Annotated in this window: 46 protein-coding genes and 9 pseudogenes (2 of these 55 running past the window's edge); 19 read left to right on the top strand and 36 right to left on the bottom strand. The window is 52.0% G+C overall.

The features are described 5' to 3' along the window. From AAGR22_RS02520 to AAGR22_RS02500, 5 genes are all read right to left on the bottom strand, one after another. Nucleotides 1–452, bottom strand: the beginning of a protein-coding gene (locus AAGR22_RS02520; protein WP_345830085.1) for a site-specific integrase. It extends 580 nt beyond the left edge of the window; 452 of the gene's 1,032 nt are visible here — the first part of the coding sequence; it begins with the start codon at nucleotides 450–452; its stop codon lies beyond the left edge, outside the window. A gap of 60 nt (nucleotides 453–512) precedes the next feature. Beyond that, nucleotides 513–2,018: a TraI domain-containing protein gene (locus AAGR22_RS02515; RefSeq protein ID WP_345830083.1), complete on the bottom strand. Its 1,506-nt coding sequence runs from the start codon at nucleotides 2,016–2,018 to the stop codon at nucleotides 513–515. Nucleotides 2,019–2,198: 180 nt separating this feature from the next. After that, entirely contained in the window at nucleotides 2,199–3,707 is a 1,509-nt protein-coding gene (locus AAGR22_RS02510; RefSeq protein ID WP_345830081.1) for a UvrD-helicase domain-containing protein, read from the bottom strand. Between the two features lie 452 nt (nucleotides 3,708–4,159). Next, a complete protein-coding gene (locus tag AAGR22_RS02505) occupies nucleotides 4,160–4,675 on the bottom strand; it encodes an NIPSNAP family protein (RefSeq protein WP_345830079.1) in 516 nt (171 codons plus the stop codon). Nucleotides 4,676–4,769: 94 nt separating this feature from the next. Further along, nucleotides 4,770–5,099 (bottom strand): YciI family protein, encoded by a 330-nt coding sequence (locus AAGR22_RS02500; RefSeq protein WP_345830077.1) that lies wholly within the window; start codon nucleotides 5,097–5,099, stop codon nucleotides 4,770–4,772. A 102-nt stretch (nucleotides 5,100–5,201) separates the two neighbouring features. On the opposite strand from AAGR22_RS02500, the gene AAGR22_RS02495 reads away from it, so the two are divergent. From AAGR22_RS02495 to AAGR22_RS02485, 3 genes are all read left to right on the top strand, one after another. Then, the gene (locus tag AAGR22_RS02495) at nucleotides 5,202–6,095 is read left to right on the top strand and encodes a LysR substrate-binding domain-containing protein (RefSeq protein WP_345830075.1); all 894 of its coding nucleotides are present in this window, start codon (nucleotides 5,202–5,204) and stop codon (nucleotides 6,093–6,095) included. Between the two features lie 352 nt (nucleotides 6,096–6,447). Then, nucleotides 6,448–8,352 (top strand): AAA family ATPase, encoded by a 1,905-nt coding sequence (locus tag AAGR22_RS02490; protein WP_345830073.1) that lies wholly within the window; start codon nucleotides 6,448–6,450, stop codon nucleotides 8,350–8,352. After that, entirely contained in the window at nucleotides 8,349–10,013 is a 1,665-nt protein-coding gene (locus tag AAGR22_RS02485) for an ATP-dependent helicase (protein ID WP_345830071.1), read from the top strand. The genes AAGR22_RS02490 and AAGR22_RS02485 overlap by 4 nt, the downstream gene beginning before the upstream one ends. A gap of 490 nt (nucleotides 10,014–10,503) precedes the next feature. Here AAGR22_RS02485 and AAGR22_RS02480 read toward each other — a convergent pair whose 3' ends face one another. From AAGR22_RS02480 to AAGR22_RS02465, 4 genes are all read right to left on the bottom strand, one after another. Continuing rightward, on the bottom strand, nucleotides 10,504–11,436 hold the full coding sequence (locus AAGR22_RS02480; protein WP_345830069.1) for a DUF1281 domain-containing protein: 933 nt from the start codon (nucleotides 11,434–11,436) through the stop codon (nucleotides 10,504–10,506). Nucleotides 11,437–11,540: 104 nt separating this feature from the next. Further along, a complete protein-coding gene (locus AAGR22_RS02475; RefSeq protein ID WP_345830067.1) occupies nucleotides 11,541–12,527 on the bottom strand; it encodes an ArdC-like ssDNA-binding domain-containing protein in 987 nt (328 codons plus the stop codon). 99 nt (nucleotides 12,528–12,626) lie between these two features. Next, nucleotides 12,627–13,274, bottom strand: coding sequence for a hypothetical protein (locus tag AAGR22_RS02470; RefSeq protein ID WP_345830065.1), 648 nt, complete (start codon nucleotides 13,272–13,274; stop codon nucleotides 12,627–12,629). Nucleotides 13,275–13,354: 80 nt separating this feature from the next. After that, the gene (locus tag AAGR22_RS02465) at nucleotides 13,355–13,720 is read right to left on the bottom strand and encodes a hypothetical protein (protein ID WP_345830063.1); all 366 of its coding nucleotides are present in this window, start codon (nucleotides 13,718–13,720) and stop codon (nucleotides 13,355–13,357) included. Between the two features lie 1,234 nt (nucleotides 13,721–14,954). On the opposite strand from AAGR22_RS02465, the gene AAGR22_RS02460 reads away from it, so the two are divergent. Beyond that, nucleotides 14,955–16,076, top strand: a complete 1,122-nt coding sequence (locus AAGR22_RS02460; RefSeq protein ID WP_345830061.1) for a PIN domain-containing protein — start codon at nucleotides 14,955–14,957, stop codon at nucleotides 16,074–16,076. A gap of 103 nt (nucleotides 16,077–16,179) precedes the next feature. On the opposite strand, the gene AAGR22_RS02455 is transcribed toward AAGR22_RS02460, so the two are convergent. Continuing rightward, nucleotides 16,180–17,082 carry an integrase domain-containing protein gene (locus tag AAGR22_RS02455; protein WP_345830060.1) on the bottom strand — a complete coding sequence of 301 codons (903 nt, stop codon included), beginning with the start codon at nucleotides 17,080–17,082 and terminating at the stop codon, nucleotides 16,180–16,182. Between the two features lie 970 nt (nucleotides 17,083–18,052). On the opposite strand from AAGR22_RS02455, the gene AAGR22_RS02450 reads away from it, so the two are divergent. The 5 genes from AAGR22_RS02450 (at nucleotide 18,053) to AAGR22_RS02430 (ending at nucleotide 23,835) form a co-directional block, all read left to right on the top strand. After that, entirely contained in the window at nucleotides 18,053–18,724 is a 672-nt protein-coding gene (locus tag AAGR22_RS02450) for a type II CAAX endopeptidase family protein (protein WP_345830058.1), read from the top strand. 435 nt (nucleotides 18,725–19,159) lie between these two features. Beyond that, nucleotides 19,160–20,332, top strand: a complete 1,173-nt coding sequence (locus tag AAGR22_RS02445; RefSeq protein WP_345830056.1) for an SAVED domain-containing protein — start codon at nucleotides 19,160–19,162, stop codon at nucleotides 20,330–20,332. After that, nucleotides 20,329–21,576, top strand: a complete 1,248-nt coding sequence (locus AAGR22_RS02440; protein WP_345830054.1) for a nucleotidyltransferase — start codon at nucleotides 20,329–20,331, stop codon at nucleotides 21,574–21,576. Before AAGR22_RS02445 ends, AAGR22_RS02440 begins: the two co-directional genes overlap by 4 nt. After that, nucleotides 21,569–23,347 (top strand): ThiF family adenylyltransferase, encoded by a 1,779-nt coding sequence (locus AAGR22_RS02435; protein ID WP_345830053.1) that lies wholly within the window; start codon nucleotides 21,569–21,571, stop codon nucleotides 23,345–23,347. The genes AAGR22_RS02440 and AAGR22_RS02435 overlap by 8 nt, the downstream gene beginning before the upstream one ends. Continuing rightward, nucleotides 23,347–23,835, top strand: coding sequence for a Mov34/MPN/PAD-1 family protein (locus AAGR22_RS02430; RefSeq protein WP_110212598.1), 489 nt, complete (start codon nucleotides 23,347–23,349; stop codon nucleotides 23,833–23,835). The genes AAGR22_RS02435 and AAGR22_RS02430 overlap by 1 nt, the downstream gene beginning before the upstream one ends. Before the next feature lie 11 nt (nucleotides 23,836–23,846). Here the strand turns inward: AAGR22_RS02430 and AAGR22_RS02425 are convergent, their stop codons facing one another. Then, the gene (locus AAGR22_RS02425) at nucleotides 23,847–24,392 is read right to left on the bottom strand and encodes a 3'-5' exonuclease (RefSeq protein WP_345830052.1); all 546 of its coding nucleotides are present in this window, start codon (nucleotides 24,390–24,392) and stop codon (nucleotides 23,847–23,849) included. A gap of 296 nt (nucleotides 24,393–24,688) precedes the next feature. On the opposite strand from AAGR22_RS02425, the pseudogene AAGR22_RS02420 reads away from it, so the two are divergent. Continuing rightward, nucleotides 24,689–25,135: pseudogene (locus tag AAGR22_RS02420) on the top strand (DDE-type integrase/transposase/recombinase); the annotation flags it as partial. A gap of 196 nt (nucleotides 25,136–25,331) precedes the next feature. Then, nucleotides 25,332–25,733, top strand: coding sequence for a hypothetical protein (locus tag AAGR22_RS02415; protein ID WP_345830051.1), 402 nt, complete (start codon nucleotides 25,332–25,334; stop codon nucleotides 25,731–25,733). A gap of 24 nt (nucleotides 25,734–25,757) precedes the next feature. Here AAGR22_RS02415 and AAGR22_RS02410 read toward each other — a convergent pair whose 3' ends face one another. From AAGR22_RS02410 to AAGR22_RS02360, 11 genes and pseudogenes are all read right to left on the bottom strand, one after another. After that, nucleotides 25,758–27,281, bottom strand: a complete 1,524-nt coding sequence (locus AAGR22_RS02410) for a conjugal transfer protein TraG N-terminal domain-containing protein (protein WP_345830050.1) — start codon at nucleotides 27,279–27,281, stop codon at nucleotides 25,758–25,760. A 2-nt stretch (nucleotides 27,282–27,283) separates the two neighbouring features. Next, nucleotides 27,284–27,622: a hypothetical protein gene (locus AAGR22_RS02405; RefSeq protein ID WP_252070940.1), complete on the bottom strand. Its 339-nt coding sequence runs from the start codon at nucleotides 27,620–27,622 to the stop codon at nucleotides 27,284–27,286. 10 nt (nucleotides 27,623–27,632) lie between these two features. Then, nucleotides 27,633–29,108, bottom strand: a complete 1,476-nt coding sequence (locus AAGR22_RS02400; protein ID WP_345830049.1) for an integrating conjugative element protein — start codon at nucleotides 29,106–29,108, stop codon at nucleotides 27,633–27,635. Further along, nucleotides 29,108–30,100: a TIGR03756 family integrating conjugative element protein gene (locus AAGR22_RS02395; RefSeq protein ID WP_345830048.1), complete on the bottom strand. Its 993-nt coding sequence runs from the start codon at nucleotides 30,098–30,100 to the stop codon at nucleotides 29,108–29,110. The genes AAGR22_RS02400 and AAGR22_RS02395 overlap by 1 nt, the downstream gene beginning before the upstream one ends. Beyond that, nucleotides 30,097–30,495, bottom strand: a complete 399-nt coding sequence (locus AAGR22_RS02390) for a TIGR03757 family integrating conjugative element protein (protein ID WP_345830047.1) — start codon at nucleotides 30,493–30,495, stop codon at nucleotides 30,097–30,099. The genes AAGR22_RS02395 and AAGR22_RS02390 overlap by 4 nt, the downstream gene beginning before the upstream one ends. Before the next feature lie 147 nt (nucleotides 30,496–30,642). Then, nucleotides 30,643–31,698, bottom strand: coding sequence for a hypothetical protein (locus AAGR22_RS02385; RefSeq protein WP_345830046.1), 1,056 nt, complete (start codon nucleotides 31,696–31,698; stop codon nucleotides 30,643–30,645). Between the two features lie 210 nt (nucleotides 31,699–31,908). Continuing rightward, nucleotides 31,909–32,286, bottom strand: a complete 378-nt coding sequence (locus AAGR22_RS02380) for an acetyltransferase (protein ID WP_345830045.1) — start codon at nucleotides 32,284–32,286, stop codon at nucleotides 31,909–31,911. Then, nucleotides 32,283–34,565: pseudogene (locus AAGR22_RS02375) on the bottom strand (conjugative transfer ATPase); the annotation flags it as partial. The gene AAGR22_RS02380 and the pseudogene AAGR22_RS02375, both read right to left, overlap by 4 nt. A 79-nt stretch (nucleotides 34,566–34,644) precedes the next feature. Beyond that, entirely contained in the window at nucleotides 34,645–34,887 is a 243-nt protein-coding gene (locus tag AAGR22_RS02370; protein ID WP_284885867.1) for a TIGR03758 family integrating conjugative element protein, read from the bottom strand. After that, nucleotides 34,887–35,234, bottom strand: coding sequence for an RAQPRD family integrative conjugative element protein (locus AAGR22_RS02365; protein WP_345830044.1), 348 nt, complete (start codon nucleotides 35,232–35,234; stop codon nucleotides 34,887–34,889). The genes AAGR22_RS02370 and AAGR22_RS02365 overlap by 1 nt, the downstream gene beginning before the upstream one ends. A gap of 117 nt (nucleotides 35,235–35,351) precedes the next feature. Next, nucleotides 35,352–35,711 carry a hypothetical protein gene (locus AAGR22_RS02360; protein ID WP_345830042.1) on the bottom strand — a complete coding sequence of 120 codons (360 nt, stop codon included), beginning with the start codon at nucleotides 35,709–35,711 and terminating at the stop codon, nucleotides 35,352–35,354. A 133-nt stretch (nucleotides 35,712–35,844) separates the two neighbouring features. On the opposite strand from AAGR22_RS02360, the pseudogene AAGR22_RS02355 reads away from it, so the two are divergent. The 8 genes and pseudogenes from AAGR22_RS02355 to AAGR22_RS02320 all read left to right on the top strand — a co-directional run. Then, nucleotides 35,845–36,415, top strand: a pseudogene (locus AAGR22_RS02355) (hypothetical protein); the annotation flags it as partial. Between the two features lie 140 nt (nucleotides 36,416–36,555). Further along, nucleotides 36,556–36,681, top strand: a pseudogene (locus AAGR22_RS02350) (transposase); the annotation flags it as partial. Nucleotides 36,682–36,720: 39 nt separating this feature from the next. Beyond that, nucleotides 36,721–37,231: pseudogene (locus AAGR22_RS02345) on the top strand (transposase); the annotation flags it as partial. A 494-nt stretch (nucleotides 37,232–37,725) separates the two neighbouring features. Beyond that, complete coding sequence (locus AAGR22_RS02340; RefSeq protein ID WP_345830040.1) at nucleotides 37,726–39,120, top strand: efflux transporter outer membrane subunit; 1,395 nt, start codon at nucleotides 37,726–37,728, stop codon at nucleotides 39,118–39,120. 3 nt (nucleotides 39,121–39,123) lie between these two features. Beyond that, the gene (locus AAGR22_RS02335; RefSeq protein WP_345830038.1) at nucleotides 39,124–40,293 is read left to right on the top strand and encodes an efflux RND transporter periplasmic adaptor subunit; all 1,170 of its coding nucleotides are present in this window, start codon (nucleotides 39,124–39,126) and stop codon (nucleotides 40,291–40,293) included. Next, complete coding sequence (locus AAGR22_RS02330; protein WP_345830036.1) at nucleotides 40,290–43,394, top strand: efflux RND transporter permease subunit; 3,105 nt, start codon at nucleotides 40,290–40,292, stop codon at nucleotides 43,392–43,394. Before AAGR22_RS02335 ends, AAGR22_RS02330 begins: the two co-directional genes overlap by 4 nt. 55 nt (nucleotides 43,395–43,449) lie before the next feature. After that, nucleotides 43,450–44,139, top strand: a complete 690-nt coding sequence (locus AAGR22_RS02325; RefSeq protein ID WP_345830034.1) for a heavy metal response regulator transcription factor — start codon at nucleotides 43,450–43,452, stop codon at nucleotides 44,137–44,139. Between the two features lie 20 nt (nucleotides 44,140–44,159). Next, nucleotides 44,160–45,530 carry a heavy metal sensor histidine kinase gene (locus AAGR22_RS02320; RefSeq protein ID WP_345830032.1) on the top strand — a complete coding sequence of 457 codons (1,371 nt, stop codon included), beginning with the start codon at nucleotides 44,160–44,162 and terminating at the stop codon, nucleotides 45,528–45,530. 39 nt (nucleotides 45,531–45,569) lie between these two features. On the opposite strand, the pseudogene AAGR22_RS02315 reads toward AAGR22_RS02320, so the two are convergent. The 14 genes and pseudogenes from AAGR22_RS02315 to AAGR22_RS02250 all read right to left on the bottom strand — a co-directional run. Next, nucleotides 45,570–45,704, bottom strand: a pseudogene (locus AAGR22_RS02315) (YbiU family protein); the annotation flags it as partial. An 82-nt stretch (nucleotides 45,705–45,786) separates the two neighbouring features. Beyond that, a pseudogene (locus AAGR22_RS02310) lies at nucleotides 45,787–46,170 on the bottom strand (IS66 family transposase); the annotation flags it as partial. Between the two features lie 48 nt (nucleotides 46,171–46,218). After that, nucleotides 46,219–46,564: pseudogene (gene tnpB / locus AAGR22_RS02305) on the bottom strand (IS66 family insertion sequence element accessory protein TnpB). Nucleotides 46,565–47,530: 966 nt separating this feature from the next. Then, the gene (locus AAGR22_RS02300; protein WP_006785966.1) at nucleotides 47,531–48,289 is read right to left on the bottom strand and encodes a TIGR03747 family integrating conjugative element membrane protein; all 759 of its coding nucleotides are present in this window, start codon (nucleotides 48,287–48,289) and stop codon (nucleotides 47,531–47,533) included. Further along, nucleotides 48,282–50,381 carry a type IV conjugative transfer system coupling protein TraD gene (gene traD / locus AAGR22_RS02295; protein ID WP_345830021.1) on the bottom strand — a complete coding sequence of 700 codons (2,100 nt, stop codon included), beginning with the start codon at nucleotides 50,379–50,381 and terminating at the stop codon, nucleotides 48,282–48,284. Before traD ends, AAGR22_RS02300 begins: the two co-directional genes overlap by 8 nt. Nucleotides 50,382–50,768: 387 nt before the next feature. Continuing rightward, nucleotides 50,769–51,392 (bottom strand): annotated as a pseudogene (locus tag AAGR22_RS02290) (TIGR03759 family integrating conjugative element protein); the annotation flags it as partial. Nucleotides 51,393–51,403: 11 nt separating this feature from the next. Continuing rightward, entirely contained in the window at nucleotides 51,404–52,156 is a 753-nt protein-coding gene (locus AAGR22_RS02285) for a hypothetical protein (protein ID WP_345830019.1), read from the bottom strand. Beyond that, a complete protein-coding gene (locus AAGR22_RS02280) occupies nucleotides 52,153–52,818 on the bottom strand; it encodes a PilL N-terminal domain-containing protein (RefSeq protein ID WP_345830018.1) in 666 nt (221 codons plus the stop codon). Before AAGR22_RS02280 ends, AAGR22_RS02285 begins: the two co-directional genes overlap by 4 nt. 136 nt (nucleotides 52,819–52,954) lie before the next feature. After that, nucleotides 52,955–53,203, bottom strand: coding sequence for a DUF2442 domain-containing protein (locus AAGR22_RS02275; protein ID WP_345830017.1), 249 nt, complete (start codon nucleotides 53,201–53,203; stop codon nucleotides 52,955–52,957). Continuing rightward, nucleotides 53,187–53,429 carry a DUF4160 domain-containing protein gene (locus tag AAGR22_RS02270; RefSeq protein ID WP_016807972.1) on the bottom strand — a complete coding sequence of 81 codons (243 nt, stop codon included), beginning with the start codon at nucleotides 53,427–53,429 and terminating at the stop codon, nucleotides 53,187–53,189. The genes AAGR22_RS02275 and AAGR22_RS02270 overlap by 17 nt, the downstream gene beginning before the upstream one ends. A 63-nt stretch (nucleotides 53,430–53,492) precedes the next feature. Beyond that, nucleotides 53,493–54,029: a single-stranded DNA-binding protein gene (locus tag AAGR22_RS02265; protein WP_345830011.1), complete on the bottom strand. Its 537-nt coding sequence runs from the start codon at nucleotides 54,027–54,029 to the stop codon at nucleotides 53,493–53,495. Nucleotides 54,030–54,089: 60 nt separating this feature from the next. After that, nucleotides 54,090–54,560 (bottom strand): STY4534 family ICE replication protein, encoded by a 471-nt coding sequence (locus AAGR22_RS02260; protein WP_016807974.1) that lies wholly within the window; start codon nucleotides 54,558–54,560, stop codon nucleotides 54,090–54,092. Nucleotides 54,561–55,194: 634 nt separating this feature from the next. Next, nucleotides 55,195–57,462, bottom strand: a complete 2,268-nt coding sequence (locus tag AAGR22_RS02255; protein WP_345830005.1) for an STY4526/YPO1902 family pathogenicity island replication protein — start codon at nucleotides 57,460–57,462, stop codon at nucleotides 55,195–55,197. Between the two features lie 6 nt (nucleotides 57,463–57,468). Beyond that, nucleotides 57,469–57,671, bottom strand: the final stretch of a protein-coding gene (locus AAGR22_RS02250) for a DUF2786 domain-containing protein (protein WP_345830003.1). The gene runs 508 nt beyond the window's last position; the window shows 203 of its 711 coding nt (coding positions 509–711); its start codon lies beyond the right edge, outside the window; the stop codon is at nucleotides 57,469–57,471.

Genomic DNA, 57,671 nt, shown 5'->3' with positions numbered 1-57,671 from the left:
ACCGGGTAAAGCGCACTCCGCCCGCCACGTGCAAAAATTTTCCTGTTTGACTCAATTTCAGCCTGCTGCATTATCAGATAAAGTCGGGTTAACTGAGAGCGGTTTAACGTGCGCTTTTTCTTTCTGTCGCGCTGTACGGTACAATTGTTGAAAGGATTTCTGCCCTCAGGCAATAAACCGCTTTCCATCGCATAGTTATAGAGGGCCCTGAGATGTGCAATTTTGTTGTTCCAGGTTTGCGCAGATTGTTGCTTTTCTCTGAGTACATATCGCCGCCATCTTAGTACTTCATGATGAGTAACCATTAATGGGGTTTTGTCAGCACCCGTGAATTTCCGGAACCCCTTCACAACCTTCGTATAGCTCCATTCTGTTGCAGCGCGCAGGTTTCTGGCGAAGAAGTACTCCTCAAGCAATTCTTCCCATGTCGTATGATGGTTTTTGTCAGACATACAGCATTTCCTTTTTCTATATCAAGCTGCCCGTAAGGGCCCTCATGGACTGCCCCTCCTTTAAAGGAAAGACAGAAGCCCGCTGTCTTCAGGGGAAGATGCCCCTCTGAAAAGGTGTGTAGTCTTGACGAGATACCCACTTACAGGTTTAAACGTGCCTGCTTTATCAGGCGAGTGGTAAAGTTTTGCCTTATTAAAACGCTCGCCCCGCCGCACTCTGTGAATATGCAGCTTCTCAAATTCCAGCTGTATGGAATCCCTGCTCAGCTCTGTCCCGCTTTCTCTGATGTAAAGATAAAATATGTCCGGCACCCTGAGAAAGATGAATCCTGCGACGGCATGCGCCCTGGAATCAGGCTGATTAATGTCGATTTGCTTGCTCTTAAGCCCTTCAGAAAGCCACCTGAGGAAGTCAGTTCCAGCCTGTTCTTTTTTTAGTGTTTTTTTTACGTCAATGTTAACGCTGTGTGACGGGATGTTATCCTCAACACTTTGCTCAGGGAAAGAGTCTTCCGCTACTGTCTGATTTATCTGATGCTTATCAGTTTCGAGAGGCAGTTCATTAAGAGATAATAACTCTGCCCCATCATCTGCTTTAGTACTGGCGGAGGAATCTTCTTCACCCGCTTTGGCCCCGGTCACTTCAGTCATTTCGGTTGCACTGAAAAGACTCAGTAGCATCTCTGTATCAGCTTCCTCTTTATCGCCAGGATCACATTCCGTAACCCCACCTGCCTTCTCATTGCTGACCGGATTGAAGCCATCGACCATTGAGACAGGTGTGATAGAAGATGCAAGCTGAGTAACCTGCATATCTGAGATTTCGGGCGATGCAGTTTTGGGTGTTACATCTGATGAAGGTTGTAATTCAGTCTCTTGATCAGGCGGCGTTTGTAGAATGGAAAGGGCCGGCTCTGCGAGGGTACTGACTGTCTCATGTGCCCCTGATATCTCCTGCGAAGGCGATTCCACCTTTTCAGCGGCCTGCTTCATCAGGCTTCGTATCAATGGCATGCCCGGATGCTGATTCCAGAGCGCGCCGGCAAGGTTGCCCAGTGCCTCGGGATTCTCTGCCAGCCAGCCCGTCGCCTCTGCCGGCATAAGTTGTCCGGCGGCAAGGGCCGCAAATGCTGATGCGTTCTCTGCCTCCCTAAACCGAAAACGATAAGGCGAATCCGGAACGGTCATTCCCGGAAGCCAGCCTTTACCGTCAAGCAACTCCCCCTCCAGAGTCGCAAGAAGAGGCAGGTGCCAGAACAGCGCCGACCAGAAAATCACCGCATTCCACATCACGTTTTGCTCTGCCTGCTCTTCCGGTGCCGCGCCGGGGGGGAACATGTACCCTTTTGCCAGCCTGACCGCACAGGTCGTGAACTGCAGCGTAAGGTCGCCGAAGCCGTCTGACTGCGACCACCTTCCCTGCTGCGCGGCCGGCACATTCTGTACCCTGGCTAATAAACCATTAAGGGGCGCTAAATAGAGTCGCTGATACAGGTCTGCGGGCAGAGAGCAGTTCTCCCATATTTGCTGCAGGCAGGTTTTTCGTAGCGGGGTTGCGCACAGCATACCGGCCCCACGCGGGGCGTGGTAGCCGACGGGCTTGACTGTGGATATAGGATGTACTGCTTCTGGTTCACCTTTTGAAAACAGAGACCTCAGGGTCCGGATTCTGCTGAGCATGATGTTCTCCTGGTACAGGGCTGCTCAGTATTATGACCCTCCCTGCTCCGCACCATAAAAAACCAGTTATTCAGTCCCGTAAGTTTCTCCCGTGTCGCCGAGCATAACGGCATCGTTTTCATCATCGCCCTCACCGGCTTCGCTGCCGTTATCATCATCGTCCTCGCCGGCCTCGCTGAGCCAGCGCAACAGCTCGTTAAGCACAAGTGTTTTTCTGGCCCGGGTGACAGCCACGTACAGCAGGTTAGTCTCATCCTGCCGGTCATCCTGCGAAAGAAGCGGGTCGGTAATGTCGGTAAAATCCTCACTCAGCACGACCACAGGCCATTCCAGCCCTTTGCTGCGGTGTGCGGTTGAAACCGTGACCTGAGCGTCTTTCTCATGGGTTACCACCTGACGGCGCATGATGGCCAGCTTTTGCGGTAGTGGGAAAAAGTCATCGAGCAGACGAATGGCCTGGTTCATCTCCACGTCCTGTGTGGCTTTTGCTATTGAGCAGTATTCATCAAAATCCCGGTAGTCCCGGCTGAGGCGCGGGGACTGCATCTTTTCAGGCATATCGGCGGAGAACCAGTACAGGTCTTCCAGCTCCTCCGTTTTGTAGCCTTCAATCCCTCCGACCCAGAAGACATTTTTCTCCATGAGGCTCGCAGTTAAGGCGCTGCCGATCACCCCGGATACCGTCCGGCTCAGTACAGCAATATGTTCAGCCCCTGCCGGAAGGCTGCTGACGACAGCATCCTGCCCCCCGTTACCTGTCACGCGCTTTTCCTCTCCGGCACGTTCAAGCAGGATGTTGGCCATCCGCGCGACCTCAGGGCCAAAACGAAAACTCGCTGTCAGCCACAATCTGTCAGCCTGCGCCAGCTGCGGAGCGCTGAGTGCATTATCTGCCCCGCGAAACCGGTAAATCTGCTGGTAACGGTCGCCAACCAGAATGACCCGGCAGGGCTGATTCAGTACAAATGCACTGGTCACCGGATTGGCGTCCTGTGCCTCGTCGAAGAGGATGGTGTCCCAGCATTTTGACAGGTCAGGATGAGAGAGCTGGAACAGTTTAAGGTAGGTGTCGTGCGTGACGGGAAAGACTGAATCAGTACGGCTCATTTCATACCAGAGGATTTGGATTGCCCCCAGAATTTTAACTGCATCGAGACCGTGGAGATCATCCTCAGACGGCAGATGTATCAGCCCCGGCTCGGGGTCAGCACTGCAGAGGAACATGTTCAGCCCGCTGAGCGCCAGCCGCGCCAGCGGCCAGTGGCGGGTATTGAGCTTTCTGGCCACATCCGTAATGCGCAGACTGGCTGTCAGCCGGTCACGGAAATGCTTGCCGAAACGGGCCCATGCAAGCTGATGCGACGTTTTACACTCTACGTTATAGGGGAATTTGCGTTCAGCCTCATCCCGCACAGCGCGATTATAGGCGAGGTAAAGCATCTTACTTTCCGGGTTGGCTTCAGCGTAGTTCACTAACGTGGAGGTTTTACCTGTACCGGCAAAGGCATTCACAACGAGATGATTGCCCTTCCACTCGATGATGGCGTTTTGTTCGGCTGTTGTTTTCCAGGTCACTGTGTTCTCCCGTCGTAGCAGATGTGAAAAAAACAGCCTGACAGCGGGAAGCATTCACTACGATAAAAAACCAGATACCCTACTACATAAATAAAAAATGCTCTCGTTCGGGAGCGTGAGGATGTGATTATGCAACCTGAAGGTGTCATGAATCCCGGGAAATCACTGAGAGCTGGCTGAATATAACGGTGAGCGTCCCCATGAATCCCTGAGCTGATGGCTGAAACCCCGAAAATCTCGAAAACTTTGACGGTCTCCCTGCTGAAGCAACTGAAAGGCCGCTTTGAGAAAAGCGGACACAGGTGATATCTTGGTTTAATTTATTTTCACTTTTTGTCCTGCTTGCTACGGATTTCGATGGCCTTTACTTCATGTGAAATCACCAGAAATAGCCGCATTTTCTCACTGGCTGATGCACGCCAGGCTGTGGACTTCATGTATGAGACAACCAGTCAGTAGAGTGGCAACAGAATCGTATTGCTGGCGTGCGCTATCTGTTCCGGTCCTCCTTCTGGCGGCCAGAGATTAAGGGCGTAATGCCGTGCCCGTAATTCAGCGCGTTGCTCCAGTGAATCGAAAGACCACAGATGAACAATGCGCGGAGGGCCATCCAGCGCATACATATTGATCACCAGATGTGATGTATATTCATGAGCCGGGTTTAAAGCTTTTTCCCACGCCTTCAGGGTTGGAGCTAACCCACCTGCATGCAAATAATAAATACGCATTTCAAAAACCTTTCCCCAAGGGAAAGCGGTAACTTCTGGCAGAAACGGGAATTTACTGAAACATTCATAGCTGATGCTTTCAATGGGGCTGACTGACTCGTCTGTCCTGAGAAGCCGCTGTTCATGTGCTTCCCGTTGCGCAACCAGACCGGGCCATGCACGCAGCAAAGAAATCCGGAATAACGCACCAATTTCACTCTGCCATCCCCCCAGCAGCAGACCTGCTTCCGGGGCAGACATAGCTCGCGCAGCAACAGACCTGAAGTTGAGCGCCGAAGCCTGAATACTGCACAGTTCATAAATCTTTTTTTATCCTTTCCACCACGACTCCTGCTCAGTCCACCAGGTCCTGCAGTTCGCTGACAGTGATGTGACTTGAGAACTTGCTGAGCTGGCCGAACAACGGGTCCCATTCCTGAACATCCAGGTGTTCAATGAGCGCTTCACGTGCGAAAGGATCCTCATTAATCATTGAATGTACTTCATCCAGCGTTTCTGCCCTGAAAACAAGAAAACCAGCCCGTAGCGGCGTGTTCTTCAGTGGGCCGGAAGCTAACAGTTTCCCCTCTCTGATTAACTCCTTCAGATAAAGCACATGTTCACGAACAAAGGTATTCCACTCAGTACCTTCCGGATGATCCATTCTTACGACATAGATGCTCATAATTGCCTCTTACCTGTAGATTATGTACAACATAAGCATAATAATTACCCTTAGTTTTTAAAATGAACCAATATTGCTTTCTGAAACAACCAGAGGTTGTTAATGCTGGATAAACTAACTGGTATGCGGACCTTTGTTGCGGCAGTGCAGACAGGCTCTTTTGTTGCCGCAGCAGACAGACTCAGCATGTCACCGCAAATGGTGGCACGTCATATCGCGACACTGGAGAAACAACTGAAAACACGTCTGCTGAACAGAACGACACGCAGGCAGAACCTCACTCCTGCAGGCAGTCTGTACTACAGACGGTGCGAGGCTATTCTGAAGGCCATTGATGCTGCGGACAGGGAAGCCAGCGGAACGGCAGAAATACCATCCGGGACGCTGCGACTGAATGCGCCGGTAACATTCGGACGCTATGCCCTGGTGGATTTTTTAAGCCAGTTTCTCCGCCGTTATCCGCAGATGAGTGTTGAACTCACGCTGTCCGATGAAGTTATCAATCCGGTCTCTGAGGGTTTTGATATGGTTATCCGTATAGGTGAACCTGACAAAAATCTCAGGCTTGCAGCAAAACCATTGCCCGCTTACCGGCTTATTGCATGTGCAGCCCCTCAGTACCTGGCAGAACATGGCTGGCCGGAGCATCCTTCAGACCTGAAACATCACGCGTGTCTTGGTTTTTCTCCGTGGCCGGCGGGACTAACCCATCAATGGCCTTTCGTCAGCGCAGAGAGCCTCACAGAGGTGACAGTAAATTCCCGGCTGTCAATCAATGACTGGGGGGCAATACTCGAAGCAGCGTTAAAAGGCCTGGGAGTGCTGATTGGTTATGAAAAAGGGCTTGAACAACCCGTTAAAAAGGGACAACTCGTTACCATACTGGAAGTCTACAGAATTCCCGAACGTGCGATGAATTTGTTGTATGACGCTTCCCGGGCAAACGAAACCCGGTACAGGGTTTTTATTGATGAATTATGTGAATATTTTAACTGATTAGTCCTTCGGTCACGACATACCAATAATACTGGCCTCTGGCACATGCAGTCTATCGGATATTTGCCGTTCAGCTATGAGCGATCAGCAGACGTTCGTGCTCAAGTCGCCATAGATCTTGCTTACAATGTCGTGTGTCAATCAACAGGGAACAGGTCAAACTAATGACTGGATTAACAAAAATGACTTTAATGTTTTCATCAAAACTGTTATTAAAATTTTTAAAACATAAGGAATAAGAAAATTCTGTAATTATCATATTCCTGTCTGAGTTTAAAAGAATATCGCTGTTAGATGGTAAGTGGATTAAGCAATTGATTTAGAATTTTAATTAATCTAATTAGGGAGGCGCATGAAGCTTGAGACGATTCGTTTATCTGGATTTCAGTCGTTTGGACATGAATCAACCGAACTGAGCCTTGAAGATATAACATATATCATTGGTCCTAATGGTTCAGGTAAAACCGTAGTTCTCCAGGCTTTGTGTCGATTCTTCGCATTCGACCCCGCCTTAAGGCGGATCCAGCGTTCAGATTTCCACATTCCCTTTGATGAGGAGGAGGTTCCGCTTGAGCGCCAGCTGTGGATAGAGGCTGATTTTCTGTTTCCCGAACTGGAAGATGACGAGGACAACAGCACCGTAGCTCCCCATTTTAGTCATATGCGACTGGACGAGCCGGGTGGGGTTCCGCGCGTGCGTTTTCGTCTTAATGCGACTATAGGGCTGGATGGAGATATTGAAGACGCTTTGGTATATGTCCTGGAAGTTGATGGAGATGACTTGCCTCTGAATGTCGCTCTGGTTCCACGCGCTGAACGTAATCATATCCAGGTACACTATCTGCCTGCCAGACGCGATCCCGCTGATCATATTACTTACGGTGCGAATGCATTACTAGGGCGTTTACTTCGCGCTGTTCGTTGGGACGCTGAGCGCGAAACGATTAAAGGGCTGACAGATCAAATAAGTGGCAGCCTTGCGGCAAACCCCTCGGTGAATGCTTTCAGTGAGAGTTTAAAAGCAACGTGGGCAACGCTGCATAAAGGTAAATTTTTTGCTGACCCTAAAATTACTTTTGTCGCATCAGAAATTGAATCGCTGTTAAGGCATCTGTCGGTTTCATTTACCCCAGGTCACGATGGCTCATTTGTCGATTTTTCAAGGCTGAGCGATGGCCAAAAGTCCATGCTTTACCTTTCTCTTGTCTTATCGTCTCAGGCTATTGGCAGGGCTGTTCTTGCAGAAGAAGATGTATCGTTTGATCCCGATAAATTACGTCCACCAGTCTTCACTCTGGTAGCCCTTGAGGAGCCAGAAAACAGCCTTTCACCACATTACTTGGGCCGCATTGTTAGCTCCCTAAATGTCATGACAGAAAAACTGGATGCGCAAGCTCTCATTGCGACGCATGCGCCCACAATGTTGCGCCGGGTAGCACCTGAGTTAATACGTTATCTTCGACTGAATGAGTCACGAGAGACGCAGGTCACTTGTATTAAATTGCCTGATGAAACTGATGAGGCACATAAGTTTGTGAGGGAAGCTGTCCAGGCGTTTCCGGAAATCTATTTTTCACGGCTGGTAGTGCTTGGCGAAGGTGATAGCCAAGAGATTGTGCTGCCACGCTTGCTTCAGGCCAAGGGGGCGCCCGTTGATGAGTCAGCCATCACGGTAGCGCCTTTAGGGGGGCGGCATGTAAACCATTTCTGGCGATTACTTACAGCGTTAAAGATCCCCTTTTTTACACTTCTCGATCTTGATGTAGCCCGCTATGGGGCAGGATGGGGGCGAATTAAGTACGTAAATGACCAGTTTTCCAAACGTCAAAGACGTAACAAACTTCCTGAACCTTACAGAATTCCAAAATGGGATGATGAAAAACAGAAAATTCGGGACTCCGAACATTATCTCGACATGCTTGAAGAACGCGGCGTGTTTTTCTCCTACCCGATGGATTTAGACTTTGCAATGTTACTTGCGTACCCAGAAGCCTATAACGTTGAGGAAGAGAAGCCCGACAATGCAACTATAAAAGCTGTTCTTGGAAAAAATCATTACGATTCATCTCAGTACAGGGATGATGAATTAGCGCTTTTTAATACCTATCACCAACGTTTCAAGCTCGGCAGTAAACCCGCAGCTCACATTGAGGCGTTAACTCAGCTAAATGATGCTGATCTACTTATAAGCATGCCAGATTCACTGGATAGGCTGGCTGATGCGATTATTACCAAACTCACGGAACTGCCAGAATGATTACTGTCGAAGAATGGCAGCCCGCAGATGGATTGACGCTGGAACCTAATGCGAAACGTGCAGCGAAAGCGCGTAAACGTTGCCTGGCACTAACTGCCGGACCTGGGGCAGGTAAGACGGAAATGCTTGCACAGCGTGCTGACTTCCTTTTGCGAACAGGAACGTGTCGATACCCCAAAAGGATTCTGGCGATCTCATTTAAGGTTGATGCCAGCAGAAACCTTACAGAACGCGTTGAACGCAGGTGTGGTCGGGATCTGGCTTCTCGCTTTGATAGTTTTACCTTTCACGCATTTGCAAAGCGCATCATAGATCGATTTAGGCCGGTACTCACGGGAGAATATGCCTTAGATGCTGGTTACACCATTGTAGACAAGAAAAGCGGGGCGTCTCGTCACGAAATAGCATTCGGCGATCTGGTTCCCTATGCAATTAAAATATTGCAAACGTCAAAAATAGCCCGAAATGCAATCCGGCAAACTTATAGTGACATTTTCCTTGATGAATTTCAGGACTGCACAAATTTACAATATGACTTGGTGAAGCTTGCTTTTAAGGGAACCAAAGTTCGACTGACTGCAGTCGGTGACACAAAACAGAAAATTATGGCTTGGGCAGGTGCTCTGGACGGCATTTTCCAGTCCTTTACAAAGGACTTTAATGCGGTGCCACTAAACATGTATCGCAATTTCCGCTCAAAACCAACATTGTTGCGTGTTCAGAACGAAATTATTCGTAAGTTAGATCCTGACTCTGTAATGCCTGATGATCAACTGGAAGGGGACGAAGGGGAGGTTTTTGCCTGGAAATTTGAAGACAGTCAAACTGAAGCTATCTATCTCGCTGACCTAATTGATGGATGGATAAATAAAGAGCAGCTACCTCCAGCAGAAATTGCAGTCCTGGTTTCAAGGCAACCAGATTTGTATGCTGATCACCTCTTCAGAGAGTTAGAGCAGCGCGGAATTCCCTACCGCAATGAACAGCAAATGCAGGACATCACGGTTGAACCAGTGGCTCGTTTAATCGTTGATTACCTGTCCTGTCTTTATGCACAGCGGGAACCTAAAGCCTGGATCCGCCTGATGAACCTGTTGGTTCCCTTTGCTGATGAAGAGATTCAGACCAGCGTACGAAAAGGTCTTGATCAACTTATAAGAAAGCATCGTAAGGAAGTATCTGATGCAAAGGAAACGGAAACACCCTTTTCTGAATGGTGGAGATTTTGTCGCGCTCTTTTAAAGCATATAGGTTTACAGACGCTTGTTGCATTATCTCCTGATTATGAGTCCCATGAGCGTCTGAAACAGGTTATTCGCGATGTCAGAGAACGTATCAAAGATTTATTGAAAATAGAATCTGAGTTACCTCTCGCATTAAAACGATTCGTAGATGATCAAGCTGTGCGAATTTTGACCATTCACAAAAGCAAAGGATTAGAGTTTGATTCGGTTGTCATCATGGCTGTAGAAAATGAGACTTTCTTTGGTAAACAAGAAGAAAATCGCTGCGCGTTTTTTGTCGGTGTTTCGCGAGCAAAGAGACGCCTTATTTTAACTCATACAAACAAGCGTGATGAACCGGCTAATGCTAAGCACTGGAAAGTTTTTCGGACTGCTCAATTAGAGTATTTTGATTATGTTCTTCCTTTTGTGAAGTAACGGACAGTCCCAAAGTTGCTTATAATTCCACAATCATTTTTACATCATTTACTGGGCTAAAAAGCATTGATTTTTACAATTGGCTATTCAGACATCGTTCAATAATCGATGCGGAGTGCCACTTGCAGCGTTCGCTTCACGCCCTGAGACATTCGACAAGCTTTCTACGGTCAATCCTAAATTTGTCGTAACAAGCCAACCTCCGCTCCTGGCACACAGCAGACGCTCAGACGCAACCATTTCATCGTCGAAACTGTACGGTCAAATTTTATTGGCGATGGTCATGTAGCCTGCAAACGGTCGCCAACTGAAATACAAATGGGTACTCAAGCCTGGTGCAAACAAGCAACAAAAGGTTTTTATTGGTGAATGATGCCAGGCATACGTACTCTCCATAAAAAACGGAACACGCACCCTGACCAGGGGAAGTGCCTCCTGAAGGTAAAAAGCCACGGCATTGCCGTGGCCGGGTTAACTGAGGAACAGGCTTTTACCCCCGGACCTCACGATAAGATGCTGCTTCCTGAGCCGGTAACGCCGGCTCATCGCTGACGAGATAAAGCACCTGACCGGGCTGAGACGCGCCGGTCGCACCTTTATGTCCGTCGACATGTTCGCCGCCGTCATAGCAGTCGTAACCGCTGAGCCCGCTCACGGACTCGCTGTAGCTGTAACGCACCTCGCAGTCAAATACCGCAGAAATTTCCCCGACAACCTCACCTGACGGCGGGAACCAGGGTGTATCCATCTGCAGCGTAAGACTGTTAGGTGTATGGCGCTGCCAGTTGACATTGTGCCCGGCCGGCCACTCCATGCCGTACTGCCGGCAGTAGAGGCTGGTTGTGGTCGATACGCCTGATATCAGTCCCCCGGAACCGTTCAGCTCTGCTGCCAGCCGCGTAGGTATGACGGCCAGCATATCGCAGGACTGGGAGCGTTCAGGATACTGGCTGAGCCGCTCCCAGGCAGGTGCGGCATCAGACTCATCGCCGGCGCTGACCAGACCAAACCAGTCGGTATACTGTCTGGCAATCAGCTCCGCCATAACCTCACGTGCCGGGTCGGGAATATTCTCCCATTTCAGCGCGCCCAGGCCTGACTGGTGATAAAGCCGGTCCACGGCTCTGATGGTTTCCGCATCGAGAACGGCATCCTTCAGCAGGAGCGCCAGCCAGCTTTCAAACGCCTGATTGGCCGCAGTGGAAAGCCCTGTGCCTGCACGGACCAGCCCCTGACAGGGCGGATACGACGTGGTCCGCACCGGCTTGAGTATCCCCGCCGCGCCGGCCAGAAACAGCTGTATGCTCTGCTGCACTGCGTGGCGGTGACGCGGTACGTCAGTGCCGTTTATCCACTGCAGCATGACATCGATGCAGACAGATTTACCGGTGATTTCCAGGCGGTTATGACACCATTCAGACATAGTGAATACTCCTCTTTCATAAAAAAAGAGGACACAGCCCCGTGAGGAGCGGTGTCCTCACGGGACGGTGACAGTTACGGAATAACCGCCACCGGATAAGTTAATTACGCCGCCACAGCCTGACTTTCAGGCAGTGCCAGCAGATATTCCGACGCTTCCCGGGCATGCCGGCAGGCGCGGAACAGGGCCTTTTTGTCAGATTTCAGCACCTTCAGCCAGTGGTCCACATAGCTGTCGTGCTGAACCTCACCGAACACGCCGAGCTGAGCACACAAAAACGCACTGCCCATTTCGGCGATGAGCTCCTCCAGGGCATATACCGGGTCCCCGAACTTGCGGGATGAGGAGGTTATCCCCTCCCGGTTAAGTCGCTTCGCATGACCGGTACTGTGTACCAGCTCATGCAACAGCGTGGACCAGCAGTCCGCCTCCGAAAAAAACTGCTCAGCCATCGGCATCACAATTTCATCCGTCAGCGGGCGGTAATAAGCCCGGTTCTGAGGCAGCATCCGGTGTTTAACCCCTGTGGCGTTAAACATCCGGATCACCCTGTTCATCACGTCCGGACAGAGTATGCCGTCCTCATCCACCGTCAGGGGCTGTTCAGGAGAAGCCGCAACCTCTGCCGGCAACCCCTCACACTGCTCAGCGTTGAACAGCTGCAGGGGTTTGAGCATCGGCACGGTTTCCATCAGCGGTTTACCGTCCCTGTCATAAAGGCGGTTGCCTTCGCGATCCTCCGCCTGCTTCGTCCAGTCCTTATAAACCACCGCCAGGGTGGCTTTCTCACCCTTACGCACCTGCCCGCCAGCCTGCTGCACCTGCCGGTAAGTCATCCAGCGGTTATTGCGAAAACCCTGCTCTTCCGCTGACATCCAGAGAAGCAGGACATTCACGCCGCTGTAGTGACGTCCGGTTGTGGCATTCAGGGGCAGACCGACCAGACCGCTGCCGGCAGCCGCGCGCCACGGCTTACGCCAGGGCGCGACGCCGTTTTCCAGCGCGACAACAATGCGGTCGGTTATCTGGCGATAAAGGTCAGTCTGTTTTGCGGGGCGGCGGACCGCCTTACGTAAAGTCGTTTTTTTCATGAGATATACCTTTAATCAGAGGCATATCCCTGCGCCGGCGGGCGCAGAGATACGCCCGTCGACGGGAAAACTCACTCAGGGTGAGCGAAAGAGAAAAGATTACAGCGCGTCAGTTTTTTCAGTGACGCGCTTCAGTTCGTACAGATGGAATTCCGCCAGCACGAAGGCATTCCAGTCCTCACTGCTCAGCACCCGCTCACCACCGGAGAGCATCTGCAGCAACAGGGAATCAAATGCGCCCTCGCTCACCGGTGTTGTCAGTACCGTCTGAGGCATGGTCAGCGTCGGGTGCTCAGGCAGTCCAATGTGGCGTTCAATCCAGCGCAACGGTATTGCCCAGCTGCGGCCTTCGTCAGAAGAATGTATCCGGAAGCTGCCCGGACACAGGTTGTGCAGCAGGACCATCACAACACGCGCAAAGAAATCGCAGGGCTGATGCTGAAAATCCAGCTCCTGGATACTCAGCGTATTGTTGCTGCGCTCCCGCTCAATGGTCATGTTGACCGGCCAGAAACAGCCGCCTGAATCGCCACAGAACGCCATGACATCAGCAACCGGAAACAGATCGGCGGCGCGGCTAAGCGACGGCAGATACATATTTCCCGGACGCAGACGCACCGGCAACTGCCAGAACGTTTCTGTTACGGCCAGGACGAAAGCATGCCAGTGACGTAACGGAACCGTGCTGACGTGCTCGATGATATAAACAACCGACATGGAAGCCGGGGATGAAGACAGGTCTTTCATTGATAAATCCTCCGCAAAGAAAAAAGGGGGATTTATCCCCCGGACGGGAGTAAATCCCCGTCTGGGTGTGTTCTGTCTGATTACATCATTTCGAGGGCGGCGATAGCTTTGTCTCCACAGGCCTCATCCTGCCCGCGGGCCACAGCCTGCTCCCAGAAAGGCCGGTTAATCTCTTTACCGAGACCGTCAAGGGTGCAGAGAAGTTCTCTGGCAGTGGCAGGCAGCGGTGGAATGTCACCGTCCCTGAGAAAACAGACAAACCAGCCATAGGCTGTGCCGGCGTTGATGATGGCATCTTCCGGATACGTCAGTTCATTCGGTTCATCACGGTCCGTATGAAGGCCGAGACGCTGAAATGCCCTGATGCTCAGAAGCTCACTCTCGAGCAGGCAAAGCCAGCTGAGTGTGTCCAGAGGTGTCTTGAGTGTGTAAACGTCTGCGTACATGGGTATATCCTCAGTTAAGTAACGGGATATCCCCTCCGACGGAGAGATATCCCCGTCAGGGTCCACAACATTTGCCGGCAGTCGTTACCGGCCGTTCAGTTCAGAGCATATGACGCTGACTGCTGCTCAGACACATATGCAGGATTAAAGCAAAGGCGTTGCAGCACAGCTCCCGACAGTGGATCTGCGAGATTTGCGCCTGAAATGGCCACGGCATCCAGTATGTCGCCGGCCTTAACCCGGGGAGCGTATCCATAATACTGACACCAGACACAGAGTTCGGGGTCAGCCGGATCACACTCACCGAGTGGCGCGACAAAAACCTGTTCGCCACAGGAGACGTTATCCCGGAGGATTTCACCCCGTATGAAAACGCCACTTACGGGGCCATACTGGGCGGGACATACAGCCCGCCGGGCCTCAGACACCGACAGAATACGAAAAGTGACGTCGTGCAGTGCTTCAGTCATAAGAATGCCCTCCGGAAAGAAAACGGTAGCGCATGTGTGCCAGATGCTGTGCCTGACGGCAGGCATAAAGGTATGCGTTTCGACGGCCTGTTATTCCCTCCGGAAAGGAAACCGGCAGGCGGCGAAAAACATACTCAGCGTGGTGGCACCCGGTGCGGACGGTAAGAAAGACCTTAATGCCCTGGTCTTTGACAGAGGTGATATGCGCACGAACGGCATAATTGCCCGAGCCGTTGACATACCAGCCGCTGTTGCGGTGCAGATAAAAGAAAGATTTTAATCTCCGGACAGCTGCGTCAGCAGACTGCTGAAGTTGCGTAAGAAGGTGTTCAGGGATAACCGCAGAAGAGATGACAGACATGGTGTTTCTCCATAAAAAAAGGAAACACCTGCCCGACCGGGAAGTGTTTCCCGTCGGGGAGTCAGAAAAAACGACATTCTGACTGTCTGGTTAGTACAGAAGGAACCTTTATCGTCGCGTCATAGTGCGCTTAAATTGACGATATCTGCTTTCAAAGGTGTGCAGAGTTACCAATGTTTTGCCCCTTTTCAGGTTACAGGAGCTTTTGTTGTAGCCACCCGAAGGCGATTCTCACAGGCTAATGAATCATTGGTGGTTGCAAAAGCAACGTATAAGCCTGTTCATTTTCAAAACAAAACGCAGATCTGTCAAGCCGCAGATAACCTTGTGTACTGAATCATACAACAAGTATTGGATGAGACTTATACTGAACTATTCCCCTAACCATCTCAGGAAGATGATCATGGAACTCATTACCCGCCTTGTTTATATAGATACATCTGCCTATGAGCGAAAGCATTTTCAGTTTGGCTTATACATTCTTGAAAAACTGGAGAATTTTGCATCAGATGATAAAGTGCGCATCCTTGTTACTGACATCACACGCAGAGAAATTGAATTACATATTAGTAAAAACGCTGAGAAAGCCTTAAAAGAACTTAATAAATTTCAGAAAACGTATGCCCCGATACTGAGAACTACTCCGGCGCATGTACCTAAAGAGATATTCGTAAAACCAGATGCAGAAGCTGTAATCAGCGATGCACTTGCCAGTTTCAAACAGTTTCTTGAATGTGGAGGAGTTGAAGAAATAAGCGTACAAAACATCAATCCTCTTCTGGTATTTGAGAAGTATTTCACTAATGCACCTCCGTTCGATCAGCCCGGAAAGAAAAAAGAGTTTCCGGATGCTTTTACGCTTGAGGCCGTAAACGAGATAGCTGAAAAACGTACGCATAAAGTGTACATTGTTAGTGAAGATAAAGACCTTATATCGGCTTCAGAAAAAAATGAAAGCTTTATCCATTTAAGCAGCATCCAGACATTAGTCGACCTCCTGATTCGTAATGATAAATACCTAGAGGACATGGCTTCTTTCGCAGATGGTGTTTTTGATAAACTCCGTGGCAGCATCACTGAACGTATTAAAGAATACCTTTGTGAAATGGAGTGCATTCCCGAAGGGGCCGACTATCATGATATTGAGATAGGAGAGTTAGAGATTAAAGACGTTGTTTTATCCTTCCCAAAGCTCACTGATGTTAACAGGGATTCAGCAAGCTATGAACTTTCTGTTAAAGTGTCTATTAAGGCTGACCTTCACTATCCAGATTATGAGCGCTCCCCCTGGGACCCAGAAGATAAAGCATATGTTTTTGTATTTGAATCAATATCAAGTTTTATTTTCCATCAGACACTCGGATTAAATATCGATATCGGCTTTCACGATGGCATAAAAGAAAATGCTGAAATAACAGATTTTCAGTTTAATGACAGTTACATTCTTCTGGATGCAGATAAAGGAACTTTGGTCAGTCAAACTGATAATTTTTTTGATGATGATAATGACATGGGGTTTGAATAACTCTACAAATAATTTTTTTCTACAATTATAATTTTAGCAAAAGCACTGTAGCACTCAGTATGCTACAGTGTTTATCACGTCTTGATTTAACTAAATCGCTTAATCAATCGGACACATCTTCCCTGAAATAAACTTGTTTTATATAGCGTCCTCTTCCATCTCCATGCCCCAGATCCATTGAAACAAGTGCCTCGGCTTCCTCACGGCTCATTCCATTTTTAATATGGTGATTTACAGCATCGCGGGAGTAAGCGTAACGTAAACTGTGCGGCGCATTTTTACCATTCATTCCTGCCTCTCTTACAATATTACGGTAGCGATCAATAGCGGTATGCAGAGAGGGTTTATCAATCAGTTTTCCGTTATGTTCACTGACATAACTAATTGCCTTGTCAAGAATTGATAAAACTTTTTCGCGATTAAAAACTGTCGTTTCCCTTGGACGTCCGCCTTTAGTCCCAAAAACAACACGGACACGCTCATGATTATTAATCAGTGCCTGCCTCCATGTCTTTAAAGACTTTGCAGACTGAACGGTTTCTTCTGTTCTCAATCCAAGATATCGGGAAAGTTGCACAGCAAGAGCAACCCCCTCGTCTTTTCTTTGAGCAAAACTGACCACAGCATTAAGTTTTTCGTCTGTAATGGGAAGTTTAGTTCCATCCCGGTTAGCACCAGAAATCCCGAGAGCCTGATTACTCAGGTTAATGTGACTGGGATCGGCCAGTTTACTTCTTCCTGCTGATAATAAAACAGAGCGGATAGCAGACATCTCATTCTGTAACGTCCTGAGAGATAAACTATCTGCCTTCCTGCTCTCAATATACTTTTCAATATGGGAAGTTTTGATATGTTTTACGTCCCTGATCTGAATATTCAGTTCAGACAATCGTTCAGAAAAACGTTCTGCGATTCTTGAACGGTCAGCCACCGTTTTATAACTTCCCCGCCCCTGACGGGCAAGCGTGACGAGTTGTTTGCACAGCTGTTTACTGAATCTGGACATTTCACTCTCTCCAAAGGCATACACGTCCCTCTACTTGTAAAGAAGCAGACGGATCTGTAGACCAGCAATTCATTCCCCGACGACACGGTTGCTTTTGCGCTTCCTGCGTCTCGACTGGTATCTGTGCATCGGGGCGGCGAATTGTTGAGTTCTTGCGAGGCACCCCAGATCTCTGATCTGTTTGCTGCTTATGCAGAGCTGACTTACGTCAAGCTGCCTCCAACACTACTGCTTGTAGTGTTGCCATCGATACCGAGTCGATTTCCTCCTTACTGATAGTTGAACGTTCAGACGGCCTCCCGTCGTGCTTACGTTGATGTGAAAGTGATTTTAAAACCGCACTGACACGGGCTACATGTTGGTCAGATGGTAGTAAAACGTTGAAAACCACGTCGTACGTGGGTTGAGACGTTATGCGCTGCGCGCGTCACTTGGTAGTGTCTTCGCCACTTCACAAGTGACGCCGCGCAGCTTCGTGCTCCTAATGCAACTCCGTAAGCGGCCAAATGTACCAAATGGCCTTATACGTCGGCGCAAAAGTCGTACGAAACTCAGGGCGTATAACTGCAAATGAGAAGACGTTGAACTGATGCCGTTCACAGAACGGAAGTGAATTGAAACTGGCAGATTTGCTACACAGTAAACCTTCATCGCCGCGTCATAGTGCGCTTTCATAGACGATATCTGCTTTCAAAGGTGGGCAGATTTGCCACATTTTTCATGTACTCCCTTCCAGGCTTAGAGAGTTTTATTGTGCAGTCACCCGAAGGCGCTCCTCACAGACTGCCGGAACATTGGTGGTCGCAGCTTAAGTGCGACTGTAGCCACCCGAAGGCGCTCATCACAGGCTACAAGAGCATTGGTGGTCGCCAGTGCGACAGTACAACAATTTAATAGTACCAACAGGGAAATACGACGTCAAATGGATATAGACATCGTTTTTTTGGTGATTAATATGTAGTTTTCTCCGATGAAAATGGTTGATATGGATATTTTCAAACAACGCTTTCTAATTCTTATTTTCGGATTATCTAACTTTTTATTCTTTTATTTATTATTAACTTCTATTGATCTGAATATATTCTTAATGACCAGACTTAATTTCTCAATATTACATTTGCAGATAATTAAGCCTCTAATAACGCTTGTAATTTTTTTATCCATAACCCACTTATTAAATAACACCTCACCTTACCAAGGATTAACCTGGGGAAAACCTAACAAGCAGTCATTTGTTTTTCTTGCACTCATAATTATTGCTTACGCTGCTTCATACTACCTTACGCCGAAAGAACCCTTCGTTACAGATTTTACTAAAGGTTTGTCACACGAAATGGCAGCTGTAAAAATTGCAGCCACTATTATTATTTTCCCACTTCTGGAGGAACTGGTTTTCAGAGGAATTATCCTGAGTTCTTTCTTAAACGCTTTTGGTGAAAAGGTGGGCTATATTATCGGCGGATTGACTGTTTCTTTTTTGTTTGCAGTTATACACACACAATATTCATTCCCCACCAAAATCCAAATGTTTGCACTTTCATTAATTTTCTGTGGAGCAAGATATCAAAGTAGAGGGCTTCTTTTACCAATTCTACTGCATGCTTTTTGTATCGCGCTTGGTCTCTACATCGAATTAAAATAGCAGAATTAAAAAATGGTAGTTATCATTAACACATAATGGTAACTACCTTTTCCCGATTGTCTGACTGCTTCGTGCCAACAGCTGGCGTCATCTACAGAACTGGCTCGACACAGGTTTCGCGGAAAATACTGAGGATCTGTTCTTCGGATGAACATTTCTGCATGGGGGGTGCTCTCAGGTCACTGATAAAGCATTACTGATGCGGTATGTTGATGAACAGGGGCACGTCAAACTGATTATTTTAAGTTTTATCAAATTAACCACATTTTATACCACCAATCATCAATTTGATGCTTTCTTAAATCTAAAAGTTGCTTTAACTCAACACTATAGCGTTTTTTATTAATTTAACTTATGCATCCATTGAAGATGATGAATTAAGCGCCACTTTAGACTTTGATGAACTGTTTTTTTATTTCCTCTGGAGGTAATCACTTGAACGCAGAAGCCCCCCCCAAGAAAAAAGGTGGAAGATTTAACACCAAATCCGAAGTAAAACAGATGGTATGGGTAAGGATGGCAGGACAATGCGAGCTTTGTGGAACAGACCTGACGCATGATTTTCGCGTGGGCACATCCATGCAGTGGGGTGAGGTCGCACATATACTTCCGGCTAGCCCTAAAGGACCCAGAGGGCGAGAAGAGCATAGTGATGAACAGGCTCAAAATCTTACTAATGACTTCTCAAACCTGATGCTGTTGTGCCCAAATTGTCACGAAAAAATAGATCGCGATGATGACGGTTATCCTGAAGATGATTTGAGTGGCCTGCATGAAAGCTGTCTTGCTCGTATACGCCTTGCAGCCTCTCAGCCTGCTGAAGGACGGGCTATACCGCTAATTGTTCAGAGTCAGCATTTTGCATCTACCAATAATATCCCGGCAGGGGAATTGCTGACAGCGATGTCTTCCGAGGGACTGACTGCGTTTGGTCACACAATTAACATCACTTTCAGAGAGCCTGGCCCCCGCGGAAGGGATGACTTGTACTGGCAATTAATTAAGGACGATATCGAGCAGAAGATTTCAGGGGAATTAGCCAAACGCGGAGGCAGCTTCGGCGATATGCCTGCTTTAGCCCTCGTGGGTCTCGCAGACATCCCTGCATTGATTATGCTCGGACAAGCCATCGGAGACCGCTCTAACCGGTATTTATTTTCCAGAAGTCGCACACATGGTCTTCGCTGGCCATCGAAATCCGCTTCTCCTCCTGATTATATATTCTCTCCAGCACCTCAAGGTAATGGGCCACTGGCCTTAGTCCTTTCGATATCGGCGACTATTCCTGAACGGGATATTGAAGCAGTGCTGCCGCGCGTGCGAATCGCGTCGTTCACTATTCCAGAGCCCTCATATGCGATGGTTTCAAACCGGAATGTTATCAACACATTCCGGGATGAACTTCAAAAGCATTTGAGTCAACTTGAAGCAGAATCGGAGCAACCTATCAGCGTCTTTGCTGCGATCCCTGCAGCGCTTGCAATTGAATTTGGTGCTTTGCTGACGACGCAGCATCAGCACCCTTATGTAATTTTTGATAGAGAGAGTAATTCAAACCAGTTCCGGTCAATGCTGACTATCGGCCGCCCTCAGGAGTCACAGAAATGAATAATGAACAGACTAAACACAGCAGCTGGGAATTTTTCCTTCTTCGAGCAGCAAGAGCGATTTCTCTGACCGGTCCGCAGTATGAAAAAATTAATGGCCGCTACGCACAACTGCAGACAATCCTCTCAGCTTCCGATGATCCTATTCTGCAGGATGCACATATTTTTCCGCAGGGATCTATGCGCCTTAAAACTACCATCAACCCCGTGTCTGATGCGCCGGCAGACCTGGGCACAATTGATGCAGATGCAATTGTCTGGCTCCCGAATTCCAGAGGAGTATCAGCGGACACTGTGCTCGAAACGATAGAAAAACGGTTTCAGGAAGGCAGTCGCGTTCATGAGGACATAAAGCCTCTGCGAAGAGGGGTACGTGTTGTTTATGCAGATCAGAACCCAGGTTTTCATATTGACGTGACCCCAGCACGACCCCGCAGCTGGAATGATGAAACTCACGGCCATGGCATGCTTGAAGTACCAGATAGAGAAACTGGGTGGAAAGCGAGCAGCCCTATCCCCTATGCAGACTGGCTCCATGATGCTTCGGAGAGTCAAATCATGCTTGAAAATTATGTTGCTCTCAATAAAAGTCGGGCTGCTGCAGATTCCGCGACCATAGCCCCACTACCCGAATATGAAGAATATCAGACCGAGGATCCACTTAGAGCCAGTATCAAGCTTCTGAAACGCCATCGCGATGAATGGGCTATTTGCACTAAAAATGAAAGATCGCGCCCAATTTCAGCTGTCATCACAACACTCGCCGCTCACGCCTGGCTGAATGTAGCAATGCAATCGCGGCAAAGGCCATTTACGCCACTTGAAGCCATTCTTGAGATCGTCAGAACTATGCCAAACTTCATTCGAAGCAATGGACAGGAATACATGGTCTGTAATCCAGAGGATAGCGGCGAAAACTTTGCAGAAAAATGGAATCGCCCAGGAGAAGGCTCTGCTTACCAAAGGGCGTTCTATGAATGGCATGAAAGTGCCTGCGAGGCATTCAGCCTTGGACTTGAAAGCTATTCATCCGTGGAATCATTTGCCAAGGCAGTAAACGAAAGCTTCGGAATCGGGCGTTCATTTGTAGATGAAGTAAATACTAGTATCCCCGCTAACTGGACAATGCCGGGTCGGCCTTCAGGTATGAACCGAAACTCTGTTTCAATGGGAGCGCTGTTTGGAGGTGTGGCTGGCGGCGATCAATCTCAGGCTGATACGAAACCGGTAGGTCGACTTGGTTAATATTCCAGATGATGCGGTTGCACAGGGAATTGCCACACTTGAGGCACTCCTAAACACAGGTAATGCCGCAGGTCTACTGCAGCACACCAAAGCGCGCTCAGATGAAACCGTAGCATACCGTTTCCCGCTTCCAACAGATTATCTGGGCATAGAAAGGACATTGCACATAGGATTTCCCAAGGGATTCCCATCCGCTGGTCTCAATCTGTATGTGGATCCCTCACCTTGGCTTGTTTGGCCACACGCAACAAAAGCAGGTCTATGTCTTCACGGGTTTAAAGAAGAGCCAGTTACGGGGTCACCTGACACAGTAGTTCGCGACAGCATTAATCGGCTGAAGAAAATATTGTCTTTATCCATCCAGGGCGCAAACGCAGATAAACGTAATCTCGAATTTCAGAATGAGATTACGTCTTACTGGATAAGACAGCACGGTAGGTCTGTACGGAATGTATTGCTCATTGGGCGGCCAGAATATGCTTCTGAACTATTCGCACTCAGTGATTCTCGATACATCGTTCCCTCAGGCTATGAGTCAGTCTGGTTATCATCAGATATAAAAGCTCTTGGTAGCCATGCCCGCCGGATTATGGGAAGGCAAGTCACGATACGCTCTCCACATGCAGGCGGTTTTTTTGTAAAACTCAAAAGTTTTCCTGGACTCGTGTTTCCAGCACCGGCAGAGCTGTTGTCGTGGATCCTCCCTCATGTATCTGAGGCGGATGCGACAAAACTTTCTACGTGGTTTAGTACCAGTAGCTCACTTATTTCCCGATGGCTGATTCTGGAGTTACCTGGCAAAGCCGGCGCGCCTTTATACACACTGAATGTTTTTGCAAAGGTAGATACTCGTCGCCGTAGCCCATTCTTCGGATCGCGCTCCGCACGTCGGAAACCTTTGGCGATAACCGGGCAACATCCTGCAATTATTTATTCCTCCAGATTAAACGTCATTGACCGTACAGATTTCTATGCGCGAGATTTAAGCGGCAGCATCAGAGGGCTGGAAGCAGCACACGTTGTGTTCATCGGGGTAGGATCGCTGGGTGGGGCTGTTGCATCACAACTTGCAAGGTCGGGGCTTAAACATCTGACTCTTATCGACCCAGATACTTTTGAGTCCGCCAATATGGGAAGGCATGTGCTTGGCATGGATGATTTAGGTAAATTCAAAGTCGATGCACTTAAAACCAGGCTCATGCGGGATCATCCAACTTCTGCGGTCAAAGCTTTTAATACGTATGTGCAATTTGCCTTGGAAGACAAGCCTGACCTTCTTCAGACTGCTGATTTAGTTATCATCACAACAGCTGACTGGGAGTCTGAAGCTAGTTTGTGGAAACTAAAAGCAAAAGGTCAATCATGGGCATTTATTCAGGGATGGAGTGAACCTCATACGCTTGTGGGACATGCATTAGCGTCACCTCGAGGTGACTATGATGGCAGGCACTTATTCAGTGACAACGGCGACTTTAGTCACAAATATACAGAGTGGCCGGAAGGAGGGGTTGTTCCGCTACCTGCCTGCGGGGAAAGTTTCATTCCCGGGAACGCAGCGGGTATGAATACCATCGCCACAATGATAACACAGGCATCGATTCAGTATCTGAACGGTATTAAAAAGGAATCGCTCTGGTTAACAAGCATAAACCGCCCTGCTGATGCACAGGTGCAGGGCGGGACGTATATCGGCCCTGACTTACCGACAGGAACCATTCAAACTGTTCTGGAGCGGGCTTGGCCCGAATCTACACATGAGGCTGGAAAATAATGGAGGTTACCTGGAGTTGGAAATGGCCCGGTGTTGAGGACGTCTTACTGGTATCCCACTCCGCGGCTGATATTTTTCACTGTAATCGGCAAATAAGTGGGGAACATGAGCGAGGGGGTCAGCTTTTTGTCGACCCCAATCATCCAGACGGTATCATTTTGTCTCTTGCAACAGCACCACACAAAGCCGACAACGCAGGGCGAACATGGCTTGAGTTAGACCCTGAACGCTGTAAGAAGGAGATTCAAAAGGCAAATGCTCTTGGGTTACGATTAATAGGATACTGGCATACGCATCCTCAGGTAATACCGCAGATATCGAGTGCAGATATTTCGAGCTTTTCCCGCTTTGCGCAACGTTACTCTCAGGTACTTCCGCATCCTGTAGCCATTATCGTCGGCACATCTCCAGATACTTCAGGAATTAAAGCTTGGTTATTTAGAGAGGGGGGGTATTTTGAAGCTGTCAGAATGGACTGTCCCTTTTAGCAGAATCACAACTAACGGCCTGATCGCGCGAGTAATAAAGAAAAAAGTTCAGCCTGAAAACGGGCATCATCAAGCGCATTATGCGTGGGTTGGGTTAGAGGGGCAAGGACTGCAGACATATGTGATGATTTTGTGTCTGACCACTCGCACCCCATAGCCCCCATGTAGCAGGCTTTAATGTCTATGGCTGTGAAACCAAAGGGGTTGCTGCCAATATACTTGTGAAAGTAGTAATTGATGAATGACCAGTCAAATGGGGCATTCAGACCGACAAAAATGGGTTTCCGATGTTGAGAAATCAAAGAAGCAAGCCAGTCTTTTAGCTTTAACATAGCCTGTTCTGGAGCAACTCCCTCGTTCAGTAGTCGGTTAATATCAAGCCCAGTCACAGCAAGAGATTCAGCATCATGCTTCTCGCCCTCTGGTTGAAGTTCAAGGTACAGTGCGTTCTCAGGATCACTCACCAGACAAGCCCCAATTGATAGGAGGCTGTAAATTCCGGGAACAGGACCTGACGTTTCAATATCAACTGACACATATATCTCGGAATTGCGCATAGAAATCCTCTGATGAAGAATTTGGTAATCTGGGTAGGGGCTGATCTTACATCAAAGACTGAATAATCATGGCAGTCAATGTTTCCACGAGTTGATGAAATTCGTTGTTTGGTAGGTTATGTTGTGCCCCCCAGATATCTTGCCCCGTTAGCATGTCCGCCTCGTGCTGTGAGTTCAACGGGTCGATGTAACGCTACCTTAATCAAGTGGGACGTTGCCATGAAACGAAGAACTCGGATTAACTATATACCAGAACAGAAGGCGATTATCTGGGACAGATATAAACAAGGTGATTCAAGCGCTGGGCTTACCTCACCGTAGTTCTCAAACTGTTCGCAAGGAAACCAGTGGGATGGGCAATGTCGTTCTCACCGGATAGCAGACTGACTATCAAAGCGCTGGAAATGGCGTGGGAAATTCGCGGCAAGCCTGCCGGGGTGATGTTCCGCAGCGATCAAGGCTGCCACTTTACAAGCAGGCAGTTCCGGCAATGTCTGTGGCGATATCGGATCAGACAAGGTATGAGTCGGCGTGGAAATTGCTGGGATAATAGCCCAATGGAACTCTTCTTCAGAAGCCTGAAGAATGAGTGGGTGCCAGCGACTGGCTATATAAGCTTCGATACTGCCCATGCGATAACTTACTATATTGTTGGGTATTACAGCGAACTCAGGCCACACGAATATAACGGCGCGTTACCACCAAACGAATCGGAAAAACGATACTGGAAAAACTCAAAGTAGAGGCCAGTTTTAGTTGACCACTACATTACGCATAGAATCCCCTTCTATGATGGCGTAGTCGTAACGCATTGGAAAAAATATTAACCTTATGATTTTAGAGAATTTATTAGGTAGCCCAGAGTGCTGAAACAGTAATTAGCAATTGCTCAAAAAATCCGCTATAGTCCCTGAGAACTCACCTAATTCGGAGGGGGATATGTATCAGTCTCAAGAGAAACGCGCCTGGGAACGTGGTGTTCGTCTCGCTGCAATATGGAAGGGTACCAAAAAAATTTTTACACGTTTAGATCAGCGCTGCGTCATGCTGGCTAAACTATACAAACTGCCGAAGTGGTTAGGCCACTTGCCGCTGCTTTTAGCTGCCCTTTGTTCGTTAGTTGCGCTTATAGCAGGCGGTCTCCTGATAAGCTGCAGCGCAGTTTTATTATGGGCTTTAATTGCTGCCATAACACATATCGGATCTGGCTCTGAAAATGCTTCAATAAATAGTTTTAATGAAAAGAAAGATGAAAATAATTTTCATGATGAATTTGTAATGAATAGCGCCACCAATAATGAATATGATGGCGCTCCTTACAAATCCCCGAGTGAAGATTAGGCCGAATTAACTGTACCAGTAAAACTACCCTTTGGTTGCTTTACTGCCGATAGCATTACCAGCAGCTTCTCCAAATTTCCCGCCTGTATTCTGAGCAGTTTCAGTACCCTTTTGAAAGGCAGCGCTAACAGCGACACCCACGCTGGCCCCTGCCCACGAAAGAGCTCCCAGCCAAACAGCAGGCAGTACGATAAACATCGCTCCCATCACCAGATTCATAATGAGGTCATCTGAGCTGTTCTGCAGTCCCGCCATATTAAAGCGGCTGTGTGTATCTGAACTGTACAACGCTGTCAGGAGCCAGCTGTCGAGCCAGCGCGCCAGTTCCCACCAGAACGTCAGGAAGTTCAGAGCGAATATTACAAAAGTCAGAGTGATAACGGTCTTGAACTCGTAAGCCGCAAACGCGAGAATCAGCGGTAGCATGACGTAGATTGCCATCAGCAGGATAGCCTGCACCATTGGCAGCGCCTGTCGCATCGCATCGAACGCCGGGAACGCCGCCAGACTGCCGAGAGATGTACCGCCAATAGCCGCCACGCGTGCCGCTGCATTATCCAGGGTAAAATCGGCGTTGCCGCCATAGCCGGCATACACATGGCCACTCTGTGAGACCGTCAGGCTCTCCGGGCTGACCAGGCGCCGTATGACAGCTTCCTGATAGTCACTGTCGTTAAAGCCGGACATTTTCATGGCGGCCGAGATACGCAGCCACATATCGGGGTCAGCCTGGTCCTTCACGCGGGCTTTCAGACCGGTATCCGCACTGCTCCACCACTCGCTGCAGGTAGGATAACCGCCTCTTCCGGTATTAGGCCGGCCGCTGTCCCGGTTGTCGCTCCACGGGAACGCCGCCCGTGGCAGTTTCGACTGCAGCGACAGATAGTACCGGCTCAGGAATGTACTGCTGCCGATCCATTCGATATCACGCAGCGTGGTTTTGTCCTTTGTCTGTCCTTGGTCCTGTTGCTTCCACAGATACAACGCAACCGAATAGCAGTCGTTGGTGAAGTCCTGCAGTTCCTGCGCCAGCGCTTTGTTGTCGATACGCGTATGCTGAACTTCAAAGCGGATCTGGCGCATGTCAGGGCGGCAGGGAATGGTCGCCACGGCCGCCTGGGTGACCCCTTTCGAGAGTTTATGAATCAGTACCCACCATACCGGTGCTGCAGCCGTCTGGTCGTTGAGACTGGTGACCACGCCGGCATAGCCGCTTTCATCCGGCGCTTTTGGCGTCCACACACCACAGCTCTTTGCCCGGGTTGTGTCGTACTGCATCGTACTGAGGCTGACATTAATCAGCGGCACGCAGCAGGCAATCATCACCAGGAACCCGGCATACAGCGCGTTCTCGATACGGGGCAGCGACAGCATCCCCTTGTTGCCTTCATCCTCCCCCTCTTCACGGACCCTGAGCCAGATACCCACCACCTTGAACGCCAGCGGCAGGACAAAAAGGCCGGTGCTCAGCAGGACATTCCACAGGCCGTTATTGATCACCCAGCCGAGCAGCGTGAGAAAATACTCAAGATAGCTGTTTGTCGTCATCTTCAGGCTCCCGGACCGGTAAACATCGCGTACTCACACAACGCGATAAAAAGCACACTGACCATACTGATGCGCAGCAGCGGCCGCCGGTATGCCTCCCGGAAGCCCGGCGCATGCCGGATTTTCCAGAGGCCCCAGGCAACCAGCGCATACAGCGCCAGTCGCCACATCAGCCAGCCGTAACGCGTCGACTGCATCCAGCTCCGGAATGCAGCTGCTTCAGTCGGATGTTTCATGGCGGTGTCAGCCATCATCAGTGAGACCACCATGAACAGCGCCGTGCAGGCGAGGAAGATGCCGGCACGGGTAAGGACTTTCCTGACAGTCGTTTTATTACGCATATTTATTCCCTCATTCAGCCGACTGCGGCGCTGCCATCTGATTGAAGCGACTGTCGGTATTGTCATCAGACTGGGTCTGCGGGTTGGTTTCGACGCGCTGGTTCTCCCTGTCGATAATGGTCAGCACCGAATTACGTGACAGTTCGCGCTTCATCTCCATCTCGTTTTTCAGCGCCGCGATTTCCCGATCCAGCGCCTCGATACGCTGACCGGCGGTATCAATGGCCTTTGGCTGGGCAGCGGCATTCGGCTCCGACATACCGGTAACCATCATGCGACGCATCAGCAGCGCCGTTTCCACCGTGTCAGACATGGCCAGCTCGCCGGCAAGACGGGCGGTCAGGGCAGCATTATCCGGGTCACGCTGCAGGGCTTTAATCACGCCAGCCGTCACCGGCAGTCCGCCGGTTTTCAGCTTCGCCAGATTCGTGGCCGTGGGCTTTTCCGTACCGTTGACGAGCCTGACCAGCTGCTCAGCGTTGGCTTTGGTTGCCTCTTCCAGCAGTGGGGCAAAACCGGTGCCGGCAACGGTCGTACCGGGCTGGTCATCCGCATCACCGCTGGTACATTCGCTCGCGTTGGCACAGGTGCGCATTGAGCGATCGCCCAGTACCTTCACGGTCATGGCCGCCGCCTCTTCAGCGCTGCCGAATTTAGAGCATGCGCCACCGTTACAACTGCTTTCGCCGACAGTCGAATCAGACGTGACGGGCAGACCGTTCATCATGTTGTAGCCGGCAGCGACAAGGTCATGGGTGACACGTATTGCGGGCTGCCCCGCCCCCCCACGTTTCTGGCCGCCAACCCAGTTACTACCTGACGCGCCGCTGGCCTTGCGACCTGCGTCATCAACACGTACTGCGTCAGCATCACCGCTGTTTACGATGGATTTGTATTCATCCATCATGGCCTGCTGCGTCCAGTTACTGCTGTCGCTGAAGTCCATCATTTTTTTCGCCATGTTCTGGCAGTTGAGTTGCGCCTTGTCGAATGACACATTGGCCTGAAGCACGCCGTTGGTGAGCATGTCATACAGCCCCGGGTTGGCACGCTGGATAACCATCGCCGGCAGACTGGCCACCGCGCCGGTGGCCCCCTGAATCACGTCGCCCATCAGGTTTTTAAAGCCGGATGTGACGCCGTTGAGCTGGTTGCCGACGGTGGTTTTCAGGTCGAAATTGCCGCACATCAGGTCACTGCTCCAGCCGGTATTCAGCCCCAGCTTCTGCATATTGCCGCGCGTGGCTGGCTGGGAAATGACCGACCCGCCGCCGAGGGTGTAGAACAGTTTGTCCGACACCGCTCCATCGACGGACTTGCCGTAACCGATGGCGCTGTTGTTCACCTGCGGCAGGGACATGCCGAGAATGGTATTGTCATCATCGGCCGCGTGCGCGGCCGGGAGAACGGTCAGCAGGGAGCCGGTCAGCAGCAGGCTTACGCGAACGGCTGAAAATAAATGTGATTTTTTCACGGTTTTCCTCATCAGATATCAGTGCTGTCCAGAAATGTCTGCCCGCGCTTTTTGCAGCAACTGTAGGGCTGCCAGAGCGCAAAGGCTTCGTTGTTATCGCTCGCGGCGGTGTGGCTCCCGTCAGGGAAGACGGCACATGACTGTGTCATGTGGGGAGCCAGCCGCTGCCATTTGTGATTTTGCGTGCTGGTGTTTTCCGTGACTGCTCCCGGTGGCCAGTACCCGTCATGGCGATTGCCCTGGAGCACCTGATACACGTGCGGCTGCCCGGCGCGGGTGATAATGTCTGCCACGCGCTGTGCCACCACGGCAGAGGCTTTATCATCATCGGTCTGGCTGATAAAGCCGGAGCGGGGATAGACGTTGCCCCACATGTTCGCCGCTGCCTGGCTGCCCACTTCACGCTGGCCGGGCACAAGCGCTTCCGGATACAGGGACTCCGGCACGCCCGTGCGCCAGGCCGCCGAATCAAGCGTACTCAGGAAGTAAGGCATTAACGGGGTGGCTGCGGTATCACAGGAATAGCCCGGAATACTGCCGCCAATGAGGGACGTGGCCGGGTGGCCAATCGCATCGGCATACTTGAAACGCACGGCGGACTTGCGCTGGCCGGGATTTTTCATGTCGGCCGGATTGGCTCCTCCGGCAGAAACACCGGAAAGGCCGCTGGTCACGGCACTCTCCAGCCCGCCGGCGGTCTGGCTGACAAACGCCATTTCCTGCCACGGGTTGCCGCCCGGCGCGACATAGGTCGAAACGACTGCCTGAGGAATGAAGTGGGTGACTTTGACCGACGTGCGCACCTTGCAGTCAAAGGGGGTACAGAACAGCCAGTAACAGATGCCACTGACACGCCAGCTGATACAGTTTTGCGACACGGCGCTGGCAATAATCTGCGCCGTGTTAAGTGCTGCAACAGCTGCCGGCGCGGTTGCCGTACTCAGTACCGTGGCAACACCCAGCGAGCACAGCGTGGTTCTGATGCGGGAAGGTTTTGTATTCACTGACCACCTCCCCGGTTACGCAGGGCAGTGGCCACGGCCACATCCGTGGTGCCATACACCACATCACGGTCATCAAATACGACTGCCGGCACTTTTTTGATGCCCAGCTCCCAGGCACGGACCACCTGTCGATAAGAATCGTTTAGTTGCAGTTGTTTTTGTTGCCAGGCAGGAGACGTCATAACCTGCCTGACCTGTGCTTCGGCCTGCTGAGGGTCTGCAGGCAATTCCCCGAACATGTCGGCCTGCAGCCGGTCAGGACCATCAAGAAGCACCATCGGCACACCCGGTGGCAGGTTTGCCGGCAGATGCTGACTGTCGGTGAAGACGACCGTGCCGGCCAGTACGGATGCCGGCAGCAGAGCCGGCAGGAAAACAAGGGAGGTCAGTTTCATGAATCGGGACTCCGTCAGACTGAATCGCCTGACAGCGTGCCCGTGACCGTTCAGAAAAGCCGCAATAAACTGTTTTTCCGTTAACGGAAATTATTTGTAAACCGTCTGGCGAAGAGAAAAACTACCGGTTGATGAGCGATGATGAGCTTATCCATCGTCACGGCTTTTGATTCTGATAGCATAATCCTTGTCAACCATTCCCGCGGAACTGTTTGCATTAACCATGGAGGGCCTCACCCAGTGAAGTTTGTCATTTCTACGACGTATATGACCTCTCCGAAGGTGCATTCTTTTACTGCCCCCTTTGGTGCCTTCACCACTTGATTGAGCAGCGACTTTCTCATCTGAAAGCTGCAATACCTTATACGTGTAAGCGGGTAAATCCTTTTTCTCCATAGGCTTTACACGCCTTCCATTAACGAATTTTTTTTGCGGTTTAGCGCTCAACGTTACAGGTTTGACGTTCTCACAGTTCAGAACGCTACACGCCTGTATAAAAGCCTGAAGTTCGTCTCTGGTATCGATAAGTATCTGCGCATAAAGCCGGTCAAGACTACCAGCCTGGGCGCTCATCTCATCTTTGAACTCCGGGCAGGCAACAAATGGTTCAGCTTTAAACTGAGCACTGCCAGGAGTGAGAGATCCCGAGTCCCGTAAAACCTCCAGCGCAATTTTCGACGCCGGAAGTTGCTTTTCATCAGCGACTCTTTTACGTAATGTATTTTCATGGGGGAAGAAGACCCCTCCAATACCTAAAATCCACTGGCTAATTGAGTCGGACCAGGAAATTGGGAGAATAAATACTCCGCCATCGGTAAAACTTTTGAGAATTTGATTGCATCCGGGAACAGGTTCAAACCCGGCTCGACTCTCCCAGCACAGAGCGATTCGTTTAGTGGAGGGTAAAGTTGAAAAACCAGGGACATCTTTATCGGGCTCGTCCTTAACCCAGGGGATCTCAAAAACGACTACAGGATAGGGCAATCTTGCTAAATCAAGGTGAGCCTGCCTGTATTCATCAGGCTCAATAATGTCACAACAATTAGGTAAAATGAATTTAGGGCTTTCATGTAATAAATCAACGACCTGCCTCATAACATAGGCAGTATAAGGTGCATTTTCACGTATCCCCCGCTCCATAACTTTTAAATCTTTTATAGCTTCGACGGTATAATTCAGGGGCTTAACCGTTTCTGTATACACTTGAGGGCTCCTTATTCAATGATTCAAACCACATCCTAGAAAAGGAGTAATCATTCTTCAATGCCATACGGACAAGTAAAAAAATAAACCCTAAAAATCTGTTACTTATGGCTGGGTTCACACCAGTAAAAAAAAACCGGCCCTGGCGGCCGGTATAAAAAACATTATGTTATTTTTATTATCATGCCCCTGGTGAAGGCAAGTCTGTAGTTATACGTCAAGCCCGTTGATCCACAGCATCAGGTACACCAGATCGGCTGAATCCGGCACCGTGATATACCAGCGCGGATGCGCGTACTCCTCTTCCTGCGGCCAGCTTGCCTGCCCCGTCACGGTGATAAGAATATTTACCGCCTGCTTCAGCTTTCCCTCAAGATAGATGGCCACGCTGCTGCTGAGACCCACCCGGTGAGGGTGACAGGTCATTTTGACCGGCCCGCTCAGACGCTGCCTGAGCATTGCCCGCAGCCTCACCAGGTGCTGATGGGTCGCCGGGAGCACGCCGGGCTCCCCCTGAGGCGACAGGGTGAAAAGCGCACCGCCACTGTGCTCATGAATGGCGGGTTCAGAGTACTTCAGTGTCATCATACCGTGGCAGGCTCCTGTTGTTTCTCCGTCAGGCCGCGCAGACGGTCCAGATTCTGCGCGACGCGTTTTGCCGCCTCCAGTTCGCTGCAGTGAAATTCATTCATCAGCGCCCGGCGTTCGGCTTTCTCCTCTTTTTCCGTCATGCCCAGAGCCAGGAAGAGACTCGGCGGCACGGCACGAAACAGTGCTTCGATCCGTTTCGCCAGCACCACGCCTTCCGTATAACAACCCGACAGTTTACTGGCGGAAAGCAGCACCGATTCCTGCTCCGGCGTGAGCGCGCGGAAACGGCTGATATCTTTGACCTCCTCCGGGGGCATGGTCAGACAAATCCACCATTCCGCCATGTTCAGCATTTTTTCGGCAATATCCGGGTAGTCTTTAAGGTTCTGGGTGGCCAGCCACAGCCAGGCACCGAGCTTACGCCACATCTTGACCACCTTCGTCATGTAGGGCGACAGCAGCGGGTTGACCGTCACGATATGCGCCTCATCCACCGTGAAGACAATATCCCGGCCCAGGAACTGGTCACGCTCCGCGATGTTGTTGATCATGTTGGTCATCGAGACCATGGTCAGGGCCATCTGCGCCTCGTAACCCTCACGCGCCAGATGCCCCAGGTCGACCAGCGTCACGTCCGCTTCCGGCCACAGCTCCCCTTCGCGGTTGAACAGCTCCGCTTCAAAGCTCCCGGCCTGAGTGAACATGCCCAGGGATTCCGCCATTTCCGCCGCTTTCGCCTTGCGCTGAGCATTGCGGACATTGATGACGCCCTCATCGTTGTCAGAGGCAATGTCGTACAGCGCCTTCTGCAGGTCAGACGGCAGCATCTGCCGCCCTTCCTTATACGTGGCATGTGCCGCCATCAGCAGCGCCTCACGTATCATCGCCCTGTCGGCACGCTTAAGGTCAGCCTCTTCTTTCGGGTCGCCGCCGGTGATCATCATGCGCGCGGAGATTTCCATTTCACCGAGAACGTCACGCTTGTCATCCTCGCCATCGTCGTCCGTGTCGATATCCGGCAGGTCGCTCTCATCCACGGCCTGGGCGGCCAGGCCTTCTTCCACCAGTTTGTGAGCATCAGCAAACGGCGGCAGACTGACGCCGCTCCCGGGTTTGACGCTGATTTTATTCACCGTCAGCCTGAGGCTGTCAAAGAAGTCGGCCAGCAGGCCGAACGAGTTCCCGGCCTCCGCAATAAACAGCCGCGGACGATGGACGGCCATCAACTGGGAGAGCGCGGCACACAACGTGGCCGACTTGCCCGCCCCGGTCGGGCCGAACAACAGCAGATGCGCGTTCTGGGTGCGGTCGAGCTTGTTGAGCGGATCGAATGTCAGGCTATCCCCGCCGCGGTTGAAAAAGCTGAAGCCGGGGCGCCCCGTGCCGGTTTCCCTCCCGGTTACCGGCAAAAGACCTGCCAGGTGCTGAACCCATGTCAGACGGGTATACCAGTGTTTTTTGTCGCTGTCCGGGTTAAAGCACATCGGCAGCGCCCGCAGCCAGCTGTTCAGCGGACCTTCTTCAAACTCCGGCCGTACCGGCTGCAGACCGGCCCCGAGCAATACGGTGGACAGCTCCAGCCGCTTGCGCTTCAGGCTGGTCATGTCATCGCCGCGCAGCAGGAAGGTGATCCCCGCCCGGTACAGCTTGTGCCGGTTGCCCAGATACTCTTTTACCGTCTTCACATCCTGGCGGACGCGGCCCGACTCGGTATTCTCACCGACCGCATTTTTCGACAGCCGGTTAAACTGCTCTTCAAGCCGGTCCTGGGGCTGCACCACCACGGTCATGCACACCATGGTCCCTTCCGGAAACATATCCATCAGGGCATTAATTTTCTTTTCACCCCGGCTTTTCTCGCCGGTCAGGGTGCCCGGCTCCGGCGGTGTACGCAGTTTTTCCACCGCCACCGCGCAGTGCGGCTTGTTGTCAATCCACCACACGCCGTTTTCCGGGTCGGAGACCGGCGGCGTGAACCACAGGGTTTCGGCAAAATCATTGCTGACCGGCACGGTGCCTTCAGGTGTCTCGCGCGGGTCTGCGTAAGCAGCCTGCCGATAGAGCGTGGTTTTCTCCACCCAGTCCGGTGACGGATTGAACAGCCGCAGCAGCCAGCCATGCACCTGCAGGCCGTTCTGCCGGGTGCAGCGGATCCCCGCCCCGCCCAGGGCATTAACGACCCGGTCGCACACCTGGTTGAGCATCGCCACCGGCGGCATCGGATCCCGGCTTTTCCCCAGCCAGCGATAAACAACCATCCGGGTGCGGCGCTGCTGGCGAGATGGCGCAGGCGGGTAACTACAAACTCAGATTGATACATGCAATTAATCTCCTGACTTAACGTTTTGAAAGGGTTTAACTGGCAAACATCCAGATACATACCACCAGGAGCAGCACGGTGCGGACCGCGAAGCGACCCAGTGCCGCGTCCCGCACTTTGGTGTTACTCCAGCCGGTCCAGACATCCGACAGCGCCCACGCGGCCCATAAAAAAAGAAATGCCAGCAGTGCTCCGATGCAGAGCAGATGAAGGATGTTCACATCAAGACTGCCGGAGCCGGCTTTAAACGCGTTCGTTTGTTCGGATGTCATGGGCATCAGGGCCGTTCCCGCCGGTAATTACCGGCCACAAAAGACGGGTCACGCGGTTGCGCGCGGGAGGGCTCCAGATAGCGGTCAATGCCGCTGCGGATGGTGTTGAGATCGGATGTGGCCTGACGGTAATCAAAGAAAAAGCGGCCACGGTCAGCCGGGTCGGCCTGTGCAGCCGCCACGCGGGCCCGTTCAAACGAAGCCTGAACCTGGTCCAGCTGACGCTGAACAGACGCAAGTTCGTCTTTCTCGGATGCCTGTGCAGCAGCTGATGCCAGAAAGGTCAGCAATACCAGGCCAGTGATGCCCGGGATACGACGGTTGCGCCGCATGACCGGACGATGTGAGTTCATACGCACCTCCAGAAGGATTAAGGGGTGCGGACAGCATGCGGAAGGGGGAGCGTCGGGTCAGCGATAAACCCTAAACAGGATTTTGAAAATTAATCGGTAAGGCGGCCGGAGTCGGATTTATTCATCATATTCCGCGGCAACCCAGGTACTTCCCCCTTTTGATGTGGTCACGGTTGTGACCAGAAAGATATGCCCTTCAAGGCCTTTTTCTGAAAAATCGATCCCGCCGTCTTTGGGGGTATATCGTGTCGTTCCGTCCCCCTGACGGAACGCTGACAGCCTGTAACGATGCGAATTATCAAGAGACGTCATATAACAGACAAGATGGCCGGCCGTAGATTTATTGGACCATATTTTGAAATCCAGACGTGCCTGCCATGTTCCCTCAGGTATATTTTTCCAGTCATATTCTCTAGGTTCGAAGCCTTCCCGCAATGCCATTTCGTAGGTCAGGCCTCTCTTTGCCTCTTCAGCCATGTTCTGGTTCCTCTTTTATTCATTCAGTTCTAAACGTAATAAAAACAGCCCCGATGTGACACAGCAAGCTATCCGGGGATAAGCTGTATTATGCTGTTTATAATTCAGAGATCTGATAAGGGAGTACAGGAGCATGAGTGAAACGAATGGCCTCAGAATTGCCCTGTCGCCGGTGCAGCTGGCAGCCACACTTTCAGAAAAAGTATCAGCGAAGGTGAAACCCTCAGCAACCGTTTATGGGGCGGACTGGGTCTGGCAGGCGGCGTGGTGGAAATGTTCGGTGCCGGTGTGATGTGCGTGGTTCCGGAGCCCACAATGTTAACCAAAGCAGGGTGTGTCGTCGTCGGCACGCACAGCCTTGATACCGTCCAGGCTTCATTTCACCAGATATGGAGCGTCAGACAGATAAATACAGACACCTACCATTCAGCGGTTCTGTTGGCAGAATCGCTGGGTGCTGATCGCGATACGGCTTTAAAATCGGCATGACAGTGGATCTTGCCATTCCAGTTGGCTTCTCCGTGGCGGTGGGGGCTGTGCGTGTTGTGGCCGTCAGGTCAGGAAGAATCAAACTGGCTGAGCATGAATCAATGACGGGGCAGCATCCAGACGGTCACACGCTTGATAGACATAAAGGTAAAATACCTGAAGAGCTTGTTGCCAGACATCAACACCGTCCCGCCCTTTATGCTGCCAGCTCATTCATGAAGCTGAATGAAGCTGAGGTTTTAAATTAAGCGTGCATCCAGTGTTGTCTGATAATTTCTCATGATATTAAAGAATATCGCGTCCATCATTTTAATGGACACAGTTTATGGAACATTCTTCTATCTGACATTCAAAGCGCCGCCCTAATTTCCCTCTCGATTTTAAAATCAAGGTGGTTTATCAGGCGCTCCAGCCCGGCGTATATATTGCCTCACTCGCCAGAACATATGGTATCAATGACAACTTACTGTTTAACTGGCGTAAACTTAAAAGGCCATTTAACTCGCTGACTATTTTGAGTGGAAAAGTACACGCTGACAACACGCCCGTGCCGGTTCTGCTGCCGGGGAATAAGGAGTCCAAAACCGGGCGGCTGTGGGTGTATGTGCGGGATGACCGCAGCGCCGTATCATTATAACCGGCGGCGGTCTGGTTCGGCTACTCCCCGGACAGAAAGGGAGTCCACCCGCAGGCGCACCTGTCTGACTTTAGGGGTGTCCTGCAGGCGGATGCCTATGCGGGGTTCAATGAACTTTATAAAGCCGTTCGTGAAGCCGGAACCATCACGGAAGCCGTGTGCTGGACGCACGCATGGCGAAAGATCCACGACGTACATGTCCGTACGCCGTCGGCGACAACCGAAGAAGTGCTGCACCGCATCGGCGAACTGTAGTGATATCCGCGGGCAGCCGGCCACGCTGCGACTTGTGCTGAGAGTTATTGCCGACTGGCCATCAAACCAGGTGCATGAGCTGCTGCCCTGGAATATCGATATCTCCTCCGAGAAAATAATTATTACGGCCTTCGGCTGACGCTTGCGTATAGTTCAGGGTGCCGGGAAGAGGTAGCCAGTTGCAGATGGATGCGCAGGATATAGTCTAACTCCTTTCCTGGCTCAGAGGCAAACTGCTACAGGGTAAGACAGATTTTTTCATTTTGTTTTAACAGCATTTTTACCCTTCCTTGTCAGCCCATCAATGCTTCTTCAATAACTTGTCCTGCAAACCATTACCCCTAACCTGCCTCGTTAATACTATCTGATAATGTCATCAACTTTTCTCAACTAAAAGGCGCATGGAGGCCATCGAAAAGGATCATTTTAGCTGCAGCGCAGGATCGCCTGCCCGGGCCGCAGGCTATTACTTCGTCACCTGACTAAAACAGGATGATTACAGGATTGTAATCTTCCTGTTTGCTTTCTATCACCCTGCGTAGCGTATAACGATTTATACAACAAACAGTGATATGTCCGGCTCGCGCTTAGCAGATATGGGCCAGGTTTGGGAGCTCAGGAGAACGTTAAATCATGAATACCTTCAGTCGATTATGTGGTTCGCTTCTACTATCCCTGGCTGCAAGTGGATGCTCAGCTCTGGTGCCAGCTTACCATCGTCCTTCCGTGCCCCTCGCACAAAACTGGTCTTCCCGGATTGAAGCCAATCCTGCCACCAGACCACCGGCGGGTGGGCCCTGGTGGCAGAATTTCAACAGCAGTGAATTGAACGCGTTAATGACGCAGGGATTAAAAAATAATGATTCCCTAAAGGCAGCTTACAGCCGCGTTGAAGAAGCTCTGGGCACTGCTGAGATTGCCGGGGCTCCTCGCTACCCTGCGCTCGCGCTCGGGGGGCTTTATACCCGACAAAACAATTTTTCCACGACCAGAAAAACCAGTGTCTACGGCCAGGCCACCTACGAAACAGACTTCTGGGGTAAAAACCAGGATAAATACCATTCTGCCGATGAACTCGCGACTGCCTCTCTATTTGACGCCGAGACGGTCAGGATGACGCTGGCCGCCAGCATCGCCGATACCTATTTCCAACTGATGTCTCTGGATGAACGCATTCAGCTGGCACAACGAATTTCCAGTGACCAGCAGCATATTCTTACTCTTGTACAAACGCAGGTCAGATACGGCGCGGGGTCGAATCTAGAGATTCAGCAACAACTCAACGTGTTGCAAACCTATCAGGCTACCGTTTATTCCCTGCAACAACAGCGCGATCAGACCCGGTTTGCCCTGGCGGTACTGGTTGGCAAAACCCCCGAAGCGTTTAACGTCAGTCATACCAATCTGAACGCGGTGACAGAACCGGCGCCACAGTTGTCATTTCCGGCCAGTCTGATGCGACGGCGGCCAGATATTCAGGCAGCGGAAGCGAGGCTGATTTCCACCCAGTACGATATCGGCGCGGCACGTGCCAGCTTTCTCCCCGATATTGTTGTCACGCCACTGGCGGGAATAAACACGCTGGCAGGCACCTCTATATGGAGCCTGATAGGGACATTAACCCAGCCTGTGTTTAGTGGAGGCACCCTGAGTGGGCAGTTGCATTTCGACAAAGCGCATTCACAGGAGATGGCTCAGACCTATAAACAGACGCTGCTTACCGCGTTTCAGGATGTCGAGACGCAGATCAGCGCCGTCAATCAGTTTACTGTGGCTGACAGATTGAACAATGCAGCCGTCGCCTCAGCACGCGAGGCGAACCGCCTGGCACTTATTCAGTACAAATTAGGCAGTATTGATTATCAAACCCTGTTAACCGTTGAGCGTACGCTCTATCAGACGCAGGACACCCGCTTGCAGGTCAAACTACAACGTCTGCAAGCGTCCGTAGGACTTTTCCGCGCGCTGGGTGGTGATTTCTCTACGCCGCGCTCTTCCCCTTCAATAGCAAATTCACAGATAGGGTAAACCGTGTCTAAAACCTACAGCAAATTGAGAGGCAAGTCAGCGAGTCGCGCGCGCGCGTTTCTCCTGGCCGTTCTGGCGATTTTACTTATTAGCGCTATCGTCTGTCTGGGCAAGGCAACTGCAGCAACAGCCAAAGTGGCTGGCGATAGCCCGGTTCCCATTGGCATTAAAAGCGTTGAGACCAAAACTCTTCCCATATCGATCGCCGAAATTGGTAACGTGCAGGCGCTAAACACGGTGAATGTGAAAGTTCGGGCTGATGGGGAGCTGCAACATGTCTATTTCACAGAAGGTCAGTGGGTTCATGCGGGTGAATTGCTCGCACAGGTCGATCCCCGGATTTATCAGGCCCAGTTACTGCAGGCCAGGGCAACAATGGAGAAAGACCAGGCTCAACTGGCAAGTACGCTGGTTGATTACACGCGTGCCAGCAAGCTTGCAGCGGCCGGTGCGGGTCCAATTCAGACAGCGGACACGTTAAAGGCACAGGTTTCGGCTATTAAGGCCGCTATCGACGGCGATAAAGCCAACGTTGATATTGCGCAGTTACAGCTGGGCTATACCCGCGTCACTGCGCCTATTTCCGGCCGTGCGGGACAACGACAGATCGATGCAGGCTCAATCGTTCATGGGTCTGATGCTAACGGACTGGTAACCATCACCCAGATCAATCCCGTTTCGGTCGCCTTTTCCGTTCCGCAGGGCGAGTTACCCACCATTCTGAAAGCCAATGCCAAAACACCGCTAAAGGTCTATGCACTTACGCGTGATGAAAGGCATGAAATTGCCGAAGGCACCCTCTCGTTTATTGACAGCCAGGTGGCTGGCACGAGCGGACAAATCCAGCTAAAAGCTCTTTTCACCAATGAAGATAAGGCGTTATGGCCAGGAGAACTTATCAGCGTCAGGCTGATTGAAGGCGAGATCCCGAATGCGAATGTGGTTCCCGTGTCAGCGGTACAACAGGGACAGGAGGGTAGCTTTGTTTACCTGGTTAAGCCCGATAATACCGTTGCAGTACAGTGGGTTAAAACGGGTGAAACCGTTGACGGCATGCAACAAATTATTTCAGGGCTTAATCCAGGTCAACGCGTAGCGTCGAGTGGTCAGTTCCGACTCACCGCCGGCGAAAAGGTGTCCCCCCTCCCCCCCTCACAGGGCGTCGCGCAATGAATCTTTTCAAACTGTTTATTCAACGCTACATTGGCACCTCACTGGTTGCGATAGGTGTGATGCTACTCGGCGTAGTGGCTTACTTCCTGCTGCCTGTGGCGGCGTTGCCACAGGTGGATTTTCCTACCATTCAGATCTCCGCCAAACTGCCAGGCGCCAGCGCCGAAACAATGGCCACCTCTGTCGCCACGCCGCTTGAAAAGGCGCTGTCGTCAGTACCCGATGTATCATCTATGACCTCTTCAAGCTCCACTGGTGTGACACAGATTGCGCTTCAGATGGACCTGTCACGCGATATTAATGCCGCCGTGCAGGACGTACAAACCGCTATGACCTCGGCCAATGGTTCACTGCCAAAGGATATGACCGATCCGCCAACGCTGCATAAGGTGAACCCGGCAGAGGCAACCCTTATCTCTCTGGCGCTGACCTCTCCTGAGCACACCCTTCCGCAGCTTGACGAATATACCGAGCACTATCTGGGCCAACAGATTTCACAGATGCCCGGTGTCGGACTGGTCGACTTTCATGGACAGCAGCATCCAGCGGTGCGTATTCAGATTGATCCGGATTCGCTGGCGGCGCATGGCATGACCCTGGAAGACGTGCGCAGCATTGTCGGTATCAGTACAGTTGACATGCCGAAGGGCAACATCAGCGGTCCCGCACGCAATATGGTCCTTAACAGTACCGACCAACTGCTGAAGACGTCACAATATAAAGAGCTGGTCGTGGCCTATAAGAATGGAATGCCTATTCATCTCAGCGATCTGGGGAGGGTCATTGATTCATCGGAAGATACCCACGAGGCGGCTTTTTTTCACGATCGGCCATCGATCATTATGGACGTGCATAAGCAGGCTGGGTTTAACGTCGTCGATACCGTTAACAATATCAAATCGCACCTGCCACAGCTAACCGCTTCACTTCCGAAAGATGTGAAAGTTGATATGATCGGTGATCGTACACAAACCATTAATGCCTCAATCAAGGATGTACAGTTTACGCTGCTACTTTCTATCATATTGGTTGTTATGGTGATTTTTATCTTTCTTAGAAACGTCACCGCGACCCTTATCCCGTCGATTACCATTCCCCTGTCATTAATGGCAACCTTTGGCGTGATGTACCTGCTCGGCTACAGTCTTGATAACCTCTCGGTCATGGCGCTTTCTATTGCAGTCGGCTTTGTCGTTGATGACGCCGTCGTGGTCATGGAAAATATCTATCGGCATATGGAAATGGGTAAAAATCCCTTTCAGGCATCCATCGACGGCGTGCATGAAGTTGGATTTACCATCGTTTCAATGACCCTGTCGCTTATTACCGTTTTTGTCCCCATCCTGCTCATGGGCGGTATTGTCGGCCGTTTATTCCGTGAGTTCGCCGCGACCATAAGCATTGCCGTGCTGATGTCCGGCATAGTGGCGCTGACCGTGATCCCCATGCTCAGCGCACGCGTTTTGAAACCGCACAGCGAAGAAAAGCACGGCCGTTTCTTCCAGCTCACAGAGGCAGTATTTGACCGAATGCTATCTGGCTATCGTCGGTGTCTCGACTGGGTACTGGGCCACCAACGCATAACGTTAGGGGTTACCCTGCTGACGCTTGCGCTGACAGTCATACTGTATGTCGTCATCCCGAAAGGTTTTTTCCCTCAGCAGGATACGGGCATGATAACCGGAATAGTACAGGCTGCACCGGATATCGGGTTTGAACAAATGCGCACTCAGGTTGGGCAGATGGCACACATTGCCGAGGCAGATCCTGCGGTTATGAATGTGCGTTACTGGGTAGGTGCCAACCCGACGCTAAGTCAGGGTCACATGATTATCAGCCTTAAGCCTTTTTCACAACGACATGACAATGCAGCCGCTGTTATCGCCCGTCTTAATCAGAAGACCAAAAGTTTGCCGGGTGCCGTACTTTACCTGCAGGCCCAGCAGGATATCCAGGTCGGCGCCCGCGTCAGTAAGACACAATTTCAATATACGTTACAGTCGGCTAACAGCACTGAACTGAGTCAGTGGTCTGGCATACTGCTCGCAAAACTACAAAAACTGCCGCAGTTGACCGATGTCACGTCGGATCAGCAGGCTCAGGCCCCACAGACCACACTCGTTATTGATCGTCAGCTGGCCTCGCGTCTCGGCGTCAGTGCGCAGGACATTGATAACGCGTTATATGATGCTTTCGGACAGCGCCAGATCGCAACCATGTATACGCAGATCGACCAGGACCACGTGATACTTGAACTTGACCCCAGTTGGCAGGAAAACAGCGATAGCCTTAAACATCTTTATGTGCGATCAAGCCTGTCGCAGAACCTCGTTTCGATGGATATCCTTGGTCATTTCACCAGCGGTCTGGCCCCTGTTACGGTCAATCATCAGGGGCCATTCCCAGCGGTAACGTTGTCTTTCAATCTTAAACCTGGCCAGTCACTGGGTAAAGCTGTCACCGCCGTACAAAACACGACGTTGCAGGCCGGTCTGCCAGATGATATCAGTGCCAGCTTTCAGGGCGCAGCCCAGTCGTTCCAGAGTTCGCTAAAATCGCAGCCCTGGCTTATTCTTTCAGCCATTATCGCTGTTTATATTCTTCTGGGCGTGCTGTATGAGAATGCCATTCATCCGCTGACTATTATCTCTACCTTGCCCTCAGCAGGCATCGGCGCACTGGGAGCCCTGATGTTGACCGGGCAGGATTTGTCGATCATGGGCATGATTGGGATCCTGCTTCTGGTCGGCATCGTTAAAAAGAACGCCATCATGATGGTGGACTTTGCACTGGCTGCCGAACGTAATGAGGGGCTATCACCTTATGAAGCTATCCGTCAAGGATGCCTGCTGCGCTTCAGGCCGATCATGATGACCACGATGGCTGCGCTTCTCGGCGCGGTTCCGCTGGCACTGGGTACGGGGGCAGGCTCTGAGCTCCGCCAGCCTCTTGGCATTGCGATTGTCGGCGGACTGGTGGTGTCTCAGGCACTGACACTGTTTACCACGCCGGTGGTGTACTTATGGTTCAGCCGCTGGACGGTGAGGCCAGGTCAGTCTGGCGTCGCACTGGATGATAAGCGGGCAGCTCCCCCAGCTTAATAGAACATACGTATCAGTGTTGCAGGCAACGTGGTTGACTGATTTAGGAGGTGTCATGAGGGTATTACTTGTTGAAGACCAGAGAATGGCGTCTGAATATATTGCTAAGGGATTGATGGAAAATAATTTTGTCGTTGATGTCGCCCTTAATGGCGTTGACGGGCTACATTTTCTGCTCAGTAATGACTATGACCTGGCAATTCTCGACGTCATGCTGCCGGGTATTGATGGCTGGAAAGTTTTCGAGATATTGCGTCAGACCGGCAAGCAAACTCCGATAATGTTTCTTACCGCGCGAGACGACGTTGAAGACAGAGTTCGCGGACTCGAATTAGGGGCTGAAGACTACCTGATCAAACCCTTCTCCTTTAGTGAACTGCTCGCCAGAGTGCGGGTGATCCTGCGCCGTCAGAATGCCCACCGGCCTGCTGTCGAAGAGAGTCTGCTGCAGGTCAGCGATCTCACGCTCGACCTGCTTAAACACAAAGTGACACGTGGTAACACCCGTATTGAACTGACGCAGAAAGAATTTCTGCTGTTAAGTCTGCTTATGCGCCGCACGGGCGAGGTGGTTTCGCGCACCGTACTAGCCGAGCAGGTCTGGGAAATGAACTTCGACCCTGAAACCAATGTTATCGATGTCGCGATCCGTCGATTACGCAGTAAAATAGATGAGGGTTTTGAACATAAATTACTGCACACCCTGCGCGGTGCGGGATATGTGCTGGAACTACAGCTATCATGAATGCATTAAGAAATTTGTCGATGACCCTGCGTCTCACGCTCTATTTTTCAGTGACCATGGCTATCGTATTGTATTGCGTGTCGGGCATGCTTTACTCGACAATGCGTACACAGCTTAATCAAAAGGATGAGCAGGAGCTGAAGAGCTCCCTACAGTTTCAGGGAAAGATAGCATCGATCATCAGCCAGAGACGCGGGATTGAAGAACCCTGGCAGACCGAACTGTTAGAATTTGTCGCCCTGCAGGAACGACTGTCACTACGTATAATCAGCCCTGACGGCAGGGTTTATTCTCAAACAAAAAATATGCGTATACCCCGGTCTGACTTTTTAGAGCCGACGAAAGCCTTCAGCTACAGTTCGTGGCGCTACCATGCTGGCGGACACACAGAGAAATACCTGATCACTTCAACATTGTTCAAGCTTAACGACAATCAAAAGTGGGTGGTTCAGGCGGCACTCAACGTTTCAAAAAATAATAAAATTATTGAGAGCTATTACCACACCATGCAAGTTTTCGCCGCAATCGCCATTGCCGCCTTCGCGGCAATCGGCTATTGTCTGGCGCGTCGGGGGCTTTCTCCACTGCGTAAGATTAGCAGCGCAATCGCCAGGATTCATGCCGAAGATCTGCACAGACGCATTTCCACACAGCGCTGGCCAAATGAGCTCAATGAACTGGCGACGTCATTCGACCAGATGATGACGCGGCTTGAAGCCTCATTCCAGCAGTTGAATCGCTTTTCATCCGATATCGCCCACGAGCTGCGTGCCCCCATTAATAATCTTATTTCAGTTGCCAGTGTCACCCAAAGCAAAGATCGCAGCAGAGCAGAGTATCAGGATGCGCTGGCTGAGATTGTTGAGGAAGGCGAACGCCTGTCCCGCACCATTTCATCAATGCTGTTTTTGGCCCGCGCAGATAACCGACGTGAAATATTGTCCAAAGAGACGCTGCGGAGCCAGCATGAATTTGAAAAACTGATCGACTTTTATGATGTTTTAGCTGAGGAGAAAAATATCAGCCTTAAAAGCACGGGCGATATCATCCTGAGAGCCGATCCTCATCTTTTGCAACGCGCACTCTCGAATTTACTTTCAAATGCCATACGCCACACGGGTCTAAATGGGCAAATTATACTCTCAGCCCACAGTGACGAACATTTTACGTATTTAAGCGTCAAGGATAACGGAGAAGGTATAGCCGCCGGACATCTGCCTTATATTTTCGATCGATTCTACCGCATTGATGTTGCGCGAACCGAAGCAGAGAATACAGGTCTGGGATTATCAATCGTCAAAACCATTACTGAACTGCATCATGGTAAGGTGCTGGTCGAAAGTGCAACAGCAGCAGGATGCCTGTTTACCATCGTATTGCCCAGGGATTGACTAAAAGCCCCCCGTAACAACAAACTTTCCCTCCTCTCAAAGTTCATCGTCAGGAACATCTTTCAGTAGTGGGTCTATCAGAAGACAAGCCATGGCTTCTGTCACCGGAACCACATGCATCAATCCCTGATCGATCTGCATGTCAGAAAGCGCCGCCCAGCTCTGAAAGGTACGTAAGCGTAGAGCGAGAGCCGTATTAACCGGGATGCATTATTCAGTTGCCAGTGCGATGCGTTAGGGCATCCTCACCCAGTTAACTCAGCGAGCCACCACAGTCCGGACAGCACGACTCTGCAGGCAACAGCCGTTTCTCGTCACGGGGGAGAGATTCGGGGAATGGTGTACGGGTGCGGGTATGACGCAGTGGACGTTGAACCTCCGGATCATCTACCCGCCCGGAGGGAGTGTTACTTTCTGTCTGAAGCGCCTTCAGGTCAGCATCCATCTGTGCGATACGGCGGGAGGCATTTTTGGAACGACTACCGAAGTTCATCCGGCGGAGCTTATACGGTTGCGCCTGCAGGTGGTCTATCTCGCGTTCACGATCGGCCAGTTTTTCCAGCAGGGCACGGTTCAGCGCTTCCTGTTCGGCCAGACGCTTTTTCAGCAGAAGGATGTCGTCAGACGAGGTATCATTCATAAGCCCTATTTTACCAGGCTTGTTCTGCAACAACTAGGATATAGAGATTTACAGCATGGTCAGAGATGTGAGCAACCGCTTCGGCTGTCGCCAGTCGATGCCTTCCATCAACATCGCCAGTTGTGCTGGCGTCAGGAACACTTTGCCATCACCAGCGGACGGCCAGGCGAAGCGCCCACGCTTCAGCCGTTTGGTAGCAGGCACAGCCCGTCGCCAGTAGACCACAGCAGTACGACCTGACTGCCACTGCGGCCCCGGAAGATGAAGGCGTGGCCGGACATCGTGTCGTCTTTTAGTGCCGTCTACACTTTTGCAGCAGGTGGTTGAAGCCGTTGCACTTGTCAGTGATGTCAGCAACCAGCCTGATTTTGGTCCCGGGGGGTAACAAGGGCATCGCTTCACTTCCTATATCAGCAGAGTCAGAAGCTTTTCGCTGACAGTGCCATTGAGACGGAGTATCCCGTGCCGAAACGTTACCTCACAGCTGATACTGAGGGCTTCCGGGTCCTCTGCAGGCGGTTCTGGCTGTACGGCAGCGGCATCGAGAATCACAGGAAGTAGCTGAGGACTATCTGAAGAAGGTAACAGGAGCTTTCCCTCGTACCATTGCTGGCGCCATTTGAACAGCAGATTGATGTTGATGCCATTTTCAAGCGCAAGTTTTGAGATGGATATTCCGGGTTCGCAGAGGTGGCAACGAGCTGCTGTTTAAACTCAGGAGAATAATTAGGGCAGCCTTTTCGACTGCAGGGAGTCACATTTTTCTGCATATCAGACAATTTGGTTCCCAATACTTATTTGGTGGACACCACTTTGTCGGATACATCAGATTATGACCAGACGGCTCTCGCTGTATGCTTACGTTTTGACTACAAAGGTGATCAGAGTGCATAAAATGAAATATAGATGTTGGGCAAATTCCAGCCCGGGGTATTCCCTGGAGAAAAAACATCTATGTATTTTACATATCCTACTGGGATTGTAATTAAAAGAGGAAGTTCAGAAGCGAGAAATTGCTATCGCATTGAGGTATGGCTGGAACTATCCCAAGATAATGGTAAGCCTTGTTTCATTCTGACATCTATGCCACTGGAGTGAACCATGCCCATAAATGCGTTGAGGAATTTCTATCGCTGGGAGAACAATTAAACAACACCTTTCGTATGAAATATGGTGATTATTTCGACCCTTTACTCTGGGATACAGCACCTTATGACTTCCTTATGCTGGTCAGGTACCGGGTGAAAGAGGCTACGCGCATGACAGATAAATACTGACGCGCCTGACCCCGTGTGCGCATGGCTTGTCTGCTGACGGCAGGCGCGCAAAACACGTTTTGCACGCCTCCGTCCAGCCCTGATTAAAGATACTTCTTGAATGAGGCAGTGGTCACGGTAACGGCTATACCCAGCAGGACAGCCGCCGGCAGTAACAGCAGATTGGGGTAGACTGCAGTAGGCCAGGAAAGGTACAGCATGGCGGGCACCACAGCTGCCGGTTTGACCAGCTTCTTGGCATGGTGATAGACAAAAGAACTTTCATACCCCGCCCCGTAACGCCGCAGATCACGCCGCCCCAGCCCCTCAACCAGAGCCACCACTACGACCAGCACAAACAGCGGCACGGACAGCACCAGGATGGTGACGCGTACCAGGGTGATAATGCTTATCCATACCGTGGCCAGCAGGTATTCACGCAGGTAGCCGGCAAGCCAGCCGCTCCAGCTGTTGATTTCCCGGGTGACGGCATTGTCACTATGCATCTGGTGCGCATACTGCTGCCGGACCCAGTCCAGGAAGCCACTGTCCACAAAGGCCCACTGATAGGCAGTGCTCACCCAGCGCACAACCGTCACCGATGGCTCAGACAGCAGCAGGCTGCGGGTGAACTCTGTGGACAGCCACCCCAGCTCGGTGTTCATAACCGCTTCACTGTGCGCCGCCCCGGCTTCCGGCCAGAAGAAGGCGATGCCGATATATTCAATCAGCAGGCTCAGCAGCAGCGAGGACAGCACCACGCCCACCAGGGCCCACGGCCAGCCCCAGAGCAGGTTATACAGAATGCCGTGCTTGCGTTCCGGCAGCGTCTGCTGCTGTGGGGGACGTTTTACCTCAGCCATTCTCCCCTCCTGCGACCGGCACGTTCAGGGCTGGACCGTCCCGCCACCAGGATTCGCCGCTGTGATAGCTGCGACGCATCTCCTCCGCTATTTTCTCGATGCTTTCCGGCATCAGCACATCATCAGCATCCCCGGCAGGCAGCGGCATGCGGATTTTCCACAGTTGCCCGCCTTCCAGCAGGGCAAACGCCTGCCCTTTCGGCAGCGTCACGATATCGGCCGGCTCCAGCAGCGGGACTTTTACCGTCCCGACGCGGTCCTGGGTGCTTGAAGTAAAGTCCTGGTCAGCATTGACATCTGCCGTGTCCTGGTGCCCGGAGACCAGCGTTTTGGTGTAAATTTCCACCTGCGGCAGCTGCGTGGTCAGCAGCTCGGCGGTGCGGTTTTCCCTGACGCGCAGCATAATCAGGTTGTTAAAGTTACCCTGTACCTGGGTCGTCTTGGCCGCATTCCCGATGCGGGCCTCAATATCAGAAGACGTCTGGGTATAGGCCGTTGCCTGCATGCCGGCACCGCCACCTTTGTTGATGAGAGGGATAAACTCATCGCCCATCAGCTCGTTAAACTCATCGCAGTGCAGGTTAATCAGGGACTTCCCTTCTTTCCCGCCAGGCAGGCCCGCATTGATACCGTGTTTGTAGATATGGCCGGCCACGCTCACCAGATCGGCGAACATGGAATTGCCCACCGCGCTCGCTACCATACTGTCACTGAGCGCATCGAGCCCCACATACACCACAGCCTTTTTACGGATGATTTGCTCCCAGTCAAATATGGGCCGTGAGTCATCCATATCGAGATAGTCGGGAGCCAGCAGTTCAGCGGTTTTGCCGGTGGTCAGTTTTTCCAGCAGCGGCAGCAGGGATGCCACGATTTTGTCAAAGTAAGTGCGGTCATAACGCACCGCTGAGCGCAGCCCGTCGAGGATGGGATCGTAGAGTTTTTTACCCTCCTCAGAACTCAGCGCAACCTCGATGGCCCAGATGCGTAACGCATCCGGCTGTCCCTGCATGTTACGGGGCACGTCGTCCTCGCCCAGCACCTGCTGATTATTCTCAATCTGCGTCTGCAGAGAGGGCAGTTGCTCATGAATGATTTTCTCGGCGTAGCGGATATAGAGATCGGCGATATTGTTCACGTAGCGCATAATCAGCGTATAGTCAGGGCGTTCACCCAGGGCAACCAGCGCACGGGCAATAATGTTGACGAACCGCCAGGCAAATTCACGAAAGGCGGCATTATTGCCTTCCCCTGAAAGCTGACCGGCCACGCGGGACGCCACCTCTGACACGCGACCAAAACGCCCGACGGCATTATAACGGGCTGAAATTTCAGGCCAGCCGAGATGAAAGATATACAACTCATTCCCGCGCCCGGCCCGGTGGGCCTCTGCCCAGACGCGTTTCATCAGGTCTGCGTCACCTTTCGGATCAAACACGATGGTGACTTCACCCCGCCGGATATCCTGGGTGACCAGCAGCTCTGCCAGCCGGGTCTTCCCGACGCGCGTGGTGCCGTACACCACCGTATGGCCTACGCGCTCCCCCAGAGCCAGGGTGACGTCTTTTTCGTCGGGCTCGATGCCGTGCAGCGCCGGATTCCCGCCCACCGGTGGTAATGGCCGCACCGGGTTCAGCGGCGTATCGGCACTCAGCAGCTTACCCAGCCAGGGCAGACGGTGCTCTGTCATCATTTCGAGCTGACGCGCCCCCAGGTAAAAGCGGTTTGGCTGCAGGTAACGTGCCACTTCAGGGCGCAGCGTATCCTGCAGGCGCTGGGTGTGTTTCTGCGTCCAGCGGAACCCCCGGCCGAGAAACAGGCGACGATGACTGACGGGGATCTGTTTAGTGCTCATGACATAGCGCGGCAGACGGCGGAGATTCCGGCGGTAACGAATAATCTTCATCCCCTGATGCGTGCGGGTGACGGCCAGCGCCGCAAACCCGGCTGCGGTGACATAGCTGACAGACGGAGCCAGAGCGACAGCCCAGGGTGCCTGGACACAGACATACGCCGCCATGCCCGATACCACGGCGGTATTCAGCTCAACGGCCGGACGCAGCAGAGCTTCAATGACGTAACGGTTACTCATCGTCTGCCTCCTTTATAATTTTACCGTCGGCCATGCGGATATACGCCCCTTTGCGGAGCCGGCTTCCCTGCAGGGCTGAGAGTGATAACGCAGGGCATCCGCCAGTAAGCGCCAGAGCACATACAGGACATTCGACAGAATGAAAAAAATGATCCATATGGTCCGCAATGACAGCAGGTAATTGTTCGCCACGGTTTCTGTGGAGACGGCAGTGACGGTGCAGGCTGCCGGCTTTGCCTCAGGTGGAGTCGCATTATCAGGCACCGGGCATTCCTCCCTCATGTAGTGCCCGGGCGGCGCGGTGCGCCATGCCGTTGCCTCCTTATGCAGTGCGTCGTTAAGGTCACTGACCGGATGGCCGAAAACAAGCCAGGCGAGCAGGAGGATAAGCGTGATCTGGCGCCTGCGGACCTTTTCCACGGGAATGTGATGGTCCCGCGCCCAGCTGCGAAGCGCATCATCACTGCCCTGGCTGTCGACCAGATAGATGTCCACTGGCCGGTTGTCAGCCAGCACGGCAGACAGTTTCGCGTCGCAGGTGGCGCAGTCTTTTGACCTGACGAACAGCGCCAGCCGGCCGCCACTGTCGTGCGCCACGCCGGAGGCGTTCCCCATATTGACCGGCAGTGTGCCCGGATACAGGCGCTGCCAGGCCGCGTTCACCTCACGCTGGAAATCAAGCTCTTTCTGGGTGCGGGCAAACTCTTCCTTCACCCACTTTTCAGCAAACTTACGGCGCTCTGCCGGCGTCTGCGCCTCGATACCGAGGGTGGAAAGCGGATCGAGACCCGGCGACTGGATACCCCGGGGTCCCTTCATCAGCTGCTGATAACGCTGATAATCGTCGGCACTGAGTCCCCACTGACCGGCCTGCTGCTGCAGGTTTTGCTGTGCGGAGTCCGCCCGTTGTGTTGATTCCTGTCGGCTGACATCCGTCTGTCCTGGTGTGGTCGCGGCCAGGGTCAGGGGACTCAGCAGCATGGCGGTTAAAAAGGGATGTTTCAGTTTCATCATTCGCTCCGTTATTCTGCTCTGAGCACGGTCAGGCGGCCATTAACCCGAAACGTCGCCTCACCATAACCGGCACTGACCAGCGTCCAGCCGGCAACGGTTTCGCCCTCTCCGACCAGGGCCACCTGCGACAGGCTGCTGTAGCCCCGGGGCGCGATGGCAGCCCAGGACTCTGCCCCCCGCTTCTCCACGCCCGTCAGCACAAAAGGCGCATTGCGGGCCACGCGAAGGGACGGAGCAGCACGACGTGTGTCAGCGGGACGAGGCTTCTTTGCAGCAGGCTCGTTTTTTTTGACCGGTGCGGCGACAGGCGCGGCGGGTACGGGTTGTGTTTTCAGCGCTGTCAGCTGCTCAGTGAGCGCACTCAGGCGGGTTTCCAGCCCCTGCTGTGCCTCCTGGAGGGTTCGCAATGACTGACGCATGGCGTCTTCGCTACCGGCCTGTTTCGCTGCTGCGCTCAGCTCCTGCTGCATCTCACCAAGTTTTTTCCGGGTGTCCTGCAGACCGGTTCTGAGCATGGTCACATCTGACTGCAGGGCCGCGACTGTCTCAACAGTGGCCGCTGTACTGCCCTGAGATTCAAGGCGTGTAAGGCGTTCATCAAGGTTCGATATGCTCAGACTGAAGGCGGTGTAGCCCAGCGCCAGAATGCCGGCCAGCGCCACACCGCCGGCAGCGCCCCAGATGAGGCGGCGGCGTGGACGCCAGCTGAATCTTTTACGGGCCGGAGTGGGGTCAGTATGGAATGGTTGCTGTTCGCTCATTTTCTCAGAAACCCTCCGCTGACAGGTTTAACGGGGACGGACTGAGGGGCGCTGATGGCCGGTTGTGACACGGCTGACGGCGCAGGCGTGGACCAGCTGCTGACCGGCGGCGGAAGCTGGGAGACCGGCAGCTGGTAGCCGTCGCGCAGGCTGTGGCAGACCACACGCTGTACATCATCCACCTCAAGCTGCCAGGCCGGACCGGCCAGGACCTGCAGGGCAGTACGCAGGCGCATCGGGCCCAGCTGGTACTGAACCGCTGGCAATGCCTGGCGGTAAAGCACGCCGTTGGCGGAGCCGGTCGCGCACAGGGAATAACCGGACTGGCGCAGGGCGTAACGCAGCGCATCCGCCACGGTAGGATGCAGGGATGACGGGATGCGAATATCAATAATCTGCGAGAGAGGGTCACGCTGGGCCGCCTGCGGATCGGTACTGACCAGCAGATAACGATCGTAGCGCACCACTTCCGGCGTCCGCGCATACTCGTCCGGAGAGACCGGCTGAACGTTGCGGGTGACGGTGGTGCCGGGTGTCGGGTCGGCAGGCGCGCGGTGCTGCAACTTTTGCGGCTGGGAAACACAGCCCGCAAGGAGCAGCAGGGGAAGAACAGTGGCAAGCCTGCCTGGTGAAAATATGTTGTGAGAGGTGTTACGTTTCATCCGGAATTTTCCTGTACAGTGATAAAACAGCCCTCACTGTGCGGAATCGGTCCGGTTTCACTCAATTAACAACTGATTTTCCGTTGATGAAAAAAAACGCCGGCAAAAGCCAGCGTTTTTCACTAATAGCGCGCTGTCAGGCTACTTTATGGGGACGATGGGTCACATCGCCGCGGCCTTCAAGCAAACCCGCAACAGAAATGTCTTCGTCCAGCGCGTCCCAGTGGATACCACGGGGACTCAGTTCATAGCTGTTAAGCTGTTCAGTTGAAGCATGCAACAGGCATGGAAACCATGCCAGCGGCACACCGATGGTACGGGCGTCGTTGAGTTCAACCCACATCGTGGCCTCATCGAAGCTGACCCGTTTAGCTGAAATAGTCATTCCAGGCCTCCAGAAACAATGCTTGGTTATCTTCAACGATCCCCGTCAGTTCTTTTAATACCCGTGAATTAAACCCATCGTTACTGGCCAGTGCCACTGATGGCGTTAACCAGAATTTGGCTTCACTACCTGCTTTCATTACGTGAATGTGTGCAGGTTCGAGCGGGTTACCTTCATTAGAATAAAAAAAGAACCGGAAACCGTTGATCCTCAGTATAACAGGCATGTCAGTTATCCTTAAATGCTGACCGGATTATGTGTAAGTTCAGAGCAACTGCCCAAAGGCTGTTCAGAGTGCATGGATTGCCGATTTTGGTACTCCATACCCGAATCCAATGAACGGTATATCGTCATCGAAGTCCATCGGTGGCGCACCGGCACTGCTGCCGGAAGCCTGGCCACTGTGAGTCGGTCCGGAAGGTTGCTGAGGCTGGCCCCAGTCATTCCGGGGAGACGTATTCTGACCGCTGCCGGACTGCCGACCGCCAAGCATCTGCATGGTGCCACCAATATTGACCACCACCTCTGTGGTGTATTTCTCCTGGCCGGCCTGATCGGTCCATTTGCGAGTGCGCAGCTGGCCCTCGATGTAAACCTGGGAGCCTTTGCGCAGATATTCACCCGCAATTTCTGCCAGCTTGCCGAAAATAACCACCCGATGCCATTCGGTCACTTCTTTCTGTTCGCCGGACTGCTTATCGCGCCAGCTCTCAGACGTGGCCAGAGAAAGGGTGGCAACTGCACTGCCGTTAGGAATATAACGCACTTCAGGATCCTGGCCGAGGTTTCCGACAAGAATCACCTTGTTAACGCCGCGTGAGGACATAATCATTTCTCCTGTAAGGAATAAAGAAACACCCCGCGAACGGGGTGTGTCAGGTGCGCATCAGAATGAGTTTTCTGCGTAGTTTTGTTGTGCGGCAGAGCCATTCTGCGGCGGCACGGAGTCAGATTTTTCAGTCTTGTAGACCATGTCCTGGCCTATTTTGATCCAGTCCACCTTTATCAGGCGGGCTTTCAGACTGACACGCTGTTCGCCGGCATGCTCGCCCTTGTTCAGCGTAAATATGTCCGTGGACGGATTACTCAGGTTAAAGCCCAACAGGACTTTTTTGTCTTCATCGACGGCTTTCTGGCAGCGGGCGATAAGGCTGGTAGCCTCTTTACCTGCGACAGAAATGTCAAAACGGACGTAGGCCGGATTGTCAGTCGGACCACTCAGTGCATTGATTACGCAGCTGAGGAACGAGCCATTCTGATGGTTAACCTGGCGGATGTTGCTGAGATACCCGATGCCTTTAATAGTCAGGTTGAAGTACTCAGATTTTGCAGATGCAGAAGTATTGTTTGCAGACATGATGTTTTCTCCATGGAGGTAAAAATAGGTACGACGGAGAAACCATCTGCCCTGACGGGAGTGGTTTCCCGTCGGGGGTCAGGATCGGTTGAATCCTGAGAGTCTGGTATGTTGAAGGAACCTTCATCGCCGCGTCGTAATGCGCTTGTACAGGCGATATCTGCTTTCAAAGGTGCGCAGATGTACCAAAGTTTGCTCCCTTTCAGGTTACAGGAGCTTTCGCTGTAGCCACCCGAAGGCGATTCTCACAGGCTACTGAATCATTGGTGGTCGTATGAACGACGGTTTAGCACTTTTATAATTAAACCGTCCTCCCGGAATGTCAACGGTCAAAATGGAAAACGTGATCCGTAAAAATAAAAGGGCACCGTTTCCGGTGCCCTGGGGTCAGTGCCTTAACCTGCGGTCGTCTCATCTGTCTCCGGGGAATAATCCCGACGCGGTTTTCACGGAGTGCATGCGTCTTACAGGTCAGTTAGTGTGCAATACTTCCTGCCAGGCCTGCTGAGGGTAAATCCCGTTAAAGTTTACCTTACAGCACCGTGGCCAGCGGGGCACCTATGCATCAAAGCCTGGCAACAATAGCAGAACCCGCCCCTGGGTTGTACAGTGAAATAGTTCAATACTGCGCGGATTATTCTGTTTTAGCCTTAACCGATGTTTTTTTACGCTTCGCTGCTTTCTTCTTACCTGTACTGATAATTCCCTCACAGTCCGGATAGCGTATGCACCCCCAGAAATCACCATTTTTACCTTTACGTTTACGTGTGGGGCCTTTACATAACGGGCAGGGAGGCGTGACGGGAGCGGTGATTTTCACACTGTCCTGGCGGCCTTTTTCGACAAGGTGACGGGTCCACTGCAGCTGCTTTTGCATAAAGACCGCAAGCGACATTTTCCCCTGCGAAATATCATCCAGTGCCTGCTCCCATAATGCCGTCATACCAGGGCTCGTCAGCGTTTCCGGCAGGGCCGCAATCAGCTCCCGTGCCATCTGCGTTGAGTGGATGTGCTTCCCTTTTTTCTCCAGATAGTGTCGTTTGAAGAGGGTTTCAAGCACGGCCGCACGCGTCGCCTCTGTGCCCAGACCTGCGTTATCACGCAGCACTTTCTTCAGCTTCGGGTCACTGACGAAACTGGCCGCGTTCTTCATGGCAGCAATCAGCGTCCCCTCTGTGAACGGTTTAGGCGGAGTGGTTTTCATATCCTTAACCTCAGCACCGGTGACAGCGCAAATATCCCCTTTTGCCAGCGCCGGCAGCGCCATACTGTCACCGTCGACGTCCTCTTCATCGTCATCTTTTTCAGCCTGGAACAATGACTTCCAGCCCGTCACCACACCGACTTTCCCGCGTGTACGGAACAGCTGGCCACCGATATTAAAAGACGCCTCCGTCACGTCAGATTCCTGCAGCGGAAGGAACTGGGCGAAATAATGCTGGCGAATCAGATGGTAGACCTTCAGCTCATCGGCGCTGAGGCGCGACAAATCAAATGCCTGTCGGGTGGGAATGATGGCATGGTGCGCGGTGATTTTCTTGTCATTCCAGACACGCGAGACAAACTGCCTGTCCAGCTGATTCAGTACCGGGGCCACAGCGGGATCGGATTTTGCCACTGCCGCCAGAACGTCGGGTATTTCCTGCTGCATCGAAGTTGGAAGGAAACCGCAGTCTGTCCGGGGGTAGGTGGTCGCTTTATGGGTTTCGTAAAGTGCCTGAGCAATGGCGAGCACATCATTTGCGCCCATGCCGAATTTTCGGGAACAGACCTGCTGAAGGGTGCCTAGGTCAAAACAGAGCGGCGCAGCCGTTTTCTCCCGCTTCTGGGTCACCTCCAGTACAGCAGCCCTGCCCTGCTGCTGACAAAGCTGTCCCACCGCCCGGGCTGCCTGAGGATTGATGCAACGCTTTTCCTCGTCACAGTACTGCTCAACGGGCACCCAGCCAGCCCGGAACCGGACACCCTCTTTTTCAATAAGCGCATGTACCTGCCACCAGGGCTTTGGCACGAAGGACGTGATTTCATTATCCCGGTTAACCACCATGGCAAGCGTCGGCGTCTGTACCCGCCCGACGGACAGCACTTCTGACACCCCTGATTCACGGGCTTTGAGAGTATAAAGGCGGGTCAGGTTCATACCGATGAGCCAGTCAGCCTGGCTCCGGCCCTTGCCGGCATCATACAGCAGAGCTGTTTTTTCTCCGGGAAGAATATTGCCCAGTGCTTCCTTCACACTGGCCTCATCCAGGGCTGATAACCAGAGCCGGCGCACCGCGCCGCTGTAGCGGCAGTATTCCAGCAGCTCACGCGCGATAACTTCTCCCTCGCGGTCGGCATCGGTGGCGATGACTACCTCAGACGCCTTTTTGAGCAGATTACTGATAACGGTGAACTGCGATTTTGTCTGATCTTTGACGACCATTTTCCAGGCCTCAGGCAGCAAAGGCAGAACATCGGCACGCCATGGCCTGCCATACTGCTCGCCATAGGCTTCAGGGCTGGCAGTTTCGAGTAAATGGCCGACCGCCCAGGTCACAACGATGTTACCGGCAATACGACGGCGGGCCGCCACGTCCGTACTGGAGAGCCCAAAGTAATTGGCCATCAGTTCAATGGAGCCGCCCAGCGCCAGTGCCCGATCGATACGCTGGAGTCGTTTCTGTTCCGTCCGGGCCTGCTGCAGCATGCGCACCAGATTGCCGTGATTGATGCCCACACTGATGATCGACACCTCACTGCCGGAAAGGTAGTGAAGCTCTTCGAGCGAGAGCCCCTGCAGCATCTGCATTTCCTCGCGGTTCAGTCCCAGCGATTCGCAGCGGCGCAGATAGCCACTTCTGAGATCCATAACCAGCTGCATCAGCAATCCGTTGGCAGCCTGAGATAAACTGTTCATCATTCCCCCTTAATCCTGACGGTAACCAATGGCTGCCGGACCCCGGCCGCTGACACCCTGATGAAGACGGGCATTTTGTCCGGCTTCATACCCCTGATAACGTGCTGTATCCGCCCCGCGGCAGGCTTTCAGCTCACGGGTTGTGACTGTTTTCATACTGCGGCTTTCCAGCCAGTGGCTCATCACCTGCTGCTCCTCGCTGCTGATGTCAG

Source organism: Erwinia sp. HDF1-3R, assembly GCF_039621855.1.
Lineage (GTDB): Bacteria > Pseudomonadota > Gammaproteobacteria > Enterobacterales > Enterobacteriaceae > Erwinia.
This window is presented reverse-complemented; position numbering and strand designations above follow the sequence as displayed.

Coding starts and splice junctions, on each gene's coding strand:
- AAGR22_RS02505 (WP_345830079.1), bottom strand. CDS start 4,675: ATGTCTGCCCCGGAAGCAGGTCTGCTGCTGGGGGGATGGCAGAGTGAA.
- traD (WP_345830021.1), bottom strand. CDS start 50,381: ATGAGTAACCGTTACGTCATTGAAGCTCTGCTGCGTCCGGCCGTTGAG.
- AAGR22_RS02465 (WP_345830063.1), bottom strand. CDS start 13,720: ATGTACGCAGACGTTTACACACTCAAGACACCTCTGGACACACTCAGC.
- AAGR22_RS02365 (WP_345830044.1), bottom strand. CDS start 35,234: ATGAACTCACATCGTCCGGTCATGCGGCGCAACCGTCGTATCCCGGGC.
- AAGR22_RS02340 (WP_345830040.1), top strand. CDS start 37,726: ATGAATACCTTCAGTCGATTATGTGGTTCGCTTCTACTATCCCTGGCT.
- AAGR22_RS02500 (WP_345830077.1), bottom strand. CDS start 5,099: ATGAGCATCTATGTCGTAAGAATGGATCATCCGGAAGGTACTGAGTGG.
- AAGR22_RS02265 (WP_345830011.1), bottom strand. CDS start 54,029: ATGTCCTCACGCGGCGTTAACAAGGTGATTCTTGTCGGAAACCTCGGC.
- AAGR22_RS02475 (WP_345830067.1), bottom strand. CDS start 12,527: ATGAAAAAAACGACTTTACGTAAGGCGGTCCGCCGCCCCGCAAAACAG.
- AAGR22_RS02425 (WP_345830052.1), bottom strand. CDS start 24,392: ATGCGCAATTCCGAGATATATGTGTCAGTTGATATTGAAACGTCAGGT.
- AAGR22_RS02405 (WP_252070940.1), bottom strand. CDS start 27,622: ATGCGTAATAAAACGACTGTCAGGAAAGTCCTTACCCGTGCCGGCATC.
- AAGR22_RS02270 (WP_016807972.1), bottom strand. CDS start 53,429: ATGCCTGTTATACTGAGGATCAACGGTTTCCGGTTCTTTTTTTATTCT.
- AAGR22_RS02390 (WP_345830047.1), bottom strand. CDS start 30,495: ATGAAACTGACCTCCCTTGTTTTCCTGCCGGCTCTGCTGCCGGCATCC.
- AAGR22_RS02450 (WP_345830058.1), top strand. CDS start 18,053: ATGAAAATGGTTGATATGGATATTTTCAAACAACGCTTTCTAATTCTT.
- AAGR22_RS02430 (WP_110212598.1), top strand. CDS start 23,347: ATGGAGGTTACCTGGAGTTGGAAATGGCCCGGTGTTGAGGACGTCTTA.
- AAGR22_RS02370 (WP_284885867.1), bottom strand. CDS start 34,887: ATGCCCATGACATCCGAACAAACGAACGCGTTTAAAGCCGGCTCCGGC.
- AAGR22_RS02440 (WP_345830054.1), top strand. CDS start 20,329: ATGAATAATGAACAGACTAAACACAGCAGCTGGGAATTTTTCCTTCTT.
- AAGR22_RS02320 (WP_345830032.1), top strand. CDS start 44,160: ATGACCCTGCGTCTCACGCTCTATTTTTCAGTGACCATGGCTATCGTA.
- AAGR22_RS02325 (WP_345830034.1), top strand. CDS start 43,450: ATGAGGGTATTACTTGTTGAAGACCAGAGAATGGCGTCTGAATATATT.
- AAGR22_RS02260 (WP_016807974.1), bottom strand. CDS start 54,560: ATGTCTGCAAACAATACTTCTGCATCTGCAAAATCTGAGTACTTCAAC.
- AAGR22_RS02400 (WP_345830049.1), bottom strand. CDS start 29,108: ATGAGGAAAACCGTGAAAAAATCACATTTATTTTCAGCCGTTCGCGTA.
- AAGR22_RS02470 (WP_345830065.1), bottom strand. CDS start 13,274: ATGAAAGACCTGTCTTCATCCCCGGCTTCCATGTCGGTTGTTTATATC.
- AAGR22_RS02330 (WP_345830036.1), top strand. CDS start 40,290: ATGAATCTTTTCAAACTGTTTATTCAACGCTACATTGGCACCTCACTG.
- AAGR22_RS02480 (WP_345830069.1), bottom strand. CDS start 11,436: ATGTCTGAATGGTGTCATAACCGCCTGGAAATCACCGGTAAATCTGTC.
- AAGR22_RS02255 (WP_345830005.1), bottom strand. CDS start 57,462: ATGATGAACAGTTTATCTCAGGCTGCCAACGGATTGCTGATGCAGCTG.
- AAGR22_RS02410 (WP_345830050.1), bottom strand. CDS start 27,281: ATGACGACAAACAGCTATCTTGAGTATTTTCTCACGCTGCTCGGCTGG.
- AAGR22_RS02485 (WP_345830071.1), top strand. CDS start 8,349: ATGATTACTGTCGAAGAATGGCAGCCCGCAGATGGATTGACGCTGGAA.
- AAGR22_RS02300 (WP_006785966.1), bottom strand. CDS start 48,289: ATGGCTGAGGTAAAACGTCCCCCACAGCAGCAGACGCTGCCGGAACGC.
- AAGR22_RS02495 (WP_345830075.1), top strand. CDS start 5,202: ATGCTGGATAAACTAACTGGTATGCGGACCTTTGTTGCGGCAGTGCAG.
- AAGR22_RS02455 (WP_345830060.1), bottom strand. CDS start 17,082: ATGTCCAGATTCAGTAAACAGCTGTGCAAACAACTCGTCACGCTTGCC.
- AAGR22_RS02285 (WP_345830019.1), bottom strand. CDS start 52,156: ATGAGCGAACAGCAACCATTCCATACTGACCCCACTCCGGCCCGTAAA.
- AAGR22_RS02415 (WP_345830051.1), top strand. CDS start 25,332: ATGTATCAGTCTCAAGAGAAACGCGCCTGGGAACGTGGTGTTCGTCTC.
- AAGR22_RS02360 (WP_345830042.1), bottom strand. CDS start 35,711: ATGGCTGAAGAGGCAAAGAGAGGCCTGACCTACGAAATGGCATTGCGG.
- AAGR22_RS02490 (WP_345830073.1), top strand. CDS start 6,448: ATGAAGCTTGAGACGATTCGTTTATCTGGATTTCAGTCGTTTGGACAT.
- AAGR22_RS02280 (WP_345830018.1), bottom strand. CDS start 52,818: ATGAAACGTAACACCTCTCACAACATATTTTCACCAGGCAGGCTTGCC.
- AAGR22_RS02460 (WP_345830061.1), top strand. CDS start 14,955: ATGGAACTCATTACCCGCCTTGTTTATATAGATACATCTGCCTATGAG.
- AAGR22_RS02380 (WP_345830045.1), bottom strand. CDS start 32,286: ATGATGACACTGAAGTACTCTGAACCCGCCATTCATGAGCACAGTGGC.
- AAGR22_RS02275 (WP_345830017.1), bottom strand. CDS start 53,203: ATGACTATTTCAGCTAAACGGGTCAGCTTCGATGAGGCCACGATGTGG.
- AAGR22_RS02515 (WP_345830083.1), bottom strand. CDS start 2,018: ATGCTGTGCGCAACCCCGCTACGAAAAACCTGCCTGCAGCAAATATGG.